This is a genomic window from Streptomyces sp. NRRL F-5135, from assembly GCF_000719775.1.
Lineage (GTDB): Bacteria > Actinomycetota > Actinomycetes > Streptomycetales > Streptomycetaceae > Streptomyces > Streptomyces hebeiensis.
The window spans coordinates 112,757-170,427 of sequence record NZ_JOHR01000008.1 but is presented as its reverse complement, the minus strand read 5'-3'; the positions used below and the strand labels follow the sequence as shown (position 1 = coordinate 170,427).

Genomic DNA, 57,671 nt, shown 5'->3' with positions numbered 1-57,671 from the left:
GCGCTCGCGCACTCGGCGGGTGCCTCTCGCCAGTGGGTGTCCGACGCGCTGACCGAGTCCGCCCGCGCGGTGGCGGAGCGCGGGCGGGAGGCGGGCGAGGCCTGGCTGCACACCGTTCCGCGCCATACGCTGCTGGCGGTGTGGGGCGCTGTCGCCGTGATCGCGCTCGGCCAGGCCGGCACCGCGATCGGCGCCGGCTGGACCGCCGCGCGCACGGCCGGACTGCTCGCCGCCCTCGTCGTCGCCGGGCTGCTGACCGCGGCCGCCCGGCTGCACCGGGCGCGCGGCGGCCTGCTGGCACCGCTCATCGGCGAGGACAACCGGCTGTCGACCTCGCGGACCGTCGCGTCCGGCTGGGTGCTGCTCGTCGTCTTCGCCGTGCTCGTGCTCGCCCTCCAGCTCGCGGGCGCCTCGGGACCGGGCAGGCGGGACGAACTGATCGCCGGACTCGAACTCGCCCGGGGCGTCGGCCTGGTGACCGTACTGGCCGTGGTCTGCGCCATCGCCGTCGTCGTACGCCGGGTGGTGACCGTACGGGTGCTGGCCCAGCGGCTGCAGAAGGTGCGGGCCGAACGCCCGCGCCCCGCCGACCTGCTCTGCGACGACAGCGGGCGCGGCAGTTTCACCGATGTGCAGTACACGCTGGTGAACGCCGTCGCCGTGGTGTTCTCCGCCGTCCGGCTGGCCCGGCGGCCCGACCAGCTGCCCGACCTGCCCTGGGCGCTCGTCCTGCTGGTCGTCGTCTCCGCCGCCACCTATTTCGCGGGCAAGTACGCGGAAGGCGGGCGGCCCGTCGTCCTGTCGGTGGTACGGGCCCGGGAAGCGGGCGACCTGGACGCGCCGATCCGTACCGGGGACGACATCGAGATCCGGGGCGCCGGATTCGTCCCCCCGGGCGCGGGCACGCCGGACCGGCTGGCCCGGATGGTCGTCAGGATCGGGCCCGTACACGTCCACGTTCCGCTCGTGCCGGTGCCCGGCGGGTTCGCCAACCCGTCGGACACGGCGCTGACCGTGCCCGTCCCGGTGGACGTGGAGCCCGGCCCCGTCGAGGTACAGGTGGTGACGGCGGCCGGCGTGGAGACGAACCGGGTCGTCGTCGATGTCGCGGACTGACCGGTCTCGCCGCCGTTCCCCAGCGCGGGAGATACCCCCGGCGCGCGGACACTCGCCCGGATACTTCCATGCTCCGGCCGGTCACAACGGCTTCCCCGGCTGGTTGACTGAGTGACCCAAGCGCCCCTTGCGTATGCATGGAGGAGGCGCGCGGGGAGACGTACCTCCTCGCGACTGTGGCGCGGACAGGGAGAGGCGGACCGGCGATGACGCACAGCTACCGGGCGGACACCTATGGAGCGGCCACCCACGACGTGGACGGCGGTCCGGGGCGAGGCGGCGGGTTGCGGCAGACCGCGACGCGCCACGCCCTGCTGCCGCTGAGGATCTTCCTGGGCGTCACCTTCGTCTACGCGGGCATCGACAAGCTGACCCAGAACGGCTTCTTCGCCGCGAGCGGCCCCGGGTCGGTGGGCGAGATGATGCGCGGCGTCCGTGACAGTTCCGCCGTCCCGGCCCTGGTCGACCTGGCGTTGAAGAACCCCGCGGGCTTCGGCTACGCCATAGCCATCGGTGAACTGGCCGTAGGCCTCGGCGCGCTCTTCGGCGTGCTGACCCGGCTCGCCGCCTTCGGGGGCGTCCTGCTGTCCCTGAGCCTGTGGCTGACCGTCAGCTGGCAGAGCACCCCGTACTACTACGGCAACGACCTGCCCTACCTGATGGCGTGGGTGCCGCTGGTGCTCGCCGGAGCGCCGTCGTTCTCGCTGGACGCGCTGCGGGCCGGGCGTCGGCGACGTATCCGGTAGGCCGTCCAGGCCGACAGCGCGGCGAGGGAGAGCCCGCCCGAGAGCATCGGGAACACGGCGTACCACGGCACCTGCCAGGCACCGGTCGCGTCTCCCGCGTACGCGGTGGCGGCGCCCAGCATCACCAGGCCCGCGACCAGACGGCCCGGCCGGAACTCATGACGCGACACGGGTCACCTCCACCTGTCCCAGACCGACTTCGAGCCGCAGGTCGAGCGTGCCCGCCGGGGGCGTGCCGGCCGCGGGCCGAAGTGTGTCCTCCCGCGAACGGCCCGGTGAGACGTCCGTGTCGTTGAGCGGGTCCCCGGGGAACCGGATGTCTCCGAGCCCGGCCTCGGCGCGGACCCGTACCGTCGCCTCCGGCGGCACCAGGACCCGCAGCCGCCCGGCCCCGACATCGACGGCCGTACGCACGGTCCGCCCCTGGGGGACGGCCAGATCGCTCAGGTCGAGCGTCCCGTCCCCGGAGCCCAGCCCGTACCGGTCCTGCACCGCGGAGACCGAGGCGGGCTTCCAGTTCGTGCGGCTCCAGTGCGTGGAGATGTCCTTCGGCAGCGCCGAGGCACCCGCGAGCAGCACGGCCGTCACCGTCGCCAGGAAGATGGTGCCGAGGCCCGTACGCCCTACGAAGGAGGCGAGCACGAGGCCGAGGCCGAAGACCACCAGCGCGGCGGTCAGCCCGGTCTGGACGCTCGTGGCGAACGGGCGTCCGTCCCACGACAGGCCCGTGCCGAGCCCGCCCGCGAGCAGGGCCAGCAGGAAGACGAGCCCGCCGATCCAGCGCGGCCCCCGCTGCTCGGCCGGGCGGGCCGGCCGCCCCCCGCCCGCCGGCGGGGCCGCGTCCGCCGCCGTGTCGGCCGGGCCCCATATGTAGCCCGGGTAACTGACCGTCCAGCCCGTCGGGCCCCCCTCGAACAGAGCGCTCCCGAAGCGGCCGTCCTTGGAGAGGCCGTCCTTGGAGAGTCCGTCGCGCCACCATGAGGGCGTGCCCGGGGTGGGCGGCGCCTTGGTCTCAGGAGGCACGTCTCCCACCGCGTGCGCCGCCATGGCGTCCGGTGCCGTCCCGCCGGGTGGGACGATCCGGCGGCGCTGGGACCAGACCGCCGCGCCCGCGACCGCCAGCGTCAGCATCGTGGCGAAGCCGAGCGTCTGCCCGTTGCTCAGCATCGACAGGAACAGGCCACAGCCGATCAGCGCGAGCAGCACGGCGATCAGCGACGCACCGTCGACCCGGCCCGAGAGCAGCCTGCGGGCCTCGTTCTCCTCCTCTCCCTCCAGGGGGAGGAGGAGCCAGGCGAAACCGTAGAAGATCAGCCCCACCCCGCCGGTCAGTGAGAGGACGCCGACGGCGATCCGGAAGATCACCGGATCCAGGTCGTAGTGCCGTCCGAGCCCGCCGCACACGCCCGCCACCGCCTTGTGCCGCCGTGAGCGACGCAACGGCGTGCTCGCGGCGGAAAGGGGGGTGCCGGCCCGGTCGGCCGGACCGGCGGGACCGGATCGGCCGGATTCGGGAGGCGGGGGCGGAGGAGGCGCCGGCGGTGCGGCGGGCGGCTCGGGCGGCTGGGTCATGTGTTCCATGGTGACGGGGCGGTGGCCGCGGCTCCAGCGGCATCGACCCTGGCCTGTCCCTGATATCGCCCCTGATCGGCGTCGGGGGCGCGCGGCGGGGTCGGGGACGAGCCGGAGCCGACCCGGGATCAGGGGCTTCTCAGGGGCTTGTCAGGGGTCCGACCCTGATGCCCCCGCACCTCCCGCCGTGTGACCATCGATGGCATGCCGAGCGCCCCGCCCCGCCCCGCCACCATGCCCTCCTCCCGCGCCGCCGCGCCGGAGGAGCCCGCGGTGCGCAAGCTCTACCGCAGCGCGGACGGCCGGATGCTCGGCGGAGTGGCGCGCGGACTGGCCGGACACCTCGGCATTCCGGTCGTCTGGGTCCGGCTGGTCTTCCTCGGCCTCCTCTTCTCCCAGGGCCTCGGCGCGGTGCTCTACGCCGCCTTCTGGATCGTCGTCCCGCTCGGCCTCGGCGGAACCCCGGTCGCGGCACGCCCCATGTTCGAGACCAGCCCCGACGGCAGGCGCCGGCTCCGCAAGCCGGACACGGGGCAGATAGTCGCCCTGGTCGCGCTGCTGGTCGGCTTCGGCACGTTCGTGGGAAACGTCAACCTCGGCCGCAGCCAGGCCGACCGGTACATCTGGCCGGCGCTGCTGATAGGCGCGGGTGTGGTGCTGGTCTGGCGACAGGCCGACAACGCCCGCCGCGCCCGCTGGACCGAGGTCGGCAGCCGCCGCCAGGTGTTCCAGCTCGCGCGCGGCGTGGCCGGCGTGGCCCTGGTGGCCCTGGGCCTCACCGTCTTCGTCGTGGTGCGCGGCTCGGCGGCCCAGCTCGGGAACGTACTGACCGGCGCGATCGCCGTCGTGGCCGGGATGGGTCTGCTGGTCGGGCCCTGGCTGGTCCGGATGGCCCAGGACCTCTCCGAGGAGCGGTTGATGCGCATCCGCGCCCAGGAGCGCGCCGAGGTCGCCGCGCACGTCCACGACTCGGTGCTGCACACACTCACGCTCATCCAGCGCAACGCGGACGAGCCCGGCGAGGTCCGCCGCCTCGCCCGGGCCCAGGAGCGGGAGCTGCGGGCCTGGCTGTACCGGCCGGAGGGCACGGGCAAGGACGAGGAGGACGAGCCGGCCACCCTCGCCGAGGCGGTGAAGCGGACGGCGGCCGAGGTGGAGGACCACCACGGCGTGCCGATCGAGGTCGTCGTGGTCGGTGACTGTCCGCTGGACGAGAAGCTGTCGGCCCAGATGCAGTCCGCGCGTGAGGCGATGGTCAACGCCGCCAAGTACGGTGGCGAGGGAGGGGCGGTGCAGGTCTTCGCGGAGGTGGAGGGCCGCACGGTCTTCGTCTCCGTACGGGACCGGGGGCCCGGCTTCGACCTGGACGCGGTGCCCGCCGACCGGATGGGTGTACGGGAGTCGATCATCGGTCGGATGCGTCGCAACGGCGGGTCGGCGCGGCTGCGCTCGGTGCCGGGCGACGGGACGGAGGTCGAGCTGGAGATGGAGCGGGCGACGGCGGAGGACGACGCCGCCGGCCGACCGGCCGACCGGGCCGCCGGCTGACCGAACGGCGGGCTCGTCGGCCGGCGGGCTCGGCGGGCGGCGGACTGGCCGGGCTCGGGCGAGGCCGGCCGAAGGCCGGGCCGACGGCCGCGGGACCGGGGTCGTACGGTGACAGGAGACGCCGGAAAACGATCCGCCGCCGGACAGGCGGACGACGGCACGGGACCAACGGGTGAGGGGCAGGGCATGAACGAGGGCGTACCGGCCGGGGGCACTGCCGGCGAGAGCGGAAGCCCGGCCGACGAGGGCCGCCGGGTCCGCGTCGTGCTGGTCGACGACCACCGGATGTTCCGTACCGGTGTCCAGGCAGAGATCGGGGTCACCGAGCAGACCGGTGTGGAGGTCGTCGGCGAGGCCGCGGATGTCGCCCAGGCGATCAGCGTGATCACGGCGACGCGTCCCGAGGTCGTCCTGCTGGACGTCCATCTGCCGGGCGGCGGCGGGGTGGAGGTGCTGCGCCGCTGCGCCCCTCTGATGGGGGCCAGCGTCAACCCCGTACGCTTCCTCGCCCTGTCGGTGTCGGACGCGGCGGAGGACGTCATCGGCGTGATCAGGGGCGGTGCCCGTGGCTATGTCACCAAGACGATCACCGGCGCCGATCTGGTCGACTCGATCTTCCGGGTGCAGGAGGGCGACGCGGTCTTCTCACCGCGGCTGGCCGGCTTCGTACTGGACGCCTTCGCGTCGACGGACGCCCCGCCGGTCGACGAGGACCTGGACCGGCTCACCCAGCGGGAGCGCGAGGTGCTGCGGCTGATCGCGCGGGGATACGCGTACAAGGAGATCGCCAAGCAGCTCTTCATCTCGGTGAAGACCGTGGAGTCGCACGTCTCGGCCGTGCTGAGGAAGCTCCAGCTCTCCAACCGCCACGAGCTGACGCGCTGGGCGACGGCCCGCAGACTGGTCTGACGCCCCGTCCCGGGGCTGCGCGAGGCTGTTGGGGCCGCGCGGGGCTCTCGGGACTGCGCGGGGTCCGGGCCGGTGCCGCGACCGGCACTAGGAACAGAGCCACTCCGTGACGAACACCCGGCCCCGGTGGTCCAGCAGACCGCGGATGCACTCGCCGGGCAGCGTGGCGATCGTACGGGACAGCTCGGCGCGGCCGGAGCGGGTGGGCGAGGTGCCGAACCAGTCGGGGAACGCGGTGATCCGCTCGTCCTTGCGCTGGTAGCCGAGTCGTACGGAAAGCCCGGGGCCGGGACCGTGGCGGACGTACCGGACGGTGAACCCGCCCGTGCCGCCGATCGGGCCCGCCACGCAGAGCCGGCCCCCGGAGAGGTCCCCGCAGCCCCGGGGGGTCAGGCCGACGGGGGCGAGTACGAAGAGCGCTCCGACCGTGAGAACCGTGACCGTGAGCGCGGTACCTCCGGTGGTCCGGGCCCGGGGAGCGGCGGTGGGAGCGGTGTGCGCGGTGTGCGCCCCGGTGGCGTCGGCTCCTCTCACGGCTCCCCCTTCGCGGGCCGATGGCGTGCTGCTGCTCATCGTGACCCGGATACGGGAGCGGGGCATCCTGGAGCGGACCGGTCCGGCGATCCGGCCCGCGCCGGGACATGGCGCGCGGGGCGGTCGGACGGGGCCAGATCGGGGCGGTCGGGAGGGGCGGGCCGATCAGGCGGGGCGGGTGGCTCCCGCGAACGGCATCTGGTCCAGGGGCGCCATCCGGACCGCTGTGCCGGGCCGCGGGGCGTGGATCATCTGGCCGTTGCCCACATAGATGCCGACATGGCTGATGCCGGAGAAGAAGAACACCAGGTCACCCGGGGCCAGTTGATCACGGCTCACGCGTCGGCCGGCATTGATCTGGGCGTACGAGGTGCGCGGGAGGGCGACGCCCGCGGCGCGCCAGGCGGCCTGGGTGAGCCCCGAGCAGTCGAAGGAGCCGGGGCCGGTGGCGCCCCAGACGTAGGGCTTCCCGAGCGCTCCGTGGGCGAACGCGACGGCCGAGGCGGCGCGTGGGTTCGGTGCCGGGACGGTCCCCGCGCCCCGCGGGCCGCCGGAGCCCGCCGCGCCGCCGTGGCCGTCCTGCGCGGCGTCCCTGGCGTACCGCGCCCGCTGAGCGGCGGTGAGGCCGTCGAGCAGCCGCCGGGCGGAGGCCAGCTTGTTCTCGACGGTGGATCTGTGGTGTGCGAGTTCGCTCTGGCGGGTCTTGAGTTCGGCGAGCCGGCCGTCCGCCCGGGCGCGCACACCGGCGATCTCGGAGAGCCCCCTGCGGACTCCGGCGATCATGGCGGCCTGGCGGGTCCCCGCCCGCTCGGCGAGGGAGGCGTCCCGGAGGTAGTCGTCGGGCCGGGAACTGAGGGCGAGTTGCACGGCGGGGTCGAGGCCACCGGAGCGGTACTGCGCGGCGGCGATCGAGCCGAGCGCGGCCCGGGAGGTGTTGAGCCGCGCCGTCCTGCGGGCCGCCTCGTCCCGCAGCTCGGTCAGGGAGTCCCGGGCGGCGTCCGCCTTCTCCTTCGCCCCGTTGTACTTCTCGGTCGCGGCTTCGGCCTGCTCGTAGAGCCGGTCGACCTCGGCCTTGACCTGCGCGGGCGTCAGACGGGGCTCGGCGTGTGCGGGGCCGTCGAGGGCGGTGGCCGTCGCCGCGCCGGTGAGCGCGATCGCGGCGGCGGTGCGGCCGGCCGGACCGGCCAGAGATCGTCGTTTCGGTTTTCTGTGCGCTCCCACGGGGGCGGGTCCTCTTCCTCGTGTCGTGCGGTGGGCGGTCCACGGAGGTGGAGCGTCCGCAGAGCCGGGCGGTCCGCGGAGGCGGGCCGCCCGGAGAAGGACGGTAAGCGCGAGATCACTGCTCAACGGCGGCATGGCCGCTATTGGCGTGAGGTGACCGTTGCAGGATGTTTTGTGTTCACGCCGGTCTCGGGAACGGTGGATCCGGCGCCCGCAATGGATCGATTCACCGCCAAGGCGACAAAGCCACACCCTGCCCGAAGAGCGCCGATACCGGTCTGGTTAGGCTCCGGGCCATGGACGTACTCATCAATGTCTTCGTCGCCCTGCACATCGTCGGCATCGCCGCACTGCTCGGCGGCTTTCTGACACAGACGAAGGCCATGAGTGCCGGGACGGCGACCTTCAGCCCGGCGATGCTGCACGGAGCCCTGACGATGCTGCTCACCGGCATGGTGCTGGTCGGCCTCAACCAGGCCGACGGCGCGACGGTGAACAACATCAAGATCGGCGTCAAGCTGGCCGTGCTGGTCGTGATCCTGGGGATCGTGTACGTGAAGCGCGACGAGGAGGTCGCGCCGAAGCCGCTGTTCGGCGCGGTGGGCGGGCTGACGGTCGCCAACATCCTGATCGCCACGCTCTGGACCTGATGGATTCGGACCGGGCCTGACCGTTCCGTCGGCCTATAGGCGCGGGACAACGACACGGATGCGCAGCGGCCCGGACCACGCTTCCCCAGCGCGGTCCGGGCCGCTCCGTGCGTGCCGGCTCCGTCAGGCCGGGCGGACGCTGCCGTAGATCGGCATGTAGTAGATCGACTCCTCGCGGACGTTCGAGCCCGGTCCGGGGGCGTGGATCATCATGCCGTCGCCGATGTAGATCCCGACATGGCTGATGTCGTCGTAGAAGAAGACCAGGTCGCCGGGGAGCAGCCCCTCCGTCGCGACGCGTGTGCCGGTCTTCACCTGGTCCCAGGTGCTACGCGGCATCTCCACGCCCGCCTCCTTCCAGGCGGCCTGCGTCAGCCCGGAGCAGTCGTACGAACTGGGGCCGGCCGCGCCCCGGACGTACGGCTTGCCGATCTGCGCGCGGGCGAAGGTGAGGACCTTGGCGGCCTTGGCCGCGTACGTACTGGTCCCGGTGGCCGAGCCGGAGCCTGTCGTGGTGGTCGAACCGACTCCGGCGACCCGTCCGGTTCCGGTGACCGACGTGGGCAGTGCGGTCGAGCCCGTCCCCGTGACCGATTCGGGGAGGCGTACGGAGCCGGTTCCGGTGGCCGACCGAGGCGCCGGCACGGCGCCGTTGGTGGTGCCGGTGCCGGTGCCGGGGGCCGACCGGGGCGCGGGGATCATGCCGGTCCCTGTGACGGACGGGGGCATCGGAATCGATCCCGTACCGGTGGCCGGTCGGGGTGCGGGGATCGGGCCGGTTCCGGTGGCCGTGGCGCGTCGGGCGCCGGCCCAGGTTCCGGTCCCCAGGTCGGTTCCGGGCCGCGCACCGGTGCCGGTGTCCGTTCCGATGCCCGTGACGGCGTGGGGGGCGGTGGCGACGGCCGGCCGCTCTCGTGCCGCGCGTTCCTGTGCCGCGCGTTCCTGTGCCGCGCGTTCCTGTGCTGCCCGTTCCTGTGCTGCCCGCTCTTGCTCCGCCCGCTCCTGTGCCGCTCGTTCCTGCCGCAGGAGTTCGGCCGCTGCCTCGGCCTCCGCCGCCGCGCGGGCCTCGGCCTCGGCTCTGGCCTCCGCCGCGCGGCGGGCCTCCGCCTCCTTCGCGCGCTCCAGCGCGGCCAGTCGCTCCTGCTCCTCGGCGGTGAGCCGGGCCAGCAGCGTCCGCGCGGTCCGCAGCTTCCGCTGAACGTTCTGCTTGCTGGTACGGAGCGAGGCCTGCGAGGCGTTCAACGACGCCATCCGCGCGGCGTTCTCCGCCGCCCGCTTGCGCATCTTCTTCGCGATCGCGGCCTGCCGCGCCGGATCGTCCGGGATGTCCGCGACGGCCCGGGAGACGGGGGCGGCCGGGGCGGTCGGGGCAGCCGAGGCGATCGGGACGTCCGGGACTACGGGTGGGGCGGTAGGAACAGGAGGAACGAGAGGAACGGGCGGGACAACCGGGATGGATCCCGTCCCGGGTCCAAAACCGGGACCCGCCTGAGGTTCCGTCATGGATGCGGCCACCGCGCCGCCTTCGGTGTACGACCGCGGGCCGTCCGAGAACAACTGGGCCGCCGTGGGGCTGAGGCCCCCGTTCCGGTACTGTCCGGCCGCCGAGTCACCGGGCATCCGAGGGGTCCCGTACCGTCCGGCCGCCGGTTCCGCGTCCGCCCAATCGCCGCCGGCTCTCCTGCCGTCGGCCCGTTTGCCGTCCGCGCGCCTGCCGTCCGTGAGCTTGGCCTCCGCGAGTCTGGCCACGTCGTCGAGCACGCGACCGACGGTGCTCTTCTGCCTGTCCTGCTTGCCCGGCCGCCCAGGATTACCCGGGTTCGCCGACTTCCCTTTCTTCTCCGCGGCCTCCCTGGCCGGTTTCGACCTGTTGTTCTGCGGAGTCGCCCCACCGGCCTGGCGGTACAGGTCGCTGACCTTCTGCTGCACCTCTTCCAGGGACGGCTTCGCCTCGAGGGGCGGGGTGGGCGCGGACGGCGCGTCGAGCACGTCCCGCGTCGAGAGCAGCGTGGCCGAAGCGAGGGCGGCCGCCGTCACACCGTTGGCGGGGGAGTCCGTGGGGACTCCGTCGCGGCCGCGCGACTTGCGATGCGACGCCAAGGTCGGCATCTCCTTCCGTGGACCGCCTACCGGGTTAGCTGTCGGGTTCGGGCGGAACGGAAGGCTGCCCTACGGGCCTGAGACGTACGGCCCGATTCACCCCGGTCGTGCGAAGTGGGTCCCCGGCTTCGAACTCCCCCTCGGGAAGCCCGAATTCGGCGTGGGCCGCCCGCTTGGCGTGGATCGCCTTGAGGGTACGGGCTGCCTGACGGAGCACGCTAGCCAAAGTGTGGCGCTTGTGTGAAGGCGGATGGCCGATATGCCCGATACGTTTTCGTGACCTTCGCGGGTGTGACGTGCGTCGGGGCGCACGGTCGTGTTCGCGCCGCCACAGTACGTGACCAGGGGCTTTGTGAAGGCGGGGGGAGACGGGTGAAGGCGGGTACGGACTGTCGGTGGAGCGGCCTAGACTCGGAAGGCGATGAGCAGCCTTTTCGACGACAGTTTCCTGGCGGACCTCCAGCCCTCCGACGAGCTTCCGCCGCCGCCCGAGGAGCATGACGAGCATGCCCGCGAGGAGGTGCCGCACGATCTCTTTCAGGGGAAGTTCGACTCGCCCCCGGCGCCCAGGGACGCCTACCACCGCAACGGCTCGCCCCGTACGGTGGTGGACCCCGCCGCCCTGCTCGAAGGACTGAACGAAGAGCAGCGGGCCGCCGTCACGCACTCGGGTTCGCCCCTGCTCATCGTGGCCGGTGCCGGATCCGGCAAGACGAGGGTGCTGACCCACCGGATAGCGCACCTGCTGGGCACCCGCCACGTCCATCCGGGCCAGATCCTGGCGATCACCTTCACCAACAAGGCCGCGGGCGAGATGAAGGAACGCGTCGAGCAACTCGTCGGACCGCGCGCCGCCGCGATGTGGGTGATGACCTTCCACAGCGCGTGTGTGCGGATCCTGCGGCGCGAATCGAAGAGGCTGGGGTTCACGTCGTCGTTCTCGATCTACGACGCCGCCGATTCCAAGCGCCTGATGGCCCTGGTCTGCCGCGACCTGGAGCTGGACCCCAAGCGCTACCCGCCCAAGTCCTTCAGCGCCAAGGTCTCCAACCTGAAGAACGAGCTGATCGACGAGGAGACCTTCGCCGACCGGGCCGCCGACGGATTCGAGAAGACGCTCGCCGAGGCGTACCGCATGTACCAGGCCCGGCTGCGGGACGCCAATGCCCTGGACTTCGACGACATCATCATGACCACCGTCCATCTGCTCCAGGCGTTCCCCGATGTCGCCGAGCACTACCGGCGGCGGTTCCGGCACGTCCTGGTGGACGAGTACCAGGACACCAACCACGCCCAGTACTCACTCGTGCGCGAACTGGTGGCCCCCTCCGGGCGCGGCGGTGGCGAGGACGGGGCCGGAGCCGGCCAGGACCGGGCCGAGCTGTGCGTCGTCGGTGACGCCGACCAGTCGATCTACGCCTTCCGGGGCGCCACGATCCGCAACATCCTCCAGTTCGAGGAGGACTACCCGGACGCGACGACGATCCTCCTGGAGCAGAACTACCGCTCCACCCAGACGATCCTGAGCGCCGCCAACGCGGTCATCGAGCGCAACGAGAGCCGTCGGCCGAAGAACCTGTGGACGAAGGCGGGCGCGGGCGCGCAGATCACCGGCTACGTCGCCGACACGGAGCACGACGAGGCCCAGTTCGTCGCCGACGAGATCGACCGGCTGACGGACGCGGGCGACGCCAGGGCGGGCGACGTCGCCGTCTTCTACCGTACGAACGCGCAGTCGCGCGTCTTCGAGGAGATCTTCATCCGGGTCGGCCTGCCGTACAAGGTCGTCGGCGGGGTGCGCTTCTACGAGCGCAAGGAGGTCCGCGACGTACTGGCCTACCTGCGGGTGCTGGCCAACCCGGAGGACAGCGTCCCGCTGCGCCGGATCCTCAACGTGCCCAAGCGCGGCATCGGGGAGCGCGCGGAGGCGATGATCGACGCCCTCGCCATGCGCGAGAAGATCACCTTCCCGCAGGCGCTGCGGCGGGTGGACGAGGCGTACGGAATGGCGGCGCGCTCCGCCAACGCCGTCAAGCGGTTCAACACGCTGATGGAGGAGCTGACCACGGTCGTCGAGTCGGGCGCGGGGCCCGCGACGGTCCTGGAGGCCGTACTGGAGCGGACCGGGTATCTGGCGGAGCTCCAGGCGTCGACCGACCCGCAGGACGAGACGCGGATCGAGAACCTTCAGGAACTGGCGGCGGTGGCGCTGGAGTTCGAGCAGGCGCGCGGCCAGGCAGGCGGCGGAGGAGAGGGCGGCGAGGGCGGTGAGGCCGCTGCCACGGGCACGGCCGAGGCCGGCGGCGACGTGACCGCCACCGCCACCGGAACCGGCACGGCGACGGACACCGCCGCCGATGACGCGACCGCCACCGCGACCGCCGCCACCGGCACGCTCGCCGAGTTCCTGGAGCAGGTGGCGCTCGTCGCGGACTCCGACCAGATCCCCGACGAGGACGAGGACGGCTCCGGGGTCATCACATTGATGACGCTGCACACGGCGAAGGGGCTCGAATTCCCCGTCGTGTTCCTCACGGGAATGGAGGACGGGGTCTTCCCGCACATGCGGGCGCTCGGCCAGACCAAGGAGCTGGAGGAGGAGCGGCGTCTCGCGTACGTGGGCATCACGCGCGCCCGCGAGAGGCTCTACCTGACCCGGTCGTCGATGCGGAGCGCCTGGGGTCAGCCCTCGTACAACCCGCCGTCACGGTTCCTGGAGGAGATTCCGGAACGGCACCTGGAGTGGAAGCGGACCGGGGCGCAGATCCCGGCCGGGCCGACCTCCGGGATCGCGTCCTCGTTGTCGTCCCTGTCATCGCTGTCAGGGGCCTCGTCCGCTCGGAGCAGGACCGGCGGCCCGGCGGGCTTCGCCACCCGGCGGGCGACGGACAAGCCGGTGATCTCGCTGGCGGTGGGTGACCGTGTCACACACGACCAGTTCGGTCTTGGCACGGTGACGGCGGTGACGGGGACGGGAGCGGACGCGCAGGCGACGATCGACTTCGGCGACGCGAAGCCGAAGCGGCTGCTGCTGCGCTACGCGCCGGTCGAGAAGCTCTGAGGCGGTGCCGCCGGTCGTGCCGCCCCGCCGGAACGGGTGGGGTGCGGCCGACGGGTGAGTGGCCGACGGGCAAGCGGTCGGCGGGTGCGATCGCGGTGCGTCCGGCTGTCCGGCCGTCCGAAAGGGGCGGCTCCCCGAGTGGGACCCGTTGAGGGCCGAACCCCGGCCCAGGCCCTCGGTCCCAGGCCTACAGCGGGTTGAGGCCGTGGCTCTGCAGCCATGCCAGCGGGTCGATCGCGGCGCCGCCGCCCGGCCGTACCTCGAAGTGGAGGTGCGGGCCGGTCGAGTTGCCGGAGTTCCCCGAGTAGGCGATGACCTCGCCGGCCTTGACGGAGCCGGAGCGGATCTTCGTGCTGCTGAGGTGGCAGTACCACGTCTCGGTGCCGTCGGGCGCGGTCACGATGGCCATGTTGCCGTAGGCGCTGTTGTACTGGGTGCGGACCGTACCGTCAGTCGCGGCCATGACAGGCGTGCCGTACGACACGGGGAAGTCGATGCCGGTGTGCATGGACATCCAGTTGACGCCGGCCTGGCCGTACTGCGCGCTGAGGCCCTGCTGGGTGACGGGCAGTGCGAACTTGGGGCGCAGCGCTTCCTTGCGCGCCGCTTCCTCCGCGCGCCGCTTCTTCTCCGCGTCCTGCCGCTCCTTGAGGTCGATGCGTTCCTGCGTACGGCTGGCACGGTCACCGAAGTCACGCGCTTCGGCGCTGAGGGCCTCGAGCTGGGTGTCCAGCTTGTTGTTGGCCTGGCTGGCCGCGGCGGTCTGTACGGCCGCGGTGTCCTCGGCCGACGCCGTCGTGGTGGTCTCGTCCTGGCCTTCCTCGCCGCTGATGCCGCTGACGGAGGCGGCGGCGATACCGGCGACGCCCATCACGCAGGCGGAGGGTACGGCGACGGTGAGCAGCGCGGAACGCTTGGCGGGGGTACGGCGACGGCCCCTGCTGCCGCCGCTGCCCGCCCGGCGGGCGGCCCGGGGTTCGACGGTTATGGCGGGAACGGTCATGGTCGGCGCCATGTGCACCGAGTCCGGGTCGAGGTCGGCGTCGGACCGGCCCCCGTCGGTCTCGGCGCCGGCCGGGTTCTCGCCGCCGCCGTCGGCCGGGGAACCGGCTCCGGTGTCCGGGCCCGCCCCGGTGCCGCTGCCGGCTCCGGCTGATGCCCCGGTCTCCGTGCCGGACGCGTCGAAGCCGCCCGGGGGCGTATCGAACTCGCCCTGGCCGTACGGCTCCTGGCCCTCGTACCCGGGGTGGTACTGCTCCGGGGCGACGGCTTCGGTGCCGAGGGAGTCCTGGTAAGGGTCCGACGACTCCGCCGCGCCGCCCGCCTGATCGGCCGTCGCCGTCGCCGAGTTCCAGGCGGTGGTGTCGTACGTGCCGGTGCCGAACGTGGGCGCCATCCACTGCTGGGTCGCCTCGTAACCCAGCGGCGCGGCCGGGAATTGGTCCGTCCCCGGCTGTGCTTTCTCGAACTGCGCGCTCTCGAACGTGTTCCCGTCGAACCCGGCCGTCTCGAACCCGGCCGATTCGAAACCGGCGGTCTCGAACTGCGCCGCATCGAACTGGGCTGCCTCGAATTGCGCCGCCTCGAACTGAGCTGCCTGAGCCGGATCGAACGGGGCGGTGATGACCTGGCCCGACGCGTCGTACCCGAACGGCGCCGCGTCGAACTGCCCTGTCTGCTCGGACCCGTTCAGCGGGCCTGTGAGCGGGTCGGCCTGGTTCCACGCGGTGGCGTCCCACTGCGCCGTGGCCTCGTACTGAGGAGTGGCGGGTGATGCGGTGGTGGCGTACGTGTCATAGCCGCCCGTCTCGTACGCGCCACTGTCCCACTGGGGGGTGGCGGCGTACTGCGGGGCGTACTCACCATGGGAAGTGGCGGCCTCCTGGCCGCCGGGGAGGCTACCGAAGAGTGGATCTGCTTCGAAGGTGCCGTTCTGGTAACCGTCGTATGCCGCGTACCCGGCGTGGGCGTGCTGGTCGTTCACCAACTTCTCTCTCGCCTCGGCAGCAGAACCAGGGTCTTCCGGGGGCCGGTCTCCTGCGTGAGCGGAGGGGACCCCAGAGGGAAAGCAGTGGCCGCGACTGTACCCGGCGGTATGCGACGGCGACAATCTTCAGCAAGTTTCGGGCCTTACGGAAACGGGCATTCGGCCGTGTTTCGGCGAACTGCGGGCGCAGCTTTGGCCATATGTTCGAAGCATGTTCGAGCGTGGGTGTCTACGGGAGGCCACTCGACGAGGACGGGCCGACTCCGGAAGCCGGATTTAGCGGGGCCGGTCTCGGGCCTTGTGGCGTCGGCTGCTCGGAAGCCGCTGTCCTTCAGGCGACGACGGCCGATCCGTCGGGCACGAGATCGGCCTCCAGCGCCTGCCGGATTCCGGTGGCGACGGCAGGGTGGACCGGGAGGGCGAGATGGCCGAGGCCGCTCACGCGCACGTTGCGCGCCGGGAGGTCCGGATGCGCGATACGGGCCGTCTCCACGGGTGCCATCAGCTGGTCGTGGTCGCTCCAGAAGCTCACGAAGTGCGTACGGCAGCCCGGTGCGGGGAGCCGCAACTCCTCGATGACAGGGGATCCCGGCCGCATCTGCCGGACGACCGGGTGGGCGTTGGCGAGGGGGACCGCCGCCGTTCCCTCGTGCGGGGTGCCCAGCGTGACCAGGGTGCGTATGCGGCTGTCACCGCTCAGTCGCTGAACGTAGTAGCGGGCGATCAGGCCGCCGAGGCTGTGGCCCACGACATCCACCCGGCCATGGCCGGTCCGGGCGCAGATCTCCTCGATCTCCCGGCCCAGCAGCTCGGCCGCCGAACGGATGTCGCAGGTCAGCGGTGAGTAGTTCAGGGAGATCAGGTACGGCCAGCCGTGCCGGGCCAGGGACCGGCGCAGCAGTACGAACACGGAGCGGTTGTCGACGAAGCCGTGGATCAGTACGACCGGCGGGCGGGCGCGTCCCTCGGCCGGCAGCCGGCGCGTTTCCGGCGGCAGCGGGGTGGCTCGGCGCTCCTGGATGATTCCGGCCGGGTAGAGCGCGAGATGGCCGGTGAGGATGGCCAGGTCGAGGACCGAGGCGCGCAGGAGCGGAACGGGGAACCGCAGGAGGGGGACGCGGCCGAGGTGGCGCAGCAGTCCAGTGAGGACCGGCGTGAGCGGGAAGAACGGCGGGCGAGGCACGGAAAGCGAGGCCGGCCCGGGAAGCGAGCTGAGCGGAGGCAGCGAGATGCGCGAAGGGAGTGAGCTGAGCGACGGGAGTGAGATGAGCGACGGGAGCGAGATGAGCGAGGTGAGTGAAGGGAGCGATGGCGGCGGGAACGGCATGAGCGACGAGCGCGAGAGCGGAAAGAGCGGCGGAATTTTCATGGCCGACCTCCGAACGGCACCCGGGAGGCGATCGAAGTCCCCCGCGTGCCCTCATGGAGCCGCCGCTGCCACCGGTCGGCGTCGCCGTCCGGACGGCGCACCGGTACGGGCCCGAACTGCGGCGCCGCGCGGTCGGCGGGGCCGCGGAGCGGCACCCGTGGAGCGGGTCCCTGTGCGGCTCCCCTTGCTGTCGCTCCGGCCCGGTCCGGCTCAGGATCCGCGCACCACGCGAACGACGCAAAGCGAACAATGTCCCTCCGTGTGATTTCCCCCTCCCAGGCCGCCGTGAAACGGCGGCCTGCGGGATGCTGTGGATAACGTTCGTTCACTTCTCCGGGTCCTGAGGGGCACGGGGGCCGGTGCCAATGACGGTGCGGTCGGTATGTGGAGGCAGTGATGGGTGTGACAGGTCCGATCCGTGTGGTGATCGCCAAACCGGGGCTCGACGGGCACGACCGCGGGGCCAAGGTGATCGCGCGGGCGCTGCGCGACGCGGGTATGGAGGTCATCTACACGGGGCTCCACCAGACCCCGGAACAGATCGTGGACACGGCGATCCAGGAGGACGCGGACGCGATCGGTCTGTCCATCCTGTCCGGCGCCCACAACACGCTGTTCGCCAAGGTGATAGAGCTGCTGAAGGAGCGGGACGCGGAGGACATCAAGGTCTTCGGCGGCGGCATCATCCCGGAGGCGGACATCCCGCTGCTGAAGGAACAGGGCGTGGCGGAGATCTTCACCCCGGGCGCGACCACGACCTCGATCGTCTCCTGGGTCAACGAGAACGTGCGCCAGCCCGCAGGCGCGTGATCGCCGGACGCCGATGCCCGCGGACGTCCGGCCGGTCCCGGACCTCCGGCCGGTCCTGGACCTTTGGCGATCCCTGACGTCCGGCCGGCCCCGGACGTCCGGCGGTCCCTGACGTCCGGTCGGCCGGCTCCTGGCGCGCGGCTGCCGGCCATGGGCGTCCGGGACCGGGCCGGGACGGCAGCCGACGGCAGCCACAGTCCGGCTGGGCGGTGGCGCGGCAGGGGCGAGGGACAGGGCCTCGTTTCCGTGCGGTCCGGCTCGTACGGCCGCGGCTCCTGCCGTCACGGCCCGTACACCGTCACGGCCCGTACCGCCACGCGGCCGTGCGAGCCGTGCGAGCCGTCAGATGGTCTCCGGCGGATCCGACGGCGCCGTCAACTCCCGCAGCATCGCCTCGCGCAGCCGCAGGGTGGAGACCAGGCGCTGGAACGCCTCCGACCAGTAGCCGCCCGCGCCCGGTGACGCTCCCTCCGGCTCGTCCGGGGTGGCCGTGAGCAGTTCCAGACGGCCGGCTTCCGACGGGTCCAGGCAGCGCTCCGCCAGGCCCATGACCCCGCTGAAGCTCCAGGGGTAGCTTCCGGCGTCCCGGGCTATGTCGAGCGCGTCCACCACCGCACGGCCCAGTGGCTCCGCCCAGGGCACCGAGCAGACTCCCAGGAGCTGGAACGCCTCCGACAGTCCGTGCGCGGCGATGAACGCCGCGACCCAGGAGGCCCGTTCCCCGGCGGGCAGCGTGGCCAGCAGCTTGGCCCGCTCCGCCAGGGACGGGGACCCCTGGCTCGCGGCCGGGGACGCGGACGGCGGCCCGAGAAGCGCCGCCGACCACCGCGCGTTCCGTTGGCGGACCGCCGCCCGGCACCAGGCCGCGTGCAGCTCGTCCGCCCAGCCGTCCAGGACCGGCAGCGCGACGATCTCCTCGGGCGTACGGCCGCCGAGCCTGGCCGGCCAGCCGCCGAGCGGGGCCGCCTCCACCAACTGGCCCAGCCACCAGGACCGTTCGCCACGGCCCGCGGGGGCGGCCGCGAGGACGCCGTCCCGCTCCATGTCGGCGTCGCACTCATGCGGTGCCTCGACCGCGACGACCTGCCCCGCGCCCGTACGGTCCATGCCCACGCAGGTGGCCGCGCGGGCGGCCATCCGGGCCGCGAACGCCGAATCGGGCAGCGCGGAGAGCAGTTCGGCCGCGGTGGCGCGGACGTTGCGGCTGCGGTCCGCCAGGGCGCGCTCCAGGAACGGCTCGTCCGCCCCGGACAACCGCGTCCGCAGCGAATCGAGGAACATCAGCCGGTCCTCGGCGCGCTCGGTGGACCAGGTGGACGCCAAGAGCTCCAGGCCGGCGGCGGGATCACGGGTGCGGACGGCCGTGAGCAGCGCGATCCGCTCGGCGAACAGGCCCTCGTCCCACAGCCGGCGGACGCCCTCGGCGTCCCGCGTGTCCGGCAGGGTCGCGGTGCCGGACACGCCGCGCAGCGCGAACCGCCACTCCGGGTTGAGCCGGGCGAGCCACAGCCCGCGCGGCCCCGCGAAGGCCAGTGCCCCCGGCCGCAGGTCGGTGCGCGCGCGGGCCGCGTCGAGCAGCGCCGGGAGCGCGGTGGCCGGGGCGCGGTAGCCGCGCTCGTTGGCGGTGGCCAGCCACTGCGGGAGCAACTCGGTCAGGTCGGGGACGGTGCTCCGCCGCCCGCCGCCTCCGGGACCGCCCGACCGGTCGGCGAGCAGTTGCGCGAGCCGTCGCGCGGCGGCCTCGGGCAATTCCTCCCGCTCGTCCCGGGGCGCGGGTTCGGGCCGGGCGGCGGCGCTCGCGGGCAGCAGGCCGGCCCTGCGCCGTACGGTGTGCAGCGCGGCGGCGTCCAGCAGGGCCGTGGGCGCGTCCCGGCCCGGTGCCAGGATCTCCGGCGCGGGCCGGCGCCGGTCCGTGCCGAGCAGCGCCGTGGTGACCAGCTCCTCCCAGGACGCCCCCGGGCCGGCCGGGGAGCCACCGTGCGCCGCGTGGGCGAGCGCGGGGCCCGTGGCGGCACGGGGGCTCGTCGCGGGCGTGGTGTCGTCCGCCGTCGGGCCGGTGGGTCCGGCCGCCCCGGACGTGCCGGTCGTGGTGTTCGCGCCGCCGTCACCCACGACGGTGCTCGTGCCGGTCGCCCTTCCGGCGGCACTCGCGGCCGGAGTGCTCCCGGCCGGCGTGCTCGCCGTCGCGCTGTCCGCTGCCGCGGTGCTCTCCGTCGGGGTGCTCGCGGTGGTGCTGGTCATCAGGTCCTCCCGTACAGGCATCAGGTCCTTTCGGACCGCGTGGGGCGCGGTCACGTGAGCGGAACCGTCCCCGGTATGTCCTCGGCCCAGGCCGCCAGCGGCTGGAAGCCGCGGTGGCCGCACTCGCCGAAGACCGAGACCGGGCCACCGCCCGACAGCGCGGCCAGCTTCCACAGCCCCGGCCGGGCGACGGCGGCGGACGTGAGGGGCAGCGCGGACGTGCCGTCCGCGTCGGCCAGTTGCCACCCGCCGTCCCGGGCGGGCACCGGCACGACCTCCCGCAGCGTCACCGGCCAGGAGTCCAGCCAGGGATCGTCGCGCAGCGCCCGGCCGTACGCCTCCACCGCGTCGGTGGTGGATCCGCCCGGCGGCGGCCCCTCGATGGGGCCGGGCGGGCCGAACTGCCGTCCCCAGTCCGCCCGCAGCGCTCCCGACCCCGCGTGCGGGACGACCTCCGCGTCGATCATCAGGCCCACCGGCAGTCCCAGCTCCGGTGAGCGGCCCGCCGCCCCGAAGGAGAGCAGCAGCGCCGATCGGCCCGAGTCCCGTCCGTACAACCGGATGCGGCGCGTGACGAGCTTGCCGTCCGAGGTGTCGTACTGGGCGAGGACCAGCCAGTGGTCCCGGACCGGCGCGCCCTCGGTGACCGACGGGAGCCCGACACGCGTGCGGACCGTCGCCGCCAGCGGCCCGGGCAGCCGGTCGAGCCCCAGCCAGCCGCTGGTCAGCAGGTGCAGCAGCGCGGACTCCTCCAGCAGCCGCACCGGCCAGCCGGGCCCCGAGCCGGGGACGGCGCCCAACTCCCGCACCCGGCCCGCGAGCCCGGGAGCCTGCGCGTCGACCATGCGGGCGGCCGTCTCCTCCCACAGGCCGTAACCCGACTGCTCCGCCGCGGCCAGCCCGCCGCGCAGCAGGTCCGTCAGCCGCTGTTCCAACTCCGTCGCCCCCGCCGTGATCCGGGCCGCCCGCCGGTCCGCCCTGCGCCTGGCCGCCTCGGGATCGGCCGGCGGCGCCGCGCCGGCGTCCCCGCCCGTCCGGGCCGCGGCCTTCTCCTCGCTCCGCTTCCGGCGCCCTTCGAGCCATTCCCCGGCCCACTCGGGCACCTCCGCCTCCGTCACGCCCCGCTCGTCCGCCGCCCAGAGCAGCAGCAGCCCCAAGGCGTGCTTGCACGGGAACTTCCGGCTGGGACAACTGCACTTGTACGCGGGCCCGGCCGTGTCGACCACGGTCTGATACGGCTTCTTGCCGCTGCCCTTGCACAGGCCCCAGACGGCCCCGTCGGCCGCACCCGCCTCCGACCACGGCCCGGCCGTGCTCAGCTTGCCGCCCGCTTTCCGCGACGCGTCGTCAGGAGCCAGCGCGAGCACCTGCTCCGTCGTCCAGCGCACCCCCGGTCCATTCATGACCACGACGTTAGGACGCCCCACTGACAATCGGCCTGACCTGCGTTTTCGGCGAGAACGCAACGGCGCCGTTTTGCCGGACCTTTGCTACTGTGCGAGCGTCTACAAGCATGGATCCGGGGGGATCACACCGATGAACCGCATCACGCGCATCACCGTCACCACGCTCGCCGTCACCGGCCTCGCGCTGGGCCTGGGCGCCTGCTCCGAGGCCGCCGACGAGGCGGCCAAGCAGGTCGACAAGGCCGTCAACGAGAAGTACGAGGTCACCTACGAGGTGACCGGGAAGAACGTCGACTCGATCGGCTTCCACGGCGGGGAGGGCGACGGCATGGAGCCGAAGATCGAGACGGTCGAGAAGCCCACGCTGCCGTGGAAGAAGACGGTCACGCTGCGGGGCATCATGCCGCCCGCCGTCATGCCGGCCGCCGCCGACCTGACGGGCGCCGAGGTCACCTGCAAGATCACGTACAAGGGCGAGGTGATCAAGGAGGAGTCCGCCGAGGGACTGGCGACGGCGGGCGGCTGCGTCGCGGTCTCGCCGATCGCGGACTGAGAGGTCCTTGCCCCACAGCCGGAGCCGGCCGCCGGTCGCGCACCGGGAATGGGGCTCCGACCTGCGAAGACGGTCGATTGTCAGTGGCGTGGTGCACGGTGGAACCACATCCGGTCGACCGATCTGGGGGATCCATGACCGTGCCCGAAATCGCCGCGCCCGCGGGAGCCACGCCCGCGGAATCCGCTCCGGCGGAATCCGCGTCCGCGGAAGTCAAGCCCGGGACGTCCGTTCCGGCGCGGACCGCGCCCACCGCCGGGGCCGGGGGATCAGCCGACTCGGCGGATCCCGACGGCCAGGCGCTGCGCCCGCACGCCGAGGACGCGTTCGCCGCCGAACTGGCCGCGCTGGCCGCCGCCGACGACCGGCCGCGGCCGGCCAGGTGGCGGCTGTCGCCCTGGGCCGTGGCGACCTACCTGCTCGGCGGCACCCTGCCGGACGGGACGGTGATCACGCCCAAGTACGTGGGGCCGCGCCGGATCGTCGAGGTCGCGGTCACCACGCTCGCCACCGACCGCGCGCTGCTGCTGCTCGGGGTACCGGGCACGGCCAAGACCTGGGTCTCCGAGCACCTCGCGGCCGCCGTCAGCGGGGACTCGACCCTGCTGGTGCAGGGCACGGCCGGGACGCCCGAGGAGGCGATCCGCTACGGCTGGAACTACGCGCAGTTGCTCGCCCACGGCCCCAGCCGCGCCGCGCTGGTGCCCAGCCCGGTGATGCGGGCGATGTCCGAGGGCATGACCGCGCGCGTCGAGGAGCTGACCCGGATCCCCGCCGACGTGCAGGACTCGCTCATCACGATCCTTTCCGAGAAGACCCTGCCGGTGCCCGAGCTGGGGGAGGAGGTCCAGGCGGTCCGCGGCTTCAACCTGATCGCCACGGCCAACGACCGCGACCGGGGCGTCAACGACCTGTCGAGCGCGCTGCGCCGGCGCTTCAACACCGTCGTGCTGCCGCTGCCGGCCGACACGGAGGCGGAGGTCGACATCGTCTCCCGGCGCGTCGACCAGCTCGGGCGCTCGCTGGACCTGCCCGCGGCTCCGGACGGGATGGACGAGATCCGCCGGGTGGTCACGGTCTTCCGTGAACTGCGCGACGGAGTCACGGCCGACGGCCGTACGAAGCTCAAGTCCCCTTCCGGCACGCTCTCCACGGCCGAGGCGATCTCCGTGGTCACAGGCGGCCTCGCGCTCGCCGCCCACTTCGGCGACGGAGTGCTGCGCCCCGGCGACGTGGCCGCCGGGATCCTCGGCGCCGTCGTCCGTGACCCGGCGGCGGACCGGGTGATCTGGCAGGAGTACGTCGAGACGGTGGTGCGCGAGCGGGAGGGCTGGAAGGACTTCTACCGTGCCTGCCGCGAGGTGAGCGCATGACGGGGGCACGCCGGGGCGCCGGCGCCGCGCCCCGGGCGGGAGCGGCGCCCGCCCCCGGCGCCGGCCGTGGGCCCCGCCTGCTCGGGATCCGGCACCACGGCCCGGGATCAGCCCGGGCGGTCCGGGCGGCGCTCGACGCGGCCGGGCCCCGGGCGGTGCTCGTCGAAGGGCCGCCCGAGGCGGACGCGTTGGTTGCGCACGCGGCGGACGAGGCGATGCGCCCGCCCGTCGCGCTGCTCGCGCACGCGGTGGACGATCCCGCCCGGGCGGCGTTCTGGCCGCTGGCCGAGTTCTCGCCGGAGTGGGTCGCGATCCGCTGGGCGCTGGAGCACGACGCGGTGGTGCGGTTCATCGACCTCCCGGCCGCGCACACCCTGGTCGAGCCGGCACCGGCCGAGGACGGGACGGACGCCGAAGCGGGTTCGGGCGAGGGGGCGCCGGCCGGGGGAACGGCGGGCCGGGAAGAGGGCGCGGGCGGCCGTGGGCGCGCGGCCACCGGCACGGGCCGCGACCAGGACGGCGACCGGGCCGACGCCCCCGGCGCCGACGGCGAACGGCCACCGGACGAGGAAGGGCTGCGCGTCGACCCGATCGCCGTGCTCGCCGAGGCCGCCGGGTACGACGACCCGGAGCGCTGGTGGGAGGACGTCGTCGAGCACCGCGGCCCGGGCTCCGGCCCGGCCGGGGACCCCTTCGCCCCCTTCGAGGCGGTCGCCGAGGCCATGGCCGCGCTGCGCGCGGAGTTCGGCGACGGCGGGCGACGGCGCGACCTCGTCCGCGAGGCCCACATGCGCCTCCAACTGCGGGCCGCGCGCAAGGAGTTCGGGGACGACGGCGTCGCCGTCGTCTGCGGGGCCTGGCACGTGCCCGCGCTGGGCGAGAAGACGACCGTCACCGCCGACCGCGCCCTGCTCAAGGGGCTTCCCAAGGTCAAGGCCGAGCTGACCTGGGTGCCCTGGACGCACCGCCGCCTGGCCCGGCACAGCGGCTACGGCGCGGGCATCGACGCGCCCGGCTGGTACGCGCACCTCTTCGGCGCGCCCGACCGGCCCGTGGAGCGCTGGCTCACCAAGGTCGCCGGGCTGCTGCGGGAGGAGGACCGGATCGTCTCCTCCGCGCACGTCATCGAGGCGGTACGGCTCGCGGAGAGCCTCGCCGTCATGCGGGGCCGCCCGCTGGCCGGTCTCACCGAGACCCTCGACGCCGCCAGGGCCGTGCTGTGCGAGGGCTCCGACGTCCCGCTCGGGCTCATCACGGACCGGCTGGTCGTCGGCGACGCGCTGGGCGAGGTCCCCGACACGGTCCCCGCCGTACCGCTCCAGCGCGACCTCACCCGGCTCCAGCGCTCGCTCCGCCTCAAGCCGGAACTCCTGGAACGGGAGCTGGACCTCGACCTCCGCAAGGAGAACGACACGGCGCGCAGCGCGCTCCTGCACCGGCTGGCCCTGCTCGGCGTGCACTGGGGCGAACCGGCCGGAGGGCGCGGCGGCACCGGCACCTTCTGGGAGAGCTGGCGGCTGCGCTGGGAGCCCGAGCTGTACGTGCGGGTCGCGGAGGCCGGCGTCTGGGGCACGACCGTGGACTCCGCCGCGACCGCCAAGGCCATGTCCCTGGCCCGGTCGGCGACCGCGCTCGCCGAGGTCACCGCCCTGGCCGAGCGGTGCCTGCTCGCTTCGCTCCCCGACGCGCTGCCGACCGTGATGCGTGCCCTGGCCGACCGGGCCGCGCTGGACGCCGATGTCGGCCACCTCGCCGAGGCGCTGCCCGCGCTGGCCCGCTCGCTGCGGTACGGAGACGTGCGGTCGACCGACACCACGGCGCTCGGCGGGGTGGCGGCCGGGCTCGCCGAGCGGATCTGTGTCGGGCTGCCACCGGCGTGCGCCGGGCTCGACGCGGACGGCGCGGCCGACATGAGGACGCGTCTCGACAACGTCCACGGCGCGATGGCCCTGCTCCCGGACATCGACGGGCGGGACCTGGCCGGGCGCTGGCGGGCGGTCCTGCGCGTCCTCGCCGAACGGGACACGGTCCCGGGCGTCATCAGGGGCCGCGCCGCACGGATCCTGCTGGACGACGGGCGGCTGGCGGAGGACGAGGCCGCTCGGCTCATGGGCCTCGTCCTGTCGCCCGGCACGCCCCCGGCCGACGCGGCGGCCTGGGTCGAGGGCTTCCTCGGCGGCGCGGCCGGCGGCGGCATGCTCCTGGTCCACGACGAACGCCTCCTGGCGCTGGTGGACGCCTGGCTGACCGGGGTGCCCGCCGACTCCTTCACGGACGTGCTCCCGCTGCTGCGCCGCACCTTCGCGGCGTACGAACCGGGTGTGCGCCGCACGCTGGGCGAGCTGGTCCGGCGCAACCCCGCAGAAGGAGGGGCCGGAGGAGCCGTCGGGTCCGGCGCGGCCGGGGAGTCGGCGGTCGGCGTGCCCGGCTTCGGTGAGGGACTCGACCGGGCGCGCGCGGACGCCGTGCTGCCGGTGGTCCGGCTCCTGCTCGGCTCCGCCGCCCCGTACGCCGCCGCCCCGTACGCCGCCGCCCCGTACGCCGCCGCCCCGGACGGTGCCGCAGCCCTGTACGGCGCCGCCCGGTCGGACGGCGCGGACGACGACGATCTTGTGGGGGTGGCGGGATGACCGCGACGGGAATGGCCGTGACCGACCGGAGCGGTGGCGCCGGCGACAGCCGCGAGGCCGCCGACCGGGCCGCCGACGAGCGGCTGCGGCGGTGGCGGCTGGTACTCGGCGGGGAGGACGCCGACGGCACGGGCCGCGCGCTCGCCGGGAGCGACGTGGCGATGGACGGCGCGCTGTCCGCGCTGTACGGCTCGGGACGGCGGCGCGGCGGGAACGCGGCCGACCGGAGCGCGGGTCTCGGCGCCTCCGCGCCGTCCGTCGCCCGCTGGCTCGGGGACATCCGTACGTACTTCCCCAGCTCCGTCGTCCAGGTCATGCAGCGCGACGCGATCGACCGGCTCGGTCTGTCCGCGCTGCTGATGGAGCCGGAGATGCTGGAGGCGGTCGAGGCCGACGTCCACCTCGTCGGCACCCTGCTCTCGCTCAACAAGGCGATGCCGGAGACCACCAAGGAGACCGCGCGCGCCGTGGTCCGCAAGGTGGTCCAGGACATCGAGAAGCGGCTGGCCACCCGGGCGCGGGCCACCCTTGCCGGTGCCCTGGACCGGTCCGCGCGGATCAGCCGGCCACGCCACCGGGACATCGACTGGGACCGCACGATCCGGGCGAACCTCAAGAACTACCTCCCGGAGCACGGCACGGTCGTCCCGGAGCGGCTGATCGGCTACGGCCGCGCGTCGCAGTCCGTGAAGAAGGAGATCGTCCTCTGCGTCGACCAGTCGGGTTCGATGGCGGCGTCCGTCGTGTACGCCTCCGTCTTCGGCGCGGTCCTGGCCTCCATGCGCTCCATCAGCACCCGGCTCGTCGTCTTCGACACGGCCGTCGTGGACCTCACCGACCAGATCGAGGACCCGGTCGACGTCCTGTTCGGCACCCAGCTGGGCGGGGGCACGGACATCAACCGCGCGCTCGCCTACTGCCAGTCGCGGATCACCCGGCCCGCCGACACCGTCGTCGTCCTGATCAGCGATCTCTACGAAGGAGGCATACGCGACGAGATGCTCAAGCGGGTCGCGGCGATGAAGGCCTCGGGCACACAGTTCGTGGCGCTGCTCGCGCTCTCCGACGAGGGGACACCGGCGTACGACCGTGAGCACGCGGCCGCGCTCGCCGCCCTGGGCGCCCCGGCCTTCGCCTGCACGCCGGACCTGTTCCCCGAGGTGATGGCGGCGGCGATCGAGAAGCGTCCCCTGCCCGTGCCGGAGGGCTGACGGGCCGGCGGGGCCGCCGCCGATGGTCTGGACCGCCGGGTTCCGCTCTGTGACAGGTATCACCGCTCATCTGTGATCCGCGATTTAGGGTCGCGCGGCCCACGGAGATAACCTGCGAGACGGACATGCCGCGTACCGGACAGCGCGTACGCCTCCCTCTGTGACGGCGTAGTCACGTTGCCCTCCGCGGCACGCCCACGCAGACAACGAACCCGCGATCACCAGGCTGCGGTTAAAACGACAAGGGACGGACACGCGTGGACCTGTTCGAGTACCAGGCGAGGGACCTCTTCGCCAAGCACGGCGTACCGGTGCTGGCCGGTGAAGTCATCGACACGCCCGAGGCCGCCCGCGAGGTGACCGAGCGTCTCGGCGGCAAGGCCGTCGTCAAGGCACAGGTCAAGGTCGGCGGCCGGGGCAAGGCGGGCGGCGTCAAGCTGGCCTCCGACGCGGCGGACGCGGTCGAGAAGGCCGGCCAGATTCTGGGCATGGACATCAAGGGCCACACGGTCCACAAGGTGATGCTGGCGCAGACCGCGGACATCGCGGAGGAGTACTACGTCTCCTTCCTGCTGGACCGCACCAACCGCACCTTCCTCGCCATGGCGTCCGTCGAGGGCGGCGTGGAGATCGAGGTCGTCGCGGAGGAGAAGCCCGAAGCGCTGGCCAAGATCCCGGTCGACGCCAACGAGGGCTGCACCCCGGAGAAGGCCGCCGAGATCGTCGCCGCCGCGAAGTTCCCGGCCGAGATCGCGGACCAGGTCGCCGAGGTCCTGCAGAAGCTGTGGACCGTCTTCATCAAGGAAGACGCGCTCCTGGTCGAGGTCAACCCGCTGATCAAGTCCGGCGATGGCAAGATCATCGCGCTGGACGGCAAGGTCTCGCTCGACGAGAACGCCGACTTCCGCCAGCCGGAGCACGAGGCCCTGGAGGACAAGGCCGCGGCCAACCCGCTGGAGGCCGCCGCCAAGGCCAAGAACCTCAACTACGTCAAGCTCGACGGCGAGGTCGGCATCATCGGCAACGGCGCCGGCCTGGTCATGTCGACCCTGGACGTCGTCGCGTACGCCGGTGAGGCCCACGGCGGTGTGAAGCCCGCCAACTTCCTCGACATCGGTGGCGGCGCCTCCGCCGAGGTCATGGCGAACGGCCTGGAGATCATCCTGGGCGACCCGGACGTCAAGTCCGTCTTCGTCAACGTCTTCGGCGGCATCACCGCGTGCGACGAGGTCGCCAACGGCATCGTCCAGGCCCTGGAGCTTCTCAAGACCAAGGGTGAGGACGTCACGAAGCCGCTGGTCGTGCGGCTGGACGGCAACAACGCGGAGCTGGGTCGCAAGATCCTGTCCGACGCCGACCACCCGCTCGTGCAGCGCGTGGACACCATGGACGGCGCGGCCGACAAGGCCGCCGAGCTCGCCGCCGCCGCATCGAAGTAAGGGACGAGGACTCCAACACCATGGCTATCTTCCTCACCAAGGACAGCAAGGTCATCGTCCAGGGGATGACCGGCGCCACCGGTATGAAGCACACCAAGCTCATGCTCGGTGACGGCACGAACATCGTCGGCGGTGTGAACCCGCGCAAGGCCGGTACGTCCGTCGACTTCGACGGCACGGCGGTACCCGTCTTCGGGTCGGTCGCCGAGGCCATCGAGAAGACCGGTGCCGACGTCTCCGTCGTCTTCGTGCCGCCGGCCTTCGCCAAGGCCGCCGTCGTCGAGGCCATCGACGCCGAGATCGGGCTGGCCGTCGTGATCACCGAGGGCATCGCGGTGCACGACTCCGCCGCGTTCTGGGCGTACGCGACCAGCAAGGGCAACAAGACCCGGATCATCGGTCCGAACTGCCCGGGCCTGATCACCCCCGGCCAGTCCAACGCCGGCATCATCCCGGGCGACATCACCAAGCCCGGCCGGATCGGTCTCGTGTCCAAGTCCGGCACGCTGACCTACCAGATGATGTACGAGCTGCGCGACATCGGCTTCTCCTCGGCCGTCGGCATCGGTGGCGACCCGGTCATCGGTACGACGCACATCGACGCCCTGGCGGCGTTCGAGGCCGACCCCGAGACCGACCTGATCGTGATGATCGGAGAGATCGGCGGCGACGCGGAGGAGCGCGCGGCCGACTACATCGCCAAGAACGTCACCAAGCCGGTCGTCGGCTACGTCGCGGGCTTCACCGCCCCCGAGGGCAAGACCATGGGCCACGCCGGCGCCATCGTCTCCGGCTCCTCCGGCACCGCCCAGGCGAAGAAGGAGGCCCTGGAGGCCGCGGGCGTGAAGGTCGGCAAGACGCCGACCGAGACCGCGCAGCTGGCGCGCGCGATCCTCGGCGGCTGACGGCTGACGGCTGACGGCTGACGGCTGATGGCCGAGGCTGACGCCTGACGGCTGACCGTCTCCTCCCCGGCCACCGGCCGGTTCACCGAGCGGCCAACCGGCTACCGACCGGCCGAGCGGCCGAAGGGCCGGTTCTCCGGTCGTACGGAGCGGCGCCCGCACCGGTCGTACGGCGGATCCGCACCGGCCTCACGCGCGTGGGCCCGCACCCCTGCTCCGGGGTGCGGGCCCACGCGCGTGAGTGGCCGGCCGGGCTCAGCGCGCCTCCGGTACCAGCCGGGAGGGCCCGTTCACCGGCTCGGCGCGGAGCTTCCGGCGCAGTTCCAGGTCCTGCTTGCTCAGCCGCTGCGGACCGCTCGACACCGGCACACCGCCGATCCGCTCCCCCGGAGACAGCGGCGGAATGTACTGCCGGGGGGCCGTGGCCAGCGTGAAGCTCGTCGCGCCGATGATCAGAACGGTGAAGGCGACGGCCGACCGGGTCAGCCGGCGTGCCCGCCGTTCGCAGGCGGTCCGTACCGTCCGGGGCGGCGGGATCACCGCGGGCGCCGCCGCGCGGGTGAGGGCGCCGAGGCGGGCGTGCAGCAGCGCGGGGTCGGCCAGCTCCGGCAGCCGTTCGGCCAGCGCCGCGCGGGCGTGCGTGAGCCGGCTCGCCGCGGCGGCGGTGCTCGCCTCCGTCTCGGCCGCCGTCTCCGGCAGGTCCAGGCCCAGTCCGTCGTAGAGCAGCACGGCGCGGCGGTACGTGGGCGGCAGGTCCAGCAGTGCCTCGCGCAGCGCCCGGTCGGCCGGGCCCTCGTCCCGCGCCGGCTCCGCGGGCTGTTCCTCCCGGCGCTTCCGTGCCTTCCGCCCGGCCCTGTCCGGTTTCCGGTCCGCCACGTCGGCCTCCTCGCGGAGGTGCCGCATGCGGTGCCAGGGCGACAGGGCGTACTCGTGGGCCGCGGCCCGTACCCAGCCCGCCGGGTCCCGGTCCGTCGCGACCTCCGGCCAGCGCTCCCAGGCGAGGCGGAAGGCGTGCTCGACGGACTCCTGGGACAGACCGCGCAGCCCGGTCAGCAGATAGGCCTGGCGCAGGAGGGCGGGGGCGTTACGGGCGTACAGCGCGTCGAACGCCCGGCCCGGGGTCAGGGGGCCCACCTCGGTGAACGTGCCCAGGCGCATCTCCGTGTCGGCCGCCGCGCCCGAGTCGCCCGCCGTGTCCGGGCCGTCCGCCGCCGTGCCGCCGTTCCGTCCGGCTGAAGTCTCGGGTGTCTTCTCGGCCGTCCGCGGGGCCGTCCCCGTGGTGATGTACGGGGCCGTGGGACGGGCGTCGCCGCCGGCGCGCCTGCCGCCCGCCGCGTCGGGGCGGGCCGCCTCGACGCCGGGCGCCGTGGTCCCCGGCAGCTTCGCCCCCCGCTGTTCGGTGCCGGCCACCCGTCCGGCGGCGTCCCGGTGGGCGGTACCACGGTCGGCGGCGTCACGGACGGCGGCACCACGGTGGGCGGCGTCACGGCCGGTGTTGTCACGGTCGGGCGGCCGGCCGCGCTCGCTCGACGTGGACGCTTCCGCGCTCCTCGCGGTTTCCGTAGCCGCGCTTCCCGTTGTTCTTTCCGTTCCCTCCCCGGGTTTGGTCCGTCCGGGGCGCCGCGACCGCGCCCCGGCCTTCCGGGGCTCGGCCACGCCTGCCGTCAGCAGCCGTGCGTACGCCTCGCCCTTCGGCCCGCGCGGACTGGTCCGGCCCCTCTCCCAGGACCGCAGCGTGGACCGGGAGACCCCCACAGCCGCGGCGATCTGGCGCTCCGTCATCGACCGTGCCTCACGCAGCCCGCGCCGTTCCTCGGGAGGGGGCAGCGAGATGGCGGCGGCGCCTGCCCTGGCTCTCCGCGTGGTGTTCCGCGTCATGAACGACTCCCCGCAGCACTGTAATGGGCGAAAAAGCACATAAACGTATTTTGGGTGACACGACGATCTTTCGCCTGTTGCGCGCATACGGGGGGCGGCGTTGGCAGCATGTCGGCGTGAGCCAATTGACCGACCCCGCCACGACGTTGTCCCCGGCCTCCGCCCCGGCCTCGGTGCCGGCACACGGCCGGGCCACCGCGCTGACAGCAGCCTTCCTCCGCGGAGTCACCGCGGCGGGACTCGGGCTCGGCTCGTTCGCCGTGCTGGCGATGGCCGTCTGGATCAGCTCGCCGTACCCCGACCGGGGGCCGAGCGGCGCCCTGCACGTCGCGGCGGCGCTGTGGCTGCTGGCCCATGGCGTCGAACTCGTACGCCCGGACACCCTTTCCGGGACGCCCGCGCCCCTCGGCGTCGTACCGATGCTGCTCGCGGTCCCGCCCGCCTATCTGGCCTACCGGGCGGCACGGGACGCGCTCGACGCCGACGAGGGCCGGCCGCAGCTCACCCTCTTCGGCGCCGTGGCCACCGTGACCGGTGGATATCTGCTGGTCGGCGCTGGCGCGGCGGCGTATGTCACGGGCGGGCCGCTCACCGTGCGACCGCTGGGCGCGGCGCTCACGCTGCCCGTCGCCGTCCTGCTGTCCGCCGGCGCGGGCGCGTGGAAGGTGAGCGGACGGCTGCGTGGCCCGCTGCCGCTGTGGCTGCCCGGGGGATTGCGGAGCCTGCTCGTACGGACGGTCTGGGCGTCCGCGTCCCGGCGCCGGACGACGGTGGCGACGCGCGCCGGGGCCGGGGCGGCGGCGGTACTGGTCTGCGCGGGCGCGCTGTTGGCCGTGGTGTCGCTGGTGTGGCACGGCGGGGCGGCACACGCTTCGCTCACCCGGCTCGCGGAGGACTGGTCGGGACGGGTCGCGCTCGTGCTGCTGGGCCTGACGCTGCTCCCGAACGCCGCCGTCTGGGCCGTCTCGTACGGCCTCGGGCCCGGGTTCGCGCTCGGTACGGCGGCGACGGTCACCCCGCTGGCCGTCACCGGTACGCCCGCGCTGCCACCGTTCCCGCTGCTCGCGGCCGTGCCCGACGGGTACGGTACGGCCGCGCACCGGGCGGCGGTGGCCGTCGCCCTCGTCGCGGGACCGGCGGTGGCCTGGTTCACCGTACGGGTCGCGTCCCCGCCCTTCGCCGTGCGGGAGGAGGCCTGGCGACCGGGCGAGACGGCCCTGACGGCGGCCCTCGGCGGGGTGGTGTGCGGGGGGCTGACGGCGGCTCTGGCCGCCGTCGCGGGCGGCCGGCTGGGGGACGGGGCCCTGGCGGTCTTCGGTCCCGTGTGGTGGCGGGCGGGTCTGGCGGCGCTGGTCTGGGCGGTGGCCCTGGGCGTGCCGTCGGCGCTGCTGCTCCGGGCCTGGCGGCTACGGGAACGGCGCGTGCGGCCGGTGAGGGAGCGGCCCGTACGGAAGAAGCCGTCCCCGAAGAGGTCGGCGCGGAAGAGGTCGGCGCGGAAGAAGGCTGAGCGGGTACGGCCCGGACCGGCGGGTCCCGAGGCGGGTCCCGTACCGGAGGAGGCCGCGCGAGGAGCGGGGGAGGCGTCGCCCGGCGCCGATGTGATGGGCGGGGCGGGCTCCGTGCCGCACCAGGCGTCGGCCGGGGGTGCGAAGCCGGCCGGGGAACCGGACCTTCTGGACCCGCCCGCGAGGACGACAGGCGGCGAGATCCCGGAGGCGAGCACCGCAACGGGTGGATCGGGTGGACCGGGCGGAGCGAGCGGATCAGGCGGTGCGGGTCCGGACGTGACGGCGGGGCCGGACGGGACGGCGGGGCCGGGCGGCCCCGGAGGCGCGGATCACGTGACGGACCCGGCCGACTGGCACGGCCGCGGCGCGCGACAGGCGCGCTGGGCGGCCTTCAGGGCGGTGCGGGAGCCGTCCCCTTCCCCACGGCACGACCCCCGCGCCGGCACCGATGAAGGGGCCGGCACGGAGTAAGGACCGCGGAACGGCTCCGAGGCCGCCGTCGACTACTCCTTTACTCCTTGACCCCGAAGACCGGGACCAGTGACTCCGGGAGCAGTTCGTTGCAGGACAGCTGGCCGGTCTTCGTCAGGGCGTCGTCCACACACGTGTAGTAGTCGCGGTAGGTCAGCTGGATCGTGAAGGTCGCCGCCACGATCGCCAGCGCCACACACGCCGTCACCAGGCCGCTGACGGCGGCCGTCGTCTTCTGCCGGGCCGCGCCCGAGGCCGTGCCGTAGGCCGGGTTCTCCCGGGGCTGTCCGGCCGGCTCGGCGGCGCCGCCCGGGCGGGCCCCCTCCGGGCCGCCGCTCGCGAACGGATCGCCCTGGCCCGCCGAGCGCTTCGGCGACTTCTCGCGCAGCGAGCTGATGGCCCAGTACACCGCCAGCGCACCGAGCAACAGCGCGACCTGCGGGAAGTCGAAGAGGGCGAAGAAGAAGGCCCACATCCCGCCGAGCAGCGCGTAGCGGGCGCGCCGCTGGGCCGGGTCCGCGGGATCCCAGCGCAGCCCGCCGCCACGGCCGCCGTCGGGCCCCTCCTGGCCGTTCTGCCCGCCCTGGCCGCCGCCGGTCCTGGAGCCGAAGCCGTCGGGGGAGCGGCCGGGCTGGCGGCTGCTCCACCGGCTGCCCCAGCCGTCCTGCGCACCGGAGCCGGAGCCGGAGCCGGAGCCGGAACCGGAGCCGACGCCGGAGCCGGACTCGGGGCCCGATCCTGAAGCGTCCCCGGAGCCGCCGTGCCCGGGGCGCCGTGGCCGCCACGGCCGGTCAGGGGCGCCCTCGGGCGGCGGGGCGAAGGGGTTGTCGTCCCCGGGGGAGCCGGACCGGGATCCCGGACCGGCCCCCGGGCCCGCGTCGGGGCGGGAGCCCGAGCGGGAGCCCGAAGCCTCCGACGTACCACCGGAACCACTGGCACCACCGGAACCGGTCGGCCCGGAGGCGCCACCGGGCGCCGCCGGGTCCCGCGAACCGGAGGTGTCCGAGGCGCCCGACGCCTCCGCGGGAGACGCCCCCGGCGACGAGGACTGGCGGTCACGCGGCAGCAGCACCGGCCCAGCGGGCGGCGTGAGGCGGCGTGCCGTGCGGCGGAGTCGGTCCTGCATCTGGTGAACGTCTTCCCCTCGTACCCGCCGCTCGCGAGGTCCGGTGCGCGGCGGGTCTTGTCTCGTACGGTCCGTCCCGGAGACGGAACCCTGTCCCCAGACGCTACCTCCCGGCCGAGCCCCCGTCCCGTGGGGGCCGTCCGGTGTGCCGGTATCGTTGCTGACGGTCGGCTCCTTCGTAGAGTTCCCCGTATCGGAGAACACGGTTCGTTCGTACGACCACACAAACGCCGCCGCACGACCCGCGAGGCTGTGCCCGCCCCGAGAAAGGCGCCCGTTGTGGCCTCCTCATCCTCCTCCGCCCCACCGCCCCCGGACTCCGCGCCGGCCGCGTCGTCCGCACCGGATGTCCCGCCCGGGGCGCCCGCGGTGTCCTCGGCGGCTTCCGGTTATTACTTCCCCGGCGCGCCCGAGGGACGCCCGGCGCGGCTCGTCGTCCTCGTGTCCGGATCCGGTACGAACCTCCAGGCCCTGCTCGACGCGATCGGCGACGACCCCGACGCCTTCGGGGCGCGCGTCGTGGCCGTCGGCGCGGACCGGGGCTCCATCGCGGGACTGGAGCGCGCCGAGCGCGCCGGGCTGCCGACGTTCGTCCGCAGGGTGAAGGACCACGCGACGCGGGAGGAGTGGGACGCCGCGCTCGCCGAGGCGACGGCCGCGTACGCCCCCGACCTCGTGGTCTCGGCGGGATTCATGAAGATCGTGGGCAAGGAGTTCCTCGCGCGTTTCGGCGGGCGGTTCGTGAACACCCACCCCGCGCTGCTGCCCAGCTTTCCCGGTGCCCACGGCGTGCGCGAAGCGCTCGCGTACGGCGCGAAGGTCACCGGCTGCACCGTCCACTTCGTCGACGACGGCGTCGACACCGGCCCGATCATCGCGCAGGGCGTGGTCGAGGTACGGGACGAGGACGACGAAGCCGCTCTCCACGAGCGCATCAAGGAAGTCGAGCGACGCCTGCTCGTCGAGGTCGTGGGGCGTCTGGCCCGGCACGGCTACCGCATTGAGGGACGAAAGGTAACCATCCAGTGACCGCCGAAGGTACGAAGCGCCCCATCAGGCGCGCACTTGTCAGCGTCTATGACAAGACGGGTCTCGAAGAGCTCGCCGGCGGGCTGCACGAGGCGGGCGTCACCCTCGTCTCGACCGGCTCCACCGCCGCGCGGATCGCCGCCGCCGGGATCCCCGTCACCAAGGTCGAGGAGCTGACCGGCTTCCCCGAGTGCCTGGACGGCCGCGTCAAGACGCTGCACCCGCGCGTCCACGCGGGCATCCTCGCCGACCTGCGGCTCGACGCGCACCGCGAGCAGCTGGCCGAGCTGGACATCGAGCCGTTCGACCTGGTCGTGGTGAACCTCTACCCGTTCCGCGAGACGGTCGCCTCCGGAGCCACCCCGGACGAGTGCGTCGAGCAGATCGACATCGGCGGCCCGTCCATGGTCCGCGCCGCCGCCAAGAACCACCCCTCGGTCGCGGTCGTCACCAGCCCGGAGCGGTACGCGGACGTCCTCGGCGCGGTACGGGACGGGGGCTTCGACCTGCCGACGCGCAAGCGGCTGGCGGGCGAGGCGTTCCGGCACACGGCCGCGTACGACGTGGCGGTGGCGTCGTGGTTCGCGGATGCCTACGCGGCGGCCGACACGGAGTCCGACAGCGGCTCCGCCGCGGGAGGTCTCCCGGAGTTCCTGGGCTCGACGTACTCCAGGAAGAACGTCCTGCGGTACGGCGAGAACCCGCACCAGCCCGCCGCGCTCTACACCGCCGCCCGCGGCGGCCTCGCCGAGGCCGAGCAGCTGCACGGCAAGGAGATGTCGTACAACAACTACACGGACACGGACGCCGCGCGCCGTGCCGCGTACGACCACGCCGAGCCCTGTGTCGCGATCATCAAGCACGCCAACCCGTGCGGTATCGCGGTCGGCGCCGATGTCGCCGAGGCGCACCGCAAGGCGCACGCCTGCGACCCGCTCTCCGCGTTCGGCGGCGTGATCGCGGTCAACCGTCCGGTGTCCGTGGCGATGGCCGAGCAGGTCGCCGAGATCTTCACCGAGGTCATCGTCGCCCCGGACTACGAGGACGGCGCGGTGGAGGTGCTGGCCCGGAAGAAGAACATCCGGGTGCTGCGCTGCCCGGAGGCGCCCTCGGCCCCGGTGGAGGTCAAGCCGATCGACGGCGGCGCGCTGCTCCAGGTGACCGACCGCCTCCAGGCCGACGGTGACGACCCGGCGAACTGGACGCTCGCGACGGGCGAGGCGCTGTCCGGGGCCGAGCTGGCCGAGCTGGCCTTCGCCTGGCGCGCGTGCCGCGCGGTGAAGTCGAACGCGATCCTGCTGGCCAAGGACGGCGCGTCCGTCGGCGTCGGGATGGGCCAGGTCAACCGGGTCGACTCGGCGAAGCTCGCGGTGGAGCGGGCGGGCGAGGAGCGGGCGCGCGGTGCCTACGCGGCGTCCGACGCGTTCTTCCCGTTCCCCGACGGCCTGGAGATCCTGACGGCGGCGGGCGTCAGGGCGGTGGTCCAGCCGGGCGGTTCGGTCCGTGACGAGCAGGTGGTCGAGGCGGCGGGCAAGGCCGGCGTGACGATGTACTTCACCGGGACGCGCCACTTCTTCCACTGAGCGACCGGGCCCGCGTACGACCGGGCCCGCGTACGACCGGGCCCGCGTACGACCGGGCTCGTGCACGAGCGGAAGGCCGCGCCCCTCTCCTTCATGGTGAGGGGCGCGGCCTTCGTCCTCGTCGTCACGGCCGCCGACCGTGTCGGCGTCAGTGGCGCGGGCGCTGGAACCAGGCGGCGCCGTCCTTGTTCGCGCAGAAGACGATGATCATGATGCCCAGGGCCAGGCTGATCAGGGCGAAGATGTTCAGCGTCAGCAGGCTGATGACGCTGGACAGCGTCACGAGCGAACCGTAGATGATCGCGGAGATCCGGATGCCGCCGCCTCCCGTGCCGAACTTCGCGGCGGTGACGATCGCCCACAGCCCGAAGGCCAGGATGAGGACACCGGTGACGATGAGGACGCCCGTGCCGAAGTTCGCGGCGTCCTGGGTGTCGCTGTCGTAGACGGAGCCGCTGTCGGACAGCTGCTGGCCGATCCACGCGCTGCCGACGAACACGATGATGGCGCCGAGTACCTGGAGGCCGCCCAGGATGTGGAGCAGCACCCGGGCCGTCTTGACCCCGCCCGGCATCTCCGTCGGGCCGCCGGGCATGCCCGGGTAGCCCGAGCCGTACGGCTGCTGGACCGGCGGGGCCTGCGGATAGCCGTACCCCGGCTGCTGCTGCGGCTGGCCGGGGTAGCCGTAGCCCGACTGCCCCTGGGGCTGGCCGTAACCGGGCTGCTGGCCCGGCTGGCCCTGCTGGCCGTACGGGTTGTTGGGGTCGCCGAAGCTCATGACGGGGTTCCTCCGTTGGTGATGCGGGGACGGCACCGCCCGCGTGGAGGAACATCTCGAATGGAGCGGTCGTCCCCCCGACGCCGGCCGCGCGCTGCGCGGTAATCGTGTTATCTGGCTTTTATTTTGTCCAGTCACTATCCGTGGGTGTTGTGCAAGTGCAACCTGTCGCGGAAACCCCGGACAGCGCCGTGGCCAGGACCGGCGACAACAGCGTGAACAAGGGCCTCACGGGGTATTTCCGGGCCCTGTCCGCAGGCCCGCGCCGTGCGTCGGCAGGGGCCGGTAACGCCTTTTCGGCGCCGGTGGCCGGATCACAACTGGGACCGAATTGGAACAGGAGCGGGGTCATCCGGGAGGATGGGGCCCATGACCGCCCAGATTCTCGATGGCAAGGCCACCGCAGCCGCGATCAAGTCCGATCTGACCGCCCGTGTGGCGGCGCTCAAGGAGCGGGGCGTGACGCCCGGCCTCGGGACCCTGCTCGTCGGTGACGACCCGGGCAGCCGCTGGTACGTGAACGGCAAGCACCGCGACTGCGCGCAGGTCGGTATCGCGTCGATCCAGCGCGAACTGCCCGACACCGCGACCCAGGAGGAGATCGAGGCGGTCGTCGCCGAGCTGAACGCGAACCCGGAGTGCACGGGCTACATCGTGCAGCTCCCGCTGCCCAAGGGCATCGACACCAACCGGGTGCTGGAGCTGATGGACCCGGCCAAGGACGCGGACGGGCTGCACCCGATGAGCCTGGGCCGGCTGGTGCTGAACGAGACCGGGCCGCTGCCCTGTACCCCGTACGGCATCATCCAGCTCCTCCGCCACCACGGCGTCGAGATCAACGGGGCGCACGTGGTGGTCGTGGGGCGCGGTATCACCGTCGGCCGGTCGATCCCGCTGCTGCTGACCCGCAAGTCCGAGAACGCGACGGTCACGCAGTGCCACACCGGCACGCGTGACCTGTCGGCGCAGCTCAAGCAGGCGGACATCGTCGTGGCCGCCGCCGGGGTGCCGCACATCATCAAGCCCGAGGACGTGAAGCCGGGCGCGGCGGTCCTGGACGTCGGGGTGAGCCGGGACGAGAACGGCAAGATCGTCGGAGACGTCCACCCCGGCGTCGCCGAGGTGGCGGGCTGGATCTCACCGAACCCGGGCGGGGTCGGCCCGATGACCCGGGCGCAGTTGCTGGTCAACGTGGTCGAGGCGGCCGAGCGCGCCGCGGCCGACGCGGGCTGAGCCGGCGGGCGGACGCGGTACGGACACGATGCTGAAAGGGGCACCTGTGGGTGCTGGTACGAGCGCGGGGGACGTGACCGGCTCGGGGACGGCGGCCGGATCCGCCGCGACCGGTGAGGCCGTCACGTCGGACGACACGGAGGACACCGCGCGGGGCGGCGGGGCCGAGGGCCGTACGGGGGCCGCCGGGGACGCGCCCGGCGACGGGTCCGCTGAGGGCGGGTCCGCCGAGGGCGGGTCCACCGACGGCGGCGGGGCGATGTCCGCGGGGGCTCCCGAGGCCGGCGCGCAGGCCGGTACCGACGCTGACGCCGGTGCTGACACCGGCACAGGGCCAGGGCCAGGGCCAGGGCCCGGGTCTGGGACCGGGACCGGCGCCGGGGACGGCGCGGCGCGACCGGTCGCGCCGGGACAGACCAAGCGCGCCAGGCGGTTCTCGCTCACCCGGGACACCGCGCGTCCGGAGGGCGGCGGCCGGGCCGCCTCCGGGGCCGCTCCGGCGCCGGCCCGGCAGTGGCCGCTGATCAGCGTGCTCGGGACGACCGGGCTCGGGCTGCTGACGGTCACCCTGCCGTTCGCCGAGGCGTTCCGCGTCGGCACGATCCTGGTCGGAGTGGCGCTCATCGGCGGTGCGGTTCTCCGCCGCGTGCTGCCCTCCGTGGGCATGCTGGCCGTACGGTCACGCTTCACCGACATGCTGACGTACGGTCTGCTGGGCGTCGCGATCGTGCTGCTGTCGCTGATGACGCAGCCCAAGCCGTGGCTGGAGATCCCGTTCCTGAACGACATAGTTCATTCGACGGTGCCGTGATGACCGGCCGCTGAGGACCGGCCGCTGAGGACGTCTCGCCGAGCCGGGCGGCTCGCGCGTGACGGTGGGCCCGCCCTCCTGGTCAGGAAGGGCGGGCCCACCGCGTTTCCCCCGTTGTTCCCCCGTGTTCTTGTTCCCCCGCTCTTCCCCCGTTCCCCGGAGTTCCCCCGGTTCTTTCGCCGCCCCCGGTTCTCCCCGTGGATCTCCCGCCCGTTCCCCCGAGCCAGGGCAGGAGACCCGCTCCGTGCCGGTCAGCCGCAGTAGTACGAGCTCTGGCGCAGCTTCTTCCAGGTGTTCTTGCCGACGATGCCGTCGGCGGTCAGCCCGTTCTTCGACTGGTAGCGCTTGACGGCGGCCTTCGTGTTCGCGCCGTAGCGCCCGTCGACCCCGGCGGGGTCGCACTTGTAGCCCTTCAGCAGGCACTGCGCCTCAGCCACGGCCGCACCCTGGCTGCCCGTGTTGAGGACGGCCGTCATGGTCTTGCTGAACCCGGCGGTCCAGCCCGTGGTGCCGTCGGCCATGGTCGCCCGCTTGTACTGGGACGCCGTACCCGTACACGTGTACGCCGCCGTCTGCGTGACCCGCCGCTGTCCGGCCTCGCCCGCCGTGTCGGCGTGCGCGGCCGGCGCGAGGGTCGGCGTGCCGGCCACCAGCGCGGCCGACAGCATCCCCGTGGCAACTCCCCTGCGTACGTTCATGGTGCCTTCCTCCCCCTGGGTCAGGAGGGCGGCGCGGGGTGGATCCGCGCCGCCCGGTGTGCACCACAGACTGTTCCGCGCCAGATCGGGGCAGCGCCATACAAACCGGTGGAACTGGGCTTCCGTGGGACGTAGAGGGTCCGGACCTGGGGAGATGCCATGTCCCATGGGACGTCGTGGGACGGGCCGGGACGGTCGTGGCCGGGTGGCGAACTGTCCGGAAGTGAACGGGGCCCCGGACGGGCCCGCAACCCTGAGTTGGGCGCTTGTCGTCCCGGGGGAGGATGAGGGCGTGGAGCCCCCGGAGGGGTCCAGAGCACGCATGAGGTGGACATGCCGCGTTGGAAAGAGCTTCCGTCGGAACTGCCCGAGAGGGAACGTCAACTGATCGTCCGGTTGAGACGGTTGAAGGACCGATCGGGGCTGGGACTGGCCGCGCTGGCGGCCAGGACGGGGTACAGCCGCTCCTCCTGGGAGCGTTATCTGAACGGCAAACAACCGGTGCCGTTGGCGGCGGTGGAGAAGCTGGCACAGGTCTGCGGGGCCGACCCGACCCCGTTATTGGTCCTGCACGAAGTGGCGGCCGAGGTACGGGAGACGAGACCCGCGCCCGCCTCCGGTGAGCAGCCCGCGCCCGGAGAGCCGGATCCCTCTCCCGCCGGGCCGGAGTCCGCCCCCGGTGAGCCGGATCCCTCTCCCGTCGGCCCGGAGTCCGCGTCCGCCGGGCCGGAGCCCGAGTCGGAGCTCTCTCCCGCCCCCGAGGGCCCGCGGGCCCCGCGACTGGTCCCGGTGCGGTACGCCCTCCCCGCCGCGGTCGTCGCCGCGGGCCTCGCCTTCGGCGGCGGCCTGCTGGCGGGCGGTGGCGGGGACGGCGACGGCCGGGCGGCGGCCGCACAGACGTACGGACCGGGCCGGACGTACGACTGCGAGTTCAGCCGCAAGGACGGCGGGGTCTACGCCGGCCACAGCGTCAGCCGGGAAGTGCTCCTGGACACGAACGCGAGTGGCCGCGACGTCGTCGAGGCGCAGTGCCTGCTGCGGCGGCACGGATTCGACCCGGGGGCCGTCGACGGGCTCTACGGGCCGAGTGCGAAAGCCGCCGTACGGGACTTCCAGACCGCGCGCAAGCTCGTCGCCGACGGCATCGTGGGGCCCGACACCTGGGGGGAGTTGCGCCGGTGAGCGCGGTGCCACCGAAGGCCGCGGAGTGCGAACGGCTGGCGGCGGAGCTGCGCGCCCTGCGCGATCGTACGGGCCTGAGCCTGGCCGAGCTCGGGAAGCGCACGCCCTACAGCAAGTCGTCCTGGCAGCGCTACCTGGGCGGGACGAAGCCGACTCCCCGGCAGGCGGTCGAGGCGCTCTGCGCGCTGGCGGACGAGCCCGCCGGGCGGCTGCTCGTTCTCTGGGAGCTGGCGGACGCGGCCTGGAGCGGCCGGGCCGGAACGACGACTGCGCCGGCGGCCGTTCCGGCGCCGGTTCCGGGGCCCGTTCCGTCGGACGCCGCGACGGCCGGGGGAACGGGCGAGGCCGCTACGGAGACGTCCCCAGGGGCGTCCTCGGCGCTCTCCCCGGCGGTGTCCTCGACATCTGGCCAGGAGAGATGGACGTCCGCCGTACCGGTACCTGTGTCCGGGGGCGGGAAGGGCCGCTTCGGCGGGCCCGGACGGTCGTGGCTCCTCGTCCTCGCGGCGGTGGCCGTGACCGGCGGGTCCCTGCTCGCCGTGGCGCTGGCCAACGGCGACGGGGCGGCGGGCACGCGGGGCGGTGCGGAACCGTCCGCCGCCACGGGAGAGGGGTGGGTCACGGCCACACCGGCGATACCCGGTTGTGCCGGCCCGTCGTGCGAGGGCAAGCATCCGGAGGTCATGGGCTGCGGGGGCACCGGGATGGTGGACACGCTCCGTACGTTCTCCGCCGAGCACGGCCAGCGGCTGGAACTGCGGTACGGCAAGGCCTGTCACGCGGTGTGGGTCCGGGCGACCGGGCTCCGGCTCGGGGACGAGGTCACGCTGCGGGTGGGCGACCGGCCGGTGCAGAAGATCACGGCGCTCGCGCGCCGGGACACGGTGAACTACGTTCCGACGCCGATGGCGGCGGCGGACGACCCGAGCGACGCTCGGGTCTGTCTTCGCCCCGGCGCGGACGGCGCGGACGGCGCGGACGGCGCGGACGCCGGACAGGAGTGTTTCGGCCGATGACCGTTCCGCCGAGCGCGCGGAGCCGGAGACCGGAGCCGGGGACCGGAGCCGGGGAACAGAAGCCGGGGGAACAGGAGCCGGAGAACAGAACCGGAATGATGACGGCGCCCGTCCTCTCCCCCGAGCACAAGACGGGCGCCGTCGGTCTGTGCTGTTGAGATAAGCGTCACGGACACGCCAAACCTGTTCAAGGGCTCCCTGTGGCCTGTGGCACGGAAGTGACCATTCCGCCATGGTGTGATCAGCGCGCGACGGATGCGAAACTGGTCCGGGGGATCGGCGCGCGTACGTTCCAAGGGGCATGAGCGCACGGACCGTTCACGCTGCCGGGCAGGGCTGCGGAACGGCGGCGGAACGGCCGCCGGGCGACGCGGCGCGGGGCACATCAGGCACGTGCGGGGGGACAAGGGGGAGGCGGAATGCCTCGTTGGAAGGCGCTACCGGACGGGATCGATCCGGAGATCAAGGAGTTCACCGGCCAGCTGCGCGGGCTGGTGGACCGCAGCGGTCTGAGCATCGCGGCGGTGGCGGACCGGACCGGCTACAGCAAGACGTCCTGGGAGCGTTACCTGAACGGCAGGCTGCTCGCGCCCAAGGGCGCGATCGTCGCGCTGGCGGAGGTGACCGGCACCCAGCCGGTCCATCTGACGACGATGTGGGAGCTCGCGGAGCGTGCCTGGAGCCGGGCCGAGATGCGCCACGACATGACGATGGAAGCGATACGCATATCCCAGGCGCGGGCGGCGCTGGGGGAGGCCGGTGAGTCGTCGGGGGTCGGCGAGGACCCCGGCGCGCGCCACCGCCGGGGTGCCGGCGCGAGGGGCCCGGGCACGCGGACGGAGCCGAAGGACGGGACGGGACGCGGGGAGCGTACGGAACCGGGTGCGGCGGGTGCGGGGGAGCCGGCGGGGGCGACCGGGGTGGCCGGCACGTCGTCGTGGCAGGCGCGGCCGCCGTCCGTACCGGTACAAGCGACTCCGCCGGGGCATGCGCCCGGTCACGCGGCCGGAGCCCCGGGCGCCGCTCCCGCCGGCTCGCGGCGCGGGCGCCCCAAGGCGGCGGTCTTCGTGGCCGGCATCGTCGGCGCGCTGCTGCTGGTCGCGGCCGCGGTGCTGCTGACCGACATCGGCGGGGACAGCGGCAAGTCGACGGTGGCCGAGGAGTCCTCGCCCCCGCCGTCGCCGTCCAAGAGCGCGCCGTCGCTGCCGGCCGGGGTGCTGTGTTCCGGCGAGGACTGCACGGGCAAGGACCCGGAGGAGATGGGCTGCGGCGGTGAGTACGCGCAGACCACCAGCAACGCCACGGTCGGTACGGCCCTGATCGAGGTCCGTTACAGCGAGACCTGCGGGGCGGCATGGGCCCGGATCACCCAGGCCGTGGCCGGTGACGAGGTCCGGATCACTCAGGGCGACGCTCAGGAGGAGGGGGCCGGGAAGGCGCAGACGGGCTCGGTCGAAACGACCAACGACGCGTACACCCCGATGCTCGCGGTCCCGGACGCGGCGGCGGCCAAGGCGTGCGCGACGCTGGCCGCGGGACAGACGGGGTGCACGACGACGCCGTGACGACCCGCCGGGCCGGGCCGTCTCGTGTGTCCGGCCCGCCCGCGGTGGACGGTCACGAACCCCGGTGCGCCGGGTCCCGTACGGCACGGGCCGCGGGGGCCCCGTACGGCGGGTGGCCCGTGGGCCAGGCGGCCGCGTACGGCACTGCGGCAGCCCGCCACCGGCCACGCCCGCCCCGCGAGCCGGCCCTCCGAGTGTCACGGCCACCCCGTGAGCGCCGTTCCTCGTGAGCCGCGCCACAAGGGGGCAGCGGTTCGGGCGGGGACGGTTCGGATAGCCTGACCGCTGGATGTCTCTTCACGTCAAGATTCAGTGCGCGGGGGAGATGTCCCGCACCAGGGGCAGGAAACCCCCACCGCCAGCTGTCTTACGGAGATCGCCATGACCCGCACTCCCGTGAATGTCACCGTCACCGGCGCCGCCGGCCAGATCGGCTACGCACTGCTGTTCCGCATCGCCTCCGGCCATCTGCTCGGCTCGGACGTGCCGGTCAAGCTGCGTCTCCTCGAGATCCCACAGGGGCTCAAGGCCGCCGAGGGCACGGCGATGGAGCTGGACGACTGCGCCTTCCCGCTGCTCCGCGGCATCGAGATCACGGACGACCCCAATGTCGCCTTCGACGGCGCGAACGTCGCCCTCCTCGTCGGCGCCCGGCCCCGTACGAAGGGCATGGAGCGCGGTGACCTGCTCGCCGCCAACGGCGGCATCTTCAAGCCGCAGGGCAAGGCCATCAACGACCACGCGGCGGACGACATCAAGGTCCTCGTCGTCGGCAACCCGGCCAACACCAACGCGCTGATCGCGCGCTCCGCCGCCCCGGACGTACCGGCCGAGCGGTTCACCGCCATGACCCGCCTCGACCACAACCGCGCCATCTCGCAGCTCGCCGCGAAGACCGGCGCGGCGGTCTCCGACATCAAGCGCCTGACCATCTGGGGCAACCACTCCGCCACCCAGTACCCGGACATCTTCCACGCGGAGATCGCCGGCAAGAACGCCGCCGAGACCGTCAACGACGAGACCTGGCTGGCCGACACCTTCATCCCGACCGTCGCCAAGCGCGGCGCGGCGATCATCGAGGCCCGGGGCGCCTCCTCGGCCGCCTCCGCCGCCAACGCCGCCATCGACCACGTGTACACGTGGGCCAACGGCACGGCCGAGGGCGACTGGACGTCCATGGGCGTCGTCTCCGACGGCTCCTACGGGGTGGCCGAGGGCCTGATCTCGTCCTTCCCGGTCACCACCAAGGACGGCGCGTACGAGATCGTCCAGGGCCTGGAGATCAACGACTTCTCGCGCACCCGCATCGACGCCTCCGTCAAGGAGCTGGCCGACGAGCGCGACGCGGTCCGTGAACTCGGCCTGATCTGAGTCGGTTTCGGTCGGTACGGATCACTCCCGGTCGCTCCGGGCCGACCGGGAGCGACCCCGCACGAGGGCCAGGGCCCCGGCTCGCCGCGTGAAGCGGCCGGCCGGGGCTTTTCGTATGCCCGGCGCCTTTTCGTGCGTCGGGGAGTGCCCGGTACGCGTCCGTCGACGCTCGGGAAGCGCCCCGCGCGTACCCGCCACGCACTCCGCCACGCACTCCGCCACGCACTCCGCCACGCACTCCGCCACGCACTCCGCCACGCACTCCGCCACGCGCACTCCGTCACACGCTCGGCGCCGTCCGGCGGCGGGCCGCCGTGCCCGTTCTGTACCAGTTGCGCGTGACCCCCAGCACTTTCGGCCACCGGAAGCGCATGCTTCCTCCCCTCCGGGGCAGGCGCCGCAATCGCCAGTCAGTGCTGGTGAGCAACGTTCCGGAATGGAAGGCAAAGACGCGACGTGTCGGCACAACAGACGATCCACGTGGACGGAAAGTGGCGAAAAGCCGCCTCTGGTGCCACACGAGACATTCTCGACCCCGCGGACGTCACGGTCCTGGCCGTCGTGTCCGAGGGCGGGGCCGAGGACGCCGACGCCGCGATCGCCGCCGCGCGTACGGCCTTCGACCACGGGCCCTGGCCGCGTACCCCCGTGGCGGAGCGGGCCGGGCTGCTGCGCCGGACCGCCGAACTGCTGGTCCGCAACCGCGAGAAGATAGCGCTGCTGGAATCCCGGGACTCCGGCAAGACGCTGGAGGAGGGGCGCGTCGACGTCGACTGTGTCGCCGACGCCTTCCGCTACTTCGCGGACCTCGTGATGAACGAGAGCGGCGGCCGGGTGGTGGACGCGGGCTCCGACACCGTCCACAGCGTGGTCGTCCATGAGCCCGTCGGGGTCTGCGCCCTGATCACCCCATGGAACTACCCGCTTCTCCAAGCGAGTTGGAAGATCGCCCCGGCCCTGGCCGCGGGCAATACTTTTGTGATCAAGCCGAGCGAGATCACCCCGCTCTCCACGGTCGACCTGATCGACCTGCTCGCCGAGGCCGGCCTGCCGCCCGGCGTGGCCAACCTCGTGACCGGCGAGGGCGCCACCGTGGGCGCCCGGATGTCCGCCCATCCGGACGTCGACCTCGTCTCGTTCACCGGTGGGCTCGTCAGCGGTACGAAGGTGATGGAGGCCGCCGCGCCGGGCGTGAAGAAGGTCGCCCTCGAACTCGGCGGCAAGAACCCGAACGTCGTCTTCGCCGACGCCTGCGCCACCGACGAGGGCTTCGACACCGCCGTCGACCAGGCCCTCAACGCCGCCTTCATCCACAGCGGCCAGGTCTGCTCCGCCGGTTCCCGGCTGATCGTCGAGGAGTCCGTGCGCGAGCGCTTCGTCGCCGAACTGGCCCGCCGCGCGGCGCGCGTCCGGCTCGGCCGGGGCACCGAGGACGGCGTCGAGTGCGGCCCGCTCGTCTCGGAGCGGCAGCTGGCGCGGACCGAGGAGTACGTGGCCTCGGCGCTCGCCGAGGGCGCGGTGCTGCGCTGCGGCGGCAGGCGCCCCGAGGCCTCCGACGTCCGGCCCGCGGCCGGCTACTTCTACGAGCCGACGGTCCTCGACCAGTGCCACCGGGAGATGCGGGTCGTGCGGGAGGAGGTCTTCGGGCCGGTCCTGACCGTCGAGACGTTCCGTACGGAGGACGAGGCCGTCGCCCTCGCCAACGACACCGAGTACGGGCTCGCGGGCGGCGTGTGGAGCGCCGACCCGGGGCGCGCGCGGCGCGTGGCCGGGCGGCTGCGGCACGGCACCGTATGGATCAACGACTTCCACCCCTACCTCCCGCAGGCGGAGTGGGGCGGCTTCGGCAAGTCCGGCATCGGCCGGGAGCTGGGCCCCGCCGGGCTGGCCGAGTACCGCGAGTCCAAGCACATCTACCAGAACCTCGAACCGCGCCCGGTGCGCTGGTTCGCGGGCTGACCACCCGTGCGCCGACGGGCGGTGCCGGGTCCCACCCCCGGCCCGGCACCGCCCGTCGGCGCGCATGCCGGTGAACCCCCCCCGGAGCGGTGCCGCCGGGCGCCCGGGGCGGGAGCGCTCCGCCCGCGCCCGGCGGTGCCCCGTAGCGGTGCTCTGTCGCGGTGACCCGTAGCGCTCACCAGTGCGCCCGCGCCGCCGGCGACCCGGACGGCACAACCGCTCACCCCGCCCCGCACCAGCCTCCAGAAGAGGAGCCACACCACCCATGCCACCCATGCCACCCATGCGACCCGTGGCCGAGCAGGAGAGCCAGGACGGCCAGGAGAGTCAGGACGGCCAGGCAGGTCCGGACGGCCGGGACAGCCGGGGCAGCCGGGACAGCTACGACTATGTCGTCGTCGGCGGCGGCACGGCCGGCTCGGTGATCGCCTCCCGCCTCACCGAGGACCCGGACGTCAGCGTCGCCGTCATCGAAGGCGGCCCTTCCGACGTCGACCGTCCCGACGTGCTGACCCTGCGGCGCTGGATGGGCCTGCTGGGTGGTGAGCTGGACTACGACTACCCCACCACCGAGCAGCCACGCGGCAACTCGCACATCCGGCACAGCCGCGCCCGGGTGCTGGGCGGCTGCTCCTCCCACAACACGCTCATCGCGTTCAAGCCGCTGCCGTCCGACTGGGACGAGTGGGCGGCCGCCGGGGCCGAGGGCTGGGACGCCGCCGCCATGGACCCGTACTTCGCCCGGCTGCGCAACAACGTCGTACCGGTGGACGAGGCCGACCGCAACGCCATCGCCCGCGACTTCGTCGACGCGGCGCGCAGCGCGCTCGGCGTCCCGCGCGTCGAAGGGTTCAACAAGAAGCCCTTCCACGAGGGCGTCGGCTTCTTCGACCTGGCGTACCACCCGGAGAACAACAAGCGTTCCTCCGCCTCGGTCGCCTACCTCCACCCCTTCCTGGACCGGCCGAATCTGCACATCGCGCTGGAGACCTGGGCGTACCGGCTGGAGTTCGACGGCACGCGCGCCACGGGCGTGCGCGTCCGCGCCGCGGACGGCACCGAGCGGCTGGTCCGGGCCCGCCGCGAGGTCCTCGTCTGCGCGGGCGCGGTGGACACCCCGCGGCTGCTGCTGCACTCGGGCATCGGGCCCCGCGCGGACCTGGAACGGCTCGGCATCCCGGTCGTGCACGACCTGCCGGGCGTCGGCGAGAACCTGCTGGACCATCCCGAGTCGGTCATCGTCTGGGAGACGAACGGGCCGATCCCCGAGAACTCGGCGATGGACTCGGACGCCGGCCTGTTCGTCCGGCGCGACCCGGCGGCCGAGGGGCCGGACCTGATGTTCCACTTCTACCAGATCCCCTTCACCGACAACCCGGAGCGGCTGGGGTACGAACGCCCCGCGCACGGTGTGTCGATGACGCCGAACATCCCCAAGCCGCGCAGCCGGGGCCGCCTCCACCTGACGAGCGCGGACCCCGAGGCCAAGCCGGCCCTGGACTTCCGTTACTTCACCGACGAGGACGACTACGACGGCCGGACGCTCGTGGACGGCATCCGGATCGCGCGGCAGGTCGCCGCCGCCGAGCCGCTGGCGAACTGGCTCGCCCGCGAGGTCTGCCCCGGGCCCGAGGTCACCTCGGACGAGGAGCTGAGCGAGTACGCGCGCAAGGTCGCGCACACCGTCTACCACCCGGCGGGGACCTGCCGCATGGGCGCGGCGGGCGACGAACAGGCCGTCGTGTCGCCCGACTTGAGGATCCGCGGCCTGGACGGCATTCGCGTCGCGGACGCGTCCGTCTTCCCGACCATGCCGGCGGTGAACCCGATGATCGGCGTGCTGATGGTCGGCGAGAAGTGCGCGGACCTCCTCAAGAGCGCCACGGGCGACGACACCCGGACCGACACAGGTACGGACGGCGATACGGGCACGGACGGCGATACAGGCACGGACAGCGACACAGGCACCGACACGGGCACGGACCAGGAGGCGCGGATCCGATGAGCGTTCTGAACGAAGCGGGCAAGGACGGTACGGGGCGGACGGGACGGACCGAGGACGAGCGGAGCACGCGGGCCCTCGCCCCGCCGGGCACCGAGGCGGAAGTGTCGACCCGCCCGCCGGTGTTCGGCGTGCGCAACGTGTGGAAGGTCTTCGGGCCCAAGGCGGAGCGCGTCCCGGGCGACCCCGGACTGGCCGGGCTCTCCCCGGCCGGCCTGCGCGCCCGCACCGGCTGCACCGCCGCCGTCCGCGATGTGTCCTTCGACGTCCGCAAGGGCGAGGTCTTCGTCGTGATGGGCCTGTCAGGCTCCGGGAAGTCCACCCTCGTACGCTGCCTGACCCGGCTCATCGAGCCGACGGCCGGGGAGATCCTCATCGACGGCGAGGACGTCCTCTCGATGGACCGGACCCGGCTGCGCGAGCTGCGCCGGCACCGGGCGGCCATGGTCTTCCAGCACTTCGGCCTGTTGCCGCACCGCACGGTCCTCGACAACGTCGCCTACGGCCTGGAGGTCCAGGGGATGGGCCGCGCCGAGCGCCGTGAGCGGGCCGCCGAGATGGTCGCCAAGGTCGGCCTGGACGGGCTGGAGTCGCGTCGGCCCGGGCAGCTGTCGGGCGGCCAGCAGCAGCGCGTCGGGCTGGCGCGGGCGCTGGCGGTCGACCCGGAGGTGCTGCTGTTCGACGAGCCGTTCAGCGCGCTCGACCCGCTGATCCGGCGTGACATGCAGGAGGAGGTCGTGCGGCTGCACCGCGAGGAGCACCGCACGATGGTCTTCATCACGCACGACCTGAACGAGGCGCTGCGCCTGGGCGACCGGATCGCGCTGATGCGGGACGGCCGGATCGTGCAGCTGGGCACGCCGGAGGAGATCGTGGGCCGGCCCGCGGACGCGTACGTACGGGACTTCGTCCGCGACGTGCCGCGCGAACAGGTCATCAGCGTCCGCTCCGCCATGCGCCGGGTGGAACCGGGCGAGAGCGACCGGGGCCCCTCGCTCGCCCCGGGCGCGACGGTGGCCGCGGCGATCGAGGCCGTGGCCCGCACCGGTGAGCCGGTGGCCCGGGTGGTCGACGAGGGCAGGCTGCTCGGGGTCGTGGACCGGGAGTGCCTGCTGGACGTGGTGGCGGGAACGCCGAGCGAGCGCGACGCGTCCGACGGACCGGACGAGTCGGGCGCGATCGACGGACCGGACGAGTCGGGCGCGGCCGGTGCCTCCGGCGGATTCGATGTGTCCGGCGGACCGGATGAGACCGGCGGACCGGATGAGACCGGCGAGCCCGACGGACCCGCCGGGGCGCGGGCGGGGTCCGACCGGGCGGTGCGTTGATGGCCCACGCCCCGACCTCGACCCCGACCTCGACTCCGCCCCCGACCTCGACTCCGACCGCGAGCACCGCCGCGACCCCGGCCGCCACCGGCGCCGGGCCCGCTCCCCGCGGCCGGCTCGCCTCCGCCCTGCGCGCCCACGCGCTCACCAGGCTCCTGCCCTTCGCCGTCTTCGCCGCCGTGCTCGTCCCGCCGGCGCTCACGCTCTGGCCCGGCACCGCCTGGCCGGACGCCCTGACCGTCGATCTGTCCGGTCCCCTCGGCGGCGCCAGCGACTGGATCATCGACAACCGCGACAGTCACCCCCTCTTCCTCTACTTCTTCGGGCACATCAGCAACGCCGTGGTGCTCTGCGTGCGCGCCGTGTACCTGGTCCTGCTCGGCGCGGGCTGGGCCGGTGTCACCGCCGCGGCCGGGCTGATCGCCTGGCGGGTGGCGGGCGTACGGCTCGCCCTCACCGCGGTGGCCTCGATCGCCGTCTGCGGGCTGCTCGGCATGTGGGTGCCGACGATGCAGACGCTGGCCCTGATGGTCGTCGCGGTCGTCGTCTCCGTCGTGCTCGGCGCGCTGCTCGGCCTCGCCGCAGGGCTCTCCGACCGGCTGTACCGCGCGCTGCGGCCCGTGCTCGACACCATGCAGGTGCTGCCCGCGTTCGCGTACCTGCTGCCGGTGGTGCTGATCTTCGGCATCGGCGTCCCGGCGGCCGTCCTCGCCACCGTCGTCTACGCGGCCCCGCCGATGGCCCGGCTCACCGCGCTCGGCCTGCGCGAGGCGGACCGCGGGGTCATGGAGGCCGTGACCTCGCTCGGCACGACGGCGCGGCAGCGGCTGCTGAGCGCGCGGCTGCCGCTCGCCCGCACGCAGCTGCTCCTCGGCCTCAACCAGACGATCATGATGGCGCTCTCCATGGCCGTGATCGCCTCCGTCATCGGCGCGGGCGGCCTCGGCGACCGCGTCTACCAGGCGCTGGCCTCGGTCGACGTGGGCGCGGCATTGGCCGCCGGGCTGCCGATCGTGCTGCTGGCCGTGGTGCTGGACCGGGTGACGGCCGCGGCCGGCTCAGGATCGGGCCCGGCCGCGTCCGGTACGTCCCCGTCCGGTACGTCCCCGTCCGGTACGGGCGGTGACGCCGGTGGCCGGCTCCGCGGGGCGTGGGTGGGGCCGGGGCGGACCGGCTGGGTGCTCGTCGCCGTCGCGGCCGTCGCCGTCGCGCTCGCCGGACGCCTCGCCGGCCGGCTGAACTGGCCCGGCTCCTGGACCGTCGCCATCGCCGAGCCCGTCAACGGCGCCGTCGACTGGATGACCGCCCACCTCTACTCGGGCGTGCCCGTCGTCGGCGGCACCGCGGACTGGGCCGGCCGCTTCACCACCTGGGTCCTGGACCCGCTGCGCGGCGGCCTCCAGGGGCTGCCCTGGTGGGCCCTGCTGCTGGTCGTGGCCGCTCTCGCGCTGGCGATCGGCACCTGGCGGACCGCGCTCACCGCCGTCCTCGCCCTGGCCCTGACCGGGGTGCTCGGGGTGTGGAACCCGTCGCTGGACACGCTGTCCCAGGTGCTGGCCGCCGTCGTGGTCACCCTGGTCATCGGCTTCGCCACGGGCGTCGCGGCGGCCCGCAGCCGCCGGGTGGAGGCGCTGTTGCGGCCCGTGCTCGACGTCTTCCAGACGCTCCCGCAGTTCGTCTACCTGATCCCGGTGGTCGCCCTGTTCGGGGTGGGCCGGGCGCCGGCGGTCGCGGCGGCGGTGGTCTACGCGCTGCCCGCGGTCGTCCGCATCACCACCCAGGGGCTGCGCGAGGTCGACGCGTCCGCGCTGGAGTCGGCGCGCTCGCTGGGGGCGACCGGCGGCCAGCAGCTGCGCCAGGTCCAGCTCCCGCTCGCGGGCCCGGCCCTGCGCCTGGCCGTCAACCAGGGCGTCGTGCTGGTCCTCGCCGTCGTCATCATCGGCGGCCTGGTCGGCGGCGGGGCGCTCGGCTACTCCGTCGTCTTCGGCCTGGCCCAGGGCGATCTGGCGACGGGGCTGGTCGCGGGCGCGGCGATCGTCTGCCTCGGCCTGCTGCTCGACCGGGTCAGCCAGCCCACGGAACGCGCGGGCGCCGACCGGAAGGGGGCCTGACATGGCTCGTCCACCTCACACCCGTACCCGCACGCGAGCCCTTGCCCGCGCCCGTACCCGTACCCGCGCCCGTGGCGCAGCCGCGCTCGCCTCCGCGTGCGCCCTGGTCGCGGTCACGGGCTGCGGCGCGGCCGACATGACCAAGCAGGCGTCGCCGTACGCCAACGCCCAGGGGGCGAAGTCCGTCACGCTCGCCGTCCAGTCCTGGGTGGGCGCGCAGGCGAACGTCGCCGTCGTGAAGTACCTGCTCGAACACGAGCTGGGCTACCACGTGGACACCGTCCAGATCGACGAGGTCCCCGCGTGGGACGCCCTCAGCCAGGGCCGGGTGGACGCGATCCTGGAGGACTGGGGCCATCCGGAGCAGGAGAAGCGGTACGTCGACGACAAGAAGACGATCGCCTCCGGCGGCGGCCTCGGCGTCACCGGCCACATCGGATGGTTCGTCCCGACGTACTTCGCGAAGCAGCACCCGGACGTCACCGACTGGCGCAACCTCAACAAGTACGCCGACCGGTTCCGCACCCCGGAGAGCGGCGGCAAGGGCCAGCTGCTGGACGGTTCGCCGTCGTACGTCACGAACGACAAGGCGCTGGTCAGCAACCTGAACCTGGACTACCAGGTCGTCTTCGCGGGCTCCGAGGCGGCGCAGATCACGCAGATCGAGCAGTTCGCGAAGGAGAAGAAGCCCTTCCTGACCTACTGGTACAAGCCCCAGTGGCTGTTCGAGAAGGTCCCGATGACGGAGGTCCGGCTCCCGCCGTACAAGGAGGGCTGCGACGCCGACGCGCGGAAGGTCGCGTGCGCGTATCCGCACACGCCGCTGGAGAAGTTCCTCAACGCGGACTTCGCGAGGCAGGGCGGGGCGGCGGCCGCGCTGATGAAGAACTTCCGGTGGACGACGGAGGAGCAGAACGAGGTCGCGCTGATGATCGCGGAGCGGAAGATGTCACCGGACGACGCGGCGGCGGCGTGGGCGAAGGAGAACAGGCCGGTGTGGCAGAAGTGGCTGCCGAAGCGGAAGTGACGGCGCCCCGGGGCCGGGGCCGGAACCGGTTCCCGGCGGTGGCTCGCACGGCCGGCGGTACGGCGTGACTCGTGCCGTACCGCCGGCTGCGGCCCCTTACTTCGCCGGCACCCTGACCGCCGACCGCGCCGACCTCACCCCGACCGACGACCCGTGCGCCAATCCTGGAGGCCGGTCCGTCTACGCCCCGGACGGCACCGGCGTCCGGCGCTGGGGCCGTGATATCCCCCGGGATGCCATGTGACAAGTCGCCGCACGGCTGGTGACACCAGTCACCAGCGGGCGTACCGTCACAACCCCGGCGGGCGGCGAAGGCCGCATTCCCCCCGTTCTGCGGTGCCTCCCGTTCCGCTGCCCCCGGAACCGTGGCCCTGCCGGAGCACCCCCTACGGCGGGGCCACGGCGCGTCATCGGCGGGGCTGGACCCGGGCCCCCATCGACGGTGGGGGCTCGCCCATACCGTCAGAGGAGGTTCGCAGCGGTGTTGCCGAGAAGCGCGGTGTTCGCTTCCGTGTGTACACCCGCACGGACCAGAAGGGAGCGCCAGCCGGACGAGCATGAAACACGTCAAATGAGAAGCGCTCCGGTGCGAGCGGCGAACTCGCGAAGCCCCGGCACATGCGGCCCGAACAGCAAACCCGCCGTCAACGCACGCGTCCCCGGCCGCCGCACCTCCTGCGGCACCACACGCTCTACCGAGAGCAATGCCCGCAAACACGCCTCCGGACGCCCCCAGTCGCTGTAGGCCCGGGCTACATCGAGCCCCAGTCGGGCCACACGTTCGAGCGGCAGTCCCCGCGGGTCGACCCGCCGCGCAGCCGCCACGGCTTTGTCAGGAGCGCTGAGCACCTGATGCACGGACACCTCGTGCAAGATCACCTGTCGGGGACCGAACCAGCCGCCGGCCGTCTGTTCATCAGCACTCCGGCCAGCCACAGCGTCCGCCCGCGCCAGCAGTTCCATGGCGCCGCTTCGGTCCGCGCCCTTTGCCGCTGTATAGGCTGCCGTGGCCAGCAATTGGCCTTGAGCTGACGCCCGCGCTCCGGCAGGAACGTCCCGTGCACTCGCGAGTTCATCAGCCGCCCGGACTGCTACCTGAGCCGCCCGGTCATAACGGCCTGCGCGACGATACCCACTGGAGACCATCCGGTGTGCCTCGGCAAGGGCCAGGGAATGGCCGCCGTCACGTGCAGCCTGCACCGCTCGGTCGGCCGCCACGATCAACAGATGGTCATCACCCGCCTTGATCGCTACTCGCGCCGCGATGGAGTACAACGCGGACAACCCCTCCGTGCCATGCCCCTCGCGGACTGCGGCGGTGGCGAGCGCGAGGTGCTGAGGAAGACCCGCATCCAGTTCCTGGTAAGCACCGGCTTCCAGAGCTGCGCGTGCGCGCGTGACCGCAGACTTGACAGCAGCCGTGGTTGGCGCGGACTTGCACCGTGGCAACCCCGAAAGCAGTGCGTCCTCCAGCCTCCCGGAGTGGGCCAGGCCAGCGGCGACAGTGGTTTGCGGGCTTCCGAGCGCTGCCGTGACTCCGATCGCCAGCGACCCAGTGAACAGGTTCCTACGACGCACCGCATTCTCCTCATCCGCTGGGTGCTCCACCGTACCGAGCACGGCACTGACAGGCACAGGAGTCCCCGCCAGCCTGTCGGGTGCGATGTGCAGGAACGACGCGAACGCCAACAGCCGGTCATGCTCAAGCCGCAATTTGCCGGCCTCGATCCGCGAGACGGCCGAAGCCGAGTAGCCGACCGCGCTCCCGACCTGTCTCTGTGTAAGGCCGGCACGGGCCCGGGCCCCGCGCAGCTCAGCCCCGATCTCACGCGCTGATTTGACGCCCTCCATAGGTACCTCCTACGGGTGGGAGGGACGACGGTAGCGCCAACCTCCCGACGCCGGGAGGGCGTACGGATGCACACGATGTGCGTGCCACGCACGCCGTGTGCGGACCAGCGGGAGATACCTCCCGGCCCTCATCCGAGTCCCGCATGGTGAAAGCGACCGGCCGCTCGGCCGGGTGACTCCAGACGGCCGCGGCTATGCCGGGCCATCTCCTTCCTGCCAGGGAGGCATGCATGGAACACGTGCTCGTGACCGGTGGGGCGGGCTTCATCGGCTCGCACTTCGTCAAGCGCATCCTGGCCGCGGACGACGTCGCGACCGTGACCGTGGTCGACGCTCTCACCTACGCCGGCCACATCGAGAACTTGGGGACGGCGTTCCTCAGCCCGAAGCTCACGTTCGTCCACGGCAACATCCTCGATGCCGAACTCGTGGACAGTCTGATGGACAAGCACACGGCGGTCGTGCACTTCGCTGCGGAGTCCCACGTCGACCGCTCGTTCTTCGCAGCCGCCGCGTTCCTGGAGACGAACGTCCGCGGCACGCAGACCCTCCTGGACGCCGCGACGCGGCACGAGGTGCAAAGGTTCGTGCACGTCTCGACAGACGAGGTCTACGGCCCGCTCCTGGAAGGCACGGCCACCGAGGACTCCCCGCTCCGCCCCTCCGTCCCCTACGCCGCGTCGAAGGCCGCGAGCGACCTCATTGCCCTCTCGTACTGGCAGACGTACGGGGTGCCGGTGTGTGTGACCCGCTCCTCGAACAACTACGGCCCGTACCAGCACCCCGAGAAGATCATCCCTCTGTTCGTCACCCAGCTTCTGCGCGGGCAGCCGGTCACCCTCCACGGCCGGGGCGAGCACGTCAGAAACTGGCTCCACGTCGAAGACAACTGCGCCGGCATCGAGGCCGCCCTCCGCAGCGGCACCCCCGGAGAGGTCTACAACCTCGGCGGCGGCACGGACCTTACCGGCCAGGAACTCACCGAGTACCTGCTGCGCATCTACGGCGCCACCTGGGAGGCGGTGACCTACGTCCCCGACCGGCCGGCGAACGACCTGCGGTACTCGATCGACTGTTCAAAGGCATCCGCCCAACTCGGGTACCGGCCTGAGCGGGACTTGGAAGACGGCCTGGCCGAGGCCGTCGACTGGTACCGCCGCAACCCCGACCGGTGGGCGCCGCTGATGCGGAACCCGCAGGCTGCGCCTCCGCCCGCGCGGCGCGCCGTGCCCGCCACTCCAGCAGGGCGGTGACCGGCGATGCCCAAGCGCATCCTCGTGACCGGCGTCGGCGGCGCTCCCGGCTTCGACCTCGCCCGGTCCCTCCAGAGGCTCGGCTGTAATGTTCTCGCGGCCGACGCGGACCCGCACGCGGCCGGGCTCCTCCTCCCGGAGGTCACCGCGCACGTCCTCCCACCAGCGGCGGACCCCACGTACCGCGCGGCTCTGCTCCGGCTGTGTGCGGAGACCCGCCCGCACGGCATCCTCTCCACTGTCGAGTGGGAACTCCCGAGCCTGGTCACCCTCCGTCGGCCGCTGGCCGACCTCGGCGTCACCACCTGGCTCCCGACCCGGGATGCAGTCACGGCGTGCGGCGACAAGGCCCGGTTCGCCGCCGTGCTCGCCGAACACGGAGTACCGACGCCGCGCACCATCCTCCCGGATGAACTCGACCGTGCCCCGGACGGCCCTCTCGTCGTCAAACCCCGATACGGACAGGGCACCAAGGGCGTGCATGTGTGCCGGACGCGGGACCAGGCCCGG

General features: G+C 73.3%; 41 protein-coding genes, 1 pseudogene and 1 riboswitch (2 of these 43 running past the window's edge). Of the genes and pseudogenes, 29 read left to right on the top strand and 13 right to left on the bottom strand.

What is annotated here, in order from left to right:
- Together IG02_RS0115745 and IG02_RS0115740 are read left to right on the top strand one after the other, a co-directional pair.
- Nucleotides 1–1,116, top strand: the 3' portion of a protein-coding gene (locus tag IG02_RS0115745) for a hypothetical protein (protein WP_030747335.1). Its footprint begins 150 nt before the window's first position; 1,116 of the gene's 1,266 nt are visible here — the last part of the coding sequence; its start codon lies beyond the left edge, outside the window; its stop codon occupies nucleotides 1,114–1,116.
- A gap of 206 nt (nucleotides 1,117–1,322) precedes the next feature.
- Nucleotides 1,323–1,862: a DoxX family protein gene (locus IG02_RS0115740; RefSeq protein ID WP_030747332.1), complete on the top strand. Its 540-nt coding sequence runs from the start codon at nucleotides 1,323–1,325 to the stop codon at nucleotides 1,860–1,862.
- Nucleotides 1,863–2,018: 156 nt separating this feature from the next.
- On the opposite strand, the gene IG02_RS0115735 is transcribed toward IG02_RS0115740, so the two are convergent.
- Entirely contained in the window at nucleotides 2,019–3,434 is a 1,416-nt protein-coding gene (locus tag IG02_RS0115735; protein WP_078854516.1) for a PspC domain-containing protein, read from the bottom strand.
- A gap of 204 nt (nucleotides 3,435–3,638) precedes the next feature.
- Here IG02_RS0115735 and IG02_RS0115730 point away from each other — a divergent pair, with 204 nt between their 5' ends.
- Both IG02_RS0115730 and IG02_RS0115725 read left to right on the top strand, forming a co-directional pair.
- Nucleotides 3,639–4,982, top strand: coding sequence for an ATP-binding protein (locus IG02_RS0115730; protein WP_051765176.1), 1,344 nt, complete (start codon nucleotides 3,639–3,641; stop codon nucleotides 4,980–4,982).
- Between the two features lie 186 nt (nucleotides 4,983–5,168).
- A complete protein-coding gene (locus tag IG02_RS0115725) occupies nucleotides 5,169–5,891 on the top strand; it encodes a LuxR C-terminal-related transcriptional regulator (RefSeq protein WP_030747323.1) in 723 nt (240 codons plus the stop codon).
- 87 nt (nucleotides 5,892–5,978) lie between these two features.
- Here the strand turns inward: IG02_RS0115725 and IG02_RS40645 are convergent, their stop codons facing one another.
- Nucleotides 5,979–6,425 carry a hypothetical protein gene (locus IG02_RS40645; protein ID WP_051765093.1) on the bottom strand — a complete coding sequence of 149 codons (447 nt, stop codon included), beginning with the start codon at nucleotides 6,423–6,425 and terminating at the stop codon, nucleotides 5,979–5,981.
- Nucleotides 6,426–6,590: 165 nt separating this feature from the next.
- A complete protein-coding gene (locus IG02_RS0115715) occupies nucleotides 6,591–7,646 on the bottom strand; it encodes a C40 family peptidase (protein WP_030747317.1) in 1,056 nt (351 codons plus the stop codon).
- Nucleotides 7,647–7,942: 296 nt separating this feature from the next.
- Here IG02_RS0115715 and IG02_RS0115710 point away from each other — a divergent pair, with 296 nt between their 5' ends.
- A complete protein-coding gene (locus tag IG02_RS0115710) occupies nucleotides 7,943–8,296 on the top strand; it encodes a hypothetical protein (protein ID WP_030747314.1) in 354 nt (117 codons plus the stop codon).
- 123 nt (nucleotides 8,297–8,419) lie between these two features.
- Here IG02_RS0115710 and IG02_RS36420 read toward each other — a convergent pair.
- A pseudogene (locus IG02_RS36420) lies at nucleotides 8,420–8,821 on the bottom strand (C40 family peptidase); the annotation flags it as partial.
- A 1,582-nt stretch (nucleotides 8,822–10,403) separates the two neighbouring features.
- A riboswitch (cyclic di-AMP (ydaO/yuaA leader) is annotated at nucleotides 10,404–10,567 on the bottom strand.
- Nucleotides 10,568–10,817: 250 nt separating this feature from the next.
- On the opposite strand from IG02_RS36420, the gene IG02_RS0115700 reads away from it, so the two are divergent.
- A complete protein-coding gene (locus tag IG02_RS0115700) occupies nucleotides 10,818–13,457 on the top strand; it encodes an ATP-dependent DNA helicase (protein WP_030747309.1) in 2,640 nt (879 codons plus the stop codon).
- A gap of 187 nt (nucleotides 13,458–13,644) precedes the next feature.
- On the opposite strand, the gene IG02_RS0115695 is transcribed toward IG02_RS0115700, so the two are convergent.
- Nucleotides 13,645–15,441 carry a M23 family metallopeptidase gene (locus tag IG02_RS0115695; RefSeq protein ID WP_030747307.1) on the bottom strand — a complete coding sequence of 599 codons (1,797 nt, stop codon included), beginning with the start codon at nucleotides 15,439–15,441 and terminating at the stop codon, nucleotides 13,645–13,647.
- Nucleotides 15,442–15,775: 334 nt separating this feature from the next.
- On the bottom strand, nucleotides 15,776–16,813 hold the full coding sequence (locus IG02_RS36415) for an esterase/lipase family protein (RefSeq protein WP_420707752.1): 1,038 nt from the start codon (nucleotides 16,811–16,813) through the stop codon (nucleotides 15,776–15,778).
- Between the two features lie 396 nt (nucleotides 16,814–17,209).
- Between IG02_RS36415 and IG02_RS0115685 the strand changes: the two genes are divergently transcribed.
- Nucleotides 17,210–17,623: a cobalamin B12-binding domain-containing protein gene (locus IG02_RS0115685; RefSeq protein WP_030747301.1), complete on the top strand. Its 414-nt coding sequence runs from the start codon at nucleotides 17,210–17,212 to the stop codon at nucleotides 17,621–17,623.
- Nucleotides 17,624–17,965: 342 nt separating this feature from the next.
- On the opposite strand, the gene IG02_RS0115680 is transcribed toward IG02_RS0115685, so the two are convergent.
- Together IG02_RS0115680 and IG02_RS0115675 are read right to left on the bottom strand one after the other, a co-directional pair.
- Nucleotides 17,966–19,885 carry a DUF5691 domain-containing protein gene (locus IG02_RS0115680; RefSeq protein WP_234314757.1) on the bottom strand — a complete coding sequence of 640 codons (1,920 nt, stop codon included), beginning with the start codon at nucleotides 19,883–19,885 and terminating at the stop codon, nucleotides 17,966–17,968.
- Nucleotides 19,886–19,914: 29 nt separating this feature from the next.
- Nucleotides 19,915–21,267 carry an SWIM zinc finger family protein gene (locus IG02_RS0115675; protein ID WP_030747295.1) on the bottom strand — a complete coding sequence of 451 codons (1,353 nt, stop codon included), beginning with the start codon at nucleotides 21,265–21,267 and terminating at the stop codon, nucleotides 19,915–19,917.
- Nucleotides 21,268–21,400: 133 nt separating this feature from the next.
- Here IG02_RS0115675 and IG02_RS0115670 point away from each other — a divergent pair, with 133 nt between their 5' ends.
- From IG02_RS0115670 to sucD, 6 genes are all read left to right on the top strand, one after another.
- The gene (locus tag IG02_RS0115670) at nucleotides 21,401–21,823 is read left to right on the top strand and encodes an MmpS family transport accessory protein (RefSeq protein ID WP_030747293.1); all 423 of its coding nucleotides are present in this window, start codon (nucleotides 21,401–21,403) and stop codon (nucleotides 21,821–21,823) included.
- A gap of 134 nt (nucleotides 21,824–21,957) precedes the next feature.
- Entirely contained in the window at nucleotides 21,958–23,196 is a 1,239-nt protein-coding gene (locus IG02_RS0115665; RefSeq protein WP_030747290.1) for an ATP-binding protein, read from the top strand.
- Entirely contained in the window at nucleotides 23,193–25,826 is a 2,634-nt protein-coding gene (locus IG02_RS0115660) for a DUF5682 family protein (protein ID WP_051765091.1), read from the top strand. The genes IG02_RS0115665 and IG02_RS0115660 overlap by 4 nt, the downstream gene beginning before the upstream one ends.
- Before the next feature lie 11 nt (nucleotides 25,827–25,837).
- Nucleotides 25,838–27,037, top strand: a complete 1,200-nt coding sequence (locus IG02_RS0115655; protein WP_051765088.1) for a VWA domain-containing protein — start codon at nucleotides 25,838–25,840, stop codon at nucleotides 27,035–27,037.
- Between the two features lie 257 nt (nucleotides 27,038–27,294).
- Nucleotides 27,295–28,476, top strand: coding sequence for an ADP-forming succinate--CoA ligase subunit beta (sucC, locus tag IG02_RS0115650; RefSeq protein ID WP_030747283.1), 1,182 nt, complete (start codon nucleotides 27,295–27,297; stop codon nucleotides 28,474–28,476).
- 20 nt (nucleotides 28,477–28,496) lie between these two features.
- Entirely contained in the window at nucleotides 28,497–29,381 is an 885-nt protein-coding gene (gene sucD, locus IG02_RS0115645; RefSeq protein ID WP_030747281.1) for a succinate--CoA ligase subunit alpha, read from the top strand.
- 255 nt (nucleotides 29,382–29,636) lie between these two features.
- Here the strand turns inward: sucD and IG02_RS0115640 are convergent, their stop codons facing one another.
- A complete protein-coding gene (locus IG02_RS0115640) occupies nucleotides 29,637–31,259 on the bottom strand; it encodes a sigma factor-like helix-turn-helix DNA-binding protein (protein WP_030747278.1) in 1,623 nt (540 codons plus the stop codon).
- Between the two features lie 116 nt (nucleotides 31,260–31,375).
- Here IG02_RS0115640 and IG02_RS36410 point away from each other — a divergent pair, with 116 nt between their 5' ends.
- Entirely contained in the window at nucleotides 31,376–33,238 is a 1,863-nt protein-coding gene (locus tag IG02_RS36410) for a DUF6350 family protein (protein WP_158712304.1), read from the top strand.
- Between the two features lie 40 nt (nucleotides 33,239–33,278).
- Here IG02_RS36410 and IG02_RS0115630 read toward each other — a convergent pair whose 3' ends face one another.
- Nucleotides 33,279–34,364 (bottom strand): hypothetical protein, encoded by a 1,086-nt coding sequence (locus IG02_RS0115630; protein WP_030747272.1) that lies wholly within the window; start codon nucleotides 34,362–34,364, stop codon nucleotides 33,279–33,281.
- 369 nt (nucleotides 34,365–34,733) lie between these two features.
- Between IG02_RS0115630 and purN the strand changes: the two genes are divergently transcribed.
- Nucleotides 34,734–35,393, top strand: a complete 660-nt coding sequence (gene purN / locus IG02_RS0115625; RefSeq protein ID WP_051765082.1) for a phosphoribosylglycinamide formyltransferase — start codon at nucleotides 34,734–34,736, stop codon at nucleotides 35,391–35,393.
- Nucleotides 35,390–36,976, top strand: a complete 1,587-nt coding sequence (gene purH / locus IG02_RS0115620) for a bifunctional phosphoribosylaminoimidazolecarboxamide formyltransferase/IMP cyclohydrolase (RefSeq protein ID WP_030747266.1) — start codon at nucleotides 35,390–35,392, stop codon at nucleotides 36,974–36,976. The genes purN and purH overlap by 4 nt, the downstream gene beginning before the upstream one ends.
- Nucleotides 36,977–37,124: 148 nt before the next feature.
- Here purH and IG02_RS0115615 read toward each other — a convergent pair whose 3' ends face one another.
- Nucleotides 37,125–37,754, bottom strand: coding sequence for a hypothetical protein (locus tag IG02_RS0115615; protein WP_030747264.1), 630 nt, complete (start codon nucleotides 37,752–37,754; stop codon nucleotides 37,125–37,127).
- Between the two features lie 369 nt (nucleotides 37,755–38,123).
- Between IG02_RS0115615 and IG02_RS0115610 the strand changes: the two genes are divergently transcribed.
- Together IG02_RS0115610 and IG02_RS39350 are read left to right on the top strand one after the other, a co-directional pair.
- Nucleotides 38,124–38,987 carry a bifunctional methylenetetrahydrofolate dehydrogenase/methenyltetrahydrofolate cyclohydrolase gene (locus IG02_RS0115610; RefSeq protein WP_030747263.1) on the top strand — a complete coding sequence of 288 codons (864 nt, stop codon included), beginning with the start codon at nucleotides 38,124–38,126 and terminating at the stop codon, nucleotides 38,985–38,987.
- A gap of 46 nt (nucleotides 38,988–39,033) precedes the next feature.
- Nucleotides 39,034–39,798 carry a DUF3017 domain-containing protein gene (locus IG02_RS39350; RefSeq protein WP_234314756.1) on the top strand — a complete coding sequence of 255 codons (765 nt, stop codon included), beginning with the start codon at nucleotides 39,034–39,036 and terminating at the stop codon, nucleotides 39,796–39,798.
- Between the two features lie 251 nt (nucleotides 39,799–40,049).
- Here the strand turns inward: IG02_RS39350 and IG02_RS43615 are convergent, their stop codons facing one another.
- On the bottom strand, nucleotides 40,050–40,496 hold the full coding sequence (locus IG02_RS43615; protein ID WP_158712303.1) for a peptidoglycan-binding domain-containing protein: 447 nt from the start codon (nucleotides 40,494–40,496) through the stop codon (nucleotides 40,050–40,052).
- A 333-nt stretch (nucleotides 40,497–40,829) separates the two neighbouring features.
- Between IG02_RS43615 and IG02_RS0115595 the strand changes: the two genes are divergently transcribed.
- From IG02_RS0115595 to IG02_RS0115555, 9 genes are all read left to right on the top strand, one after another.
- Nucleotides 40,830–41,678, top strand: coding sequence for a helix-turn-helix domain-containing protein (locus IG02_RS0115595; protein ID WP_030747256.1), 849 nt, complete (start codon nucleotides 40,830–40,832; stop codon nucleotides 41,676–41,678).
- Entirely contained in the window at nucleotides 41,675–42,694 is a 1,020-nt protein-coding gene (locus tag IG02_RS39345; protein ID WP_051765080.1) for a helix-turn-helix domain-containing protein, read from the top strand. Before IG02_RS0115595 ends, IG02_RS39345 begins: the two co-directional genes overlap by 4 nt.
- A gap of 419 nt (nucleotides 42,695–43,113) precedes the next feature.
- The gene (locus IG02_RS0115585; protein ID WP_030747249.1) at nucleotides 43,114–44,259 is read left to right on the top strand and encodes an XRE family transcriptional regulator; all 1,146 of its coding nucleotides are present in this window, start codon (nucleotides 43,114–43,116) and stop codon (nucleotides 44,257–44,259) included.
- A gap of 381 nt (nucleotides 44,260–44,640) precedes the next feature.
- Nucleotides 44,641–45,630 (top strand): malate dehydrogenase, encoded by a 990-nt coding sequence (locus tag IG02_RS0115580; RefSeq protein ID WP_030747246.1) that lies wholly within the window; start codon nucleotides 44,641–44,643, stop codon nucleotides 45,628–45,630.
- 456 nt (nucleotides 45,631–46,086) lie between these two features.
- Nucleotides 46,087–47,589: an aldehyde dehydrogenase family protein gene (locus tag IG02_RS0115575; protein ID WP_030747243.1), complete on the top strand. Its 1,503-nt coding sequence runs from the start codon at nucleotides 46,087–46,089 to the stop codon at nucleotides 47,587–47,589.
- 265 nt (nucleotides 47,590–47,854) lie between these two features.
- Complete coding sequence (locus IG02_RS0115570; protein ID WP_234314755.1) at nucleotides 47,855–49,594, top strand: GMC family oxidoreductase; 1,740 nt, start codon at nucleotides 47,855–47,857, stop codon at nucleotides 49,592–49,594.
- Nucleotides 49,591–50,919 (top strand): quaternary amine ABC transporter ATP-binding protein, encoded by a 1,329-nt coding sequence (locus IG02_RS0115565; protein WP_078854510.1) that lies wholly within the window; start codon nucleotides 49,591–49,593, stop codon nucleotides 50,917–50,919. The genes IG02_RS0115570 and IG02_RS0115565 overlap by 4 nt, the downstream gene beginning before the upstream one ends.
- Nucleotides 50,919–53,030 (top strand): ABC transporter permease subunit, encoded by a 2,112-nt coding sequence (locus IG02_RS0115560; protein ID WP_051765078.1) that lies wholly within the window; start codon nucleotides 50,919–50,921, stop codon nucleotides 53,028–53,030. The genes IG02_RS0115565 and IG02_RS0115560 overlap by 1 nt, the downstream gene beginning before the upstream one ends.
- Before the next feature lies 1 nt (nucleotide 53,031).
- Nucleotides 53,032–54,057 (top strand): ABC transporter substrate-binding protein, encoded by a 1,026-nt coding sequence (locus IG02_RS0115555; protein WP_030747223.1) that lies wholly within the window; start codon nucleotides 53,032–53,034, stop codon nucleotides 54,055–54,057.
- Between the two features lie 567 nt (nucleotides 54,058–54,624).
- Here the strand turns inward: IG02_RS0115555 and IG02_RS0115550 are convergent.
- Nucleotides 54,625–55,908 carry a helix-turn-helix domain-containing protein gene (locus IG02_RS0115550; RefSeq protein WP_030747220.1) on the bottom strand — a complete coding sequence of 428 codons (1,284 nt, stop codon included), beginning with the start codon at nucleotides 55,906–55,908 and terminating at the stop codon, nucleotides 54,625–54,627.
- Between the two features lie 230 nt (nucleotides 55,909–56,138).
- Between IG02_RS0115550 and rfbB the strand changes: the two genes are divergently transcribed.
- Complete coding sequence (rfbB, locus tag IG02_RS0115545) at nucleotides 56,139–57,161, top strand: dTDP-glucose 4,6-dehydratase (RefSeq protein WP_030747217.1); 1,023 nt, start codon at nucleotides 56,139–56,141, stop codon at nucleotides 57,159–57,161.
- Nucleotides 57,162–57,167: 6 nt separating this feature from the next.
- Nucleotides 57,168–57,671 carry the 5' portion of an ATP-grasp domain-containing protein gene (locus IG02_RS0115540; protein WP_030747214.1) on the top strand. 465 nt of this gene lie beyond the right edge of the window, so only the first 504 of its 969 coding nucleotides appear in the window; it begins with the start codon at nucleotides 57,168–57,170; the stop codon falls past the right edge of the window.

Excerpts from the sequence above, each read along its gene's own strand:
- IG02_RS0115740 (WP_030747332.1), top strand. The coding sequence starts at position 1,323 with ATGACGCACAGCTACCGGGCGGACACCTATGGAGCGGCCACCCACGAC.
- IG02_RS0115735 (WP_078854516.1), bottom strand. The coding sequence starts at position 3,434 with ATGACCCAGCCGCCCGAGCCGCCCGCCGCACCGCCGGCGCCTCCTCCG.
- IG02_RS0115730 (WP_051765176.1), top strand. The coding sequence starts at position 3,639 with ATGCCGAGCGCCCCGCCCCGCCCCGCCACCATGCCCTCCTCCCGCGCC.
- IG02_RS0115725 (WP_030747323.1), top strand. The coding sequence starts at position 5,169 with ATGAACGAGGGCGTACCGGCCGGGGGCACTGCCGGCGAGAGCGGAAGC.
- IG02_RS0115710 (WP_030747314.1), top strand. The coding sequence starts at position 7,943 with ATGGACGTACTCATCAATGTCTTCGTCGCCCTGCACATCGTCGGCATC.
- IG02_RS0115700 (WP_030747309.1), top strand. The coding sequence starts at position 10,818 with ATGAGCAGCCTTTTCGACGACAGTTTCCTGGCGGACCTCCAGCCCTCC.
- IG02_RS36415 (WP_420707752.1), bottom strand. The coding sequence starts at position 16,813 with ATGAAAATTCCGCCGCTCTTTCCGCTCTCGCGCTCGTCGCTCATGCCG.
- IG02_RS0115685 (WP_030747301.1), top strand. The coding sequence starts at position 17,210 with ATGGGTGTGACAGGTCCGATCCGTGTGGTGATCGCCAAACCGGGGCTC.
- IG02_RS0115680 (WP_234314757.1), bottom strand. The coding sequence starts at position 19,885 with ATGCCTGTACGGGAGGACCTGATGACCAGCACCACCGCGAGCACCCCG.
- IG02_RS0115675 (WP_030747295.1), bottom strand. The coding sequence starts at position 21,267 with ATGAATGGACCGGGGGTGCGCTGGACGACGGAGCAGGTGCTCGCGCTG.
- IG02_RS0115670 (WP_030747293.1), top strand. The coding sequence starts at position 21,401 with ATGAACCGCATCACGCGCATCACCGTCACCACGCTCGCCGTCACCGGC.
- IG02_RS0115665 (WP_030747290.1), top strand. The coding sequence starts at position 21,958 with ATGACCGTGCCCGAAATCGCCGCGCCCGCGGGAGCCACGCCCGCGGAA.
- IG02_RS0115660 (WP_051765091.1), top strand. The coding sequence starts at position 23,193 with ATGACGGGGGCACGCCGGGGCGCCGGCGCCGCGCCCCGGGCGGGAGCG.
- IG02_RS0115655 (WP_051765088.1), top strand. The coding sequence starts at position 25,838 with ATGGCCGTGACCGACCGGAGCGGTGGCGCCGGCGACAGCCGCGAGGCC.
- sucD (WP_030747281.1), top strand. The coding sequence starts at position 28,497 with ATGGCTATCTTCCTCACCAAGGACAGCAAGGTCATCGTCCAGGGGATG.
- IG02_RS0115640 (WP_030747278.1), bottom strand. The coding sequence starts at position 31,259 with ATGACGCGGAACACCACGCGGAGAGCCAGGGCAGGCGCCGCCGCCATC.
- IG02_RS0115630 (WP_030747272.1), bottom strand. The coding sequence starts at position 34,364 with ATGCAGGACCGACTCCGCCGCACGGCACGCCGCCTCACGCCGCCCGCT.
- IG02_RS0115615 (WP_030747264.1), bottom strand. The coding sequence starts at position 37,754 with ATGAGCTTCGGCGACCCCAACAACCCGTACGGCCAGCAGGGCCAGCCG.
- IG02_RS0115610 (WP_030747263.1), top strand. The coding sequence starts at position 38,124 with ATGACCGCCCAGATTCTCGATGGCAAGGCCACCGCAGCCGCGATCAAG.
- IG02_RS43615 (WP_158712303.1), bottom strand. The coding sequence starts at position 40,496 with ATGAACGTACGCAGGGGAGTTGCCACGGGGATGCTGTCGGCCGCGCTG.
- IG02_RS0115595 (WP_030747256.1), top strand. The coding sequence starts at position 40,830 with ATGCCGCGTTGGAAAGAGCTTCCGTCGGAACTGCCCGAGAGGGAACGT.
- IG02_RS0115585 (WP_030747249.1), top strand. The coding sequence starts at position 43,114 with ATGCCTCGTTGGAAGGCGCTACCGGACGGGATCGATCCGGAGATCAAG.
- IG02_RS0115580 (WP_030747246.1), top strand. The coding sequence starts at position 44,641 with ATGACCCGCACTCCCGTGAATGTCACCGTCACCGGCGCCGCCGGCCAG.
- IG02_RS0115570 (WP_234314755.1), top strand. The coding sequence starts at position 47,855 with ATGCCACCCATGCCACCCATGCGACCCGTGGCCGAGCAGGAGAGCCAG.
- IG02_RS0115565 (WP_078854510.1), top strand. The coding sequence starts at position 49,591 with ATGAGCGTTCTGAACGAAGCGGGCAAGGACGGTACGGGGCGGACGGGA.
- IG02_RS0115560 (WP_051765078.1), top strand. The coding sequence starts at position 50,919 with ATGGCCCACGCCCCGACCTCGACCCCGACCTCGACTCCGCCCCCGACC.
- IG02_RS0115555 (WP_030747223.1), top strand. The coding sequence starts at position 53,032 with ATGGCTCGTCCACCTCACACCCGTACCCGCACGCGAGCCCTTGCCCGC.
- IG02_RS0115550 (WP_030747220.1), bottom strand. The coding sequence starts at position 55,908 with ATGGAGGGCGTCAAATCAGCGCGTGAGATCGGGGCTGAGCTGCGCGGG.
- rfbB (WP_030747217.1), top strand. The coding sequence starts at position 56,139 with ATGGAACACGTGCTCGTGACCGGTGGGGCGGGCTTCATCGGCTCGCAC.